We start from the raw sequence: 57,671 nt of genomic DNA, 5'->3' as shown, positions 1-57,671 counted from the left end.
GCTGCGCGAGTGCCTCGCGGAGGAGCTGCGGCGCCTGGACCCGGATGTGCTGTACGGTCGCGTCATCACCGAGGGCATGGAGCTGCTGGCCCGCGGCCAGGACGGGAGCGATCGTGGCTGACGCCGGTACCGAGAAGCGCGTCGTCATCAGCGACGACGCCCAGGCGCTGGCGACGTCGGTCGCCCGCCGTTTCATCGACCGCGTCGCCAAGCAGGTGGACCGCGGCAAGACCGTGCACATCTGCCTCACGGGCGGGTCGATGGGCGGCGCCGTGCTGCGCGCCGCCGCCGCCGACCCGCGCACCGGAGGGATCGACTGGTCGGGCGTGCACTTCTGGTGGGGCGACGAGCGCTGGGTGCCCCGTGACTCCGACGAGCGCAACGAGCGTCAGGCGCGGGCCGCCCTGCTCGACGGACTGGACCTGCCCGCCGAGAACATCCACGCGATGGCCTCGAGCGACGAGACGCTCGATCTGGATGCCGCGGCCACCGCGTACGCCGACGAGCTCGCGCAGTTCGCGCCGGCGGACCGCTCGGAGACCGGGCCGTGGCCCGGCTTCGACATCTGCTTCCTGGGCGTCGGGCCGGACGGGCACATCGCCTCGCTGTTCCCCGACCGTCGCGAGATCCAGATCACCGACCGGGCGACGGCGGCCGTGCGGGATTCGCCGAAGCCTCCGCCCGAGCGCATCTCACTCACGCGCCCGGTGATCAACTCGTCCAAGCGCGTGTGGATGGTGCTCGCCGGCGCCGACAAGGCATCGGCGCTGGGCCTGGCGCTGGCCGGAGCCAGCTACCTGAGCGTTCCCGCTGCGGGTGCGAAGGGGCGCAAGCGCACGATCCTCTTCGTCGACGAGGCCGCCGCCGCGCAGGTGCCGCCCACGCTCATCGACCGCGACTACTGACCGCGGCCCCGAACGGGGTCAGGCCTGGCCGCGCCGCTCGCGCAGCGACTGCAGAGCGTCGTCGAGGAGGGCTTCGGCCTCTTCCTCGGTGCGGCGCTCCTTCACGTAGGCCAGGTGCGTCTTGTACGGCTCGGTCTTCGCCAGCGCCGGCGGGTTCTCCTTGTCGCGCCCCGCGGGCAGGCCGGAGTGCGGGGAGTCGATCGTCTCGGGGATCTCCTCCTCGGGGATGCCCGCGGCGAAGTGCCGGACGGTCTCGTTGCCCAGAGCATCCCAGTACGAGACCGTGATGCGGTCGGCGTGGAAGCCGTGGTCCTGTTCGCCCATGGGGCCCGCACCTACGCGCGTGCCCCGGATCGCGTTGCCGCCTGTCGCCATGTCAGAGTCCCTGGAACTTCGTGATCAGGCCCAGCCCGACGATGGTGACGAACCATACGAGGGCCAGGACGATGGTGAAACGGTTGAGGTTGCGTTCGGCCAGCCCCGACGAGCCCAGAGACGACGTCATGCCGCCGCCGAACATGTCGGACAGACCCCCGCCCCGCCCCTTGTGGAGCAGGATCAGCAGGGTCAGCAGGAGGCTGGTGATGCCCAGCAGCACCTGCAGGACGAACTCGATGATCTGCACAGTCGAAAGCCTTTCGTGGCGACCCTCCCCGGTCGCACAAGGGTCCAGTGTAGTGGGAGGGCTAGACGCCGACGTGCTTCTGGAAGCGGACGATCGCGGCGAACTCGTCCACGACGAGGCTCGCGCCGCCCACCAGGGCGCCGTCGACGTCCGGTTCGCGCATGAAGCTGGCGATGTTGCCCGACTTCACCGAACCGCCGTAGAGCACGCGGGTGCGGGCAGCGGCATCCGGCCCGAGGGTGGCACCCACGACCTCGCGGAGCTTGGCGCACACCTCCTGGGCCTGTTCCGGCGTGGCGGCCTGTCCCGAGCCGATGGCCCACACCGGCTCGTAGGCCACGACGATGTCGGCGTCGGCCGGCACGTCGGCCAGCGCGGTCTCCAGCTGTCCGACCGGCACGGCGCTCGCGCCGAACTTCTCCAGGTCTTCGGCCGTCTCGCCCACGCAGATGACGGGGACCAGTCCGTGCCGGAGGGCGGCCTGCACCTTCTGCGCGACGATCTCGTCGGTCTCCGCGTGGTACTGACGTCGCTCGGAGTGACCGATGATGACGTAGCGGGCATCGAGCTTGGCCAGGAACTGCCCCGACACCTCACCGGTGTAGGCACCGGAGTCGTGTGTGGAGAGGTCCTGCGCGCCGAGGCCGAACGGGATCTTGTCGGCGTCGATCAGCGTCTGGACCGTGCGCAGGTCGGTGAAGGGCGGGAAGACGGCGACTTCGACCGTGCCGGCGTCGTGCTTGGCCTCCTTGAGCGTCCAGTGCAGCTTCTGCACGAACGCCACCGCCTGCAGGTGGTCGAGGTTCATCTTCCAGTTGCCTGCGATGAAAGGGGTGCGAGCGCTTACGCCCATCCGAGGACCTCCAGTCCGGGAAGCTTCTTGCCTTCGAGGAACTCCAGGCTGGCGCCGCCGCCGGTGGAGATGTGGCCGAACTGGTCGTCGGTGAAGCCCAGCTGACGCACGGCCGCGGCGGAGTCCCCTCCGCCGACGACGCTGAGGCCGTCGACCTCGGTGAGGGCCTGGGCCACGGCGCGCGTGCCCGCCGCGAAGGGCGCCATCTCGAACACGCCCATGGGGCCGTTCCAGAACACCGTGCGGCTTCCGGCGATGGCACCGGCGAAGGTCTCCGCCGTGCGCGGTCCGATGTCCAGGCCGATGCCCGACGCGCCGAAGGGCGTGTCCTCGAGCGCGGTGGCGTCGGCCACGACATGATCGGCGTCGGCGGAGAAGGATGCCGCCACGACGGCGTCGACGGGAAGGACGATCTCCACGCCCCGCTCCGCCGCATCCGCGAGGTAGCCCTTCACGGCGTCGATCTGGTCCTGCTCGAGCAGGCTCGCGCCGACCTTGTGACCCTGTGCGGCCAGGAACGTGAACATCATGCCGCCGCCGATGAGCAGGCGGTTCACGCGCGGAAGCAGATGCGCGATGACCCCGAGCTTGTCGCTCACCTTCGACCCGCCCAGCACGACCGTGTAGGGGCGCTCGGGGTTCTCGGTGAGGCGGTCGAGCACGTCGACCTCGGCTTCGATGAGCAGCCCCGCGGCGGAGGGCAGGATCTCGGCGAGGTCGTAGACGCTCGCCTGCTTGCGGTGCACGACGCCGAATCCGTCGGATACGAGCGCGTCGCCCAGATCCGCCAGCTGCTCGGCGAAGGCGCGGCGCTCGGCGTCGTCCTTCGACGTCTCCCCCGCGTTGAACCTCAGGTTCTCCAGCACCGCGACGTCGCCGTCCGCCAGGGCGGCCACGGCTTCGTGGGCGGATTCGCCCACCGTGTCGCGCGCGAACGCGACCGGCTTGCCGAGCAGCTCCGACAGTCGCTGGGCGACGGGCGCCAGGCTGTACTGCGGGTCGGGCTCGCCCTTGGGCCGGCCGAGGTGCGAGCACACCACGACGCGGGCGCCGGCGTTGATGAGGGTGTTCAGCGTGGGCAGCGACGCACGCACGCGGCCGTCGTCTGCGATGACCCCGTCCCGGAGGGGGACGTTCAGGTCACAACGGACGATGACGCGCTTGCCTGCGAGCGACCCCAGAGAGGCGAGGGTGCGCAGAGCCATGATGGGCCTTACAGGCGATCGGCGACGTACGCGGTCAGGTCGACGAGGCGGCTGGAGTAGCCCCACTCGTTGTCGTACCACGCCGACAGCTTCACCTGGTCGCCGAGCACGCGCAGGAGGCCCGAGTCGAAGATCGCCGAGTGCGGGTCGGTCACGATGTCGCTGGAGACGATCTCGTCCTCGGTGTACTTCAGGATGCCCTTGAGCGGGCCCTCGGCGGCGGCCTTGTAGGCGGCCTTGACCTCGTCGACGGTGACCGGGCGCGAGGAGGTGACCGTCAGGTCGGTGATCGAGCCGGTGGGGATCGGGACGCGCAGCGCGAAGCCGTCGAGCTTGCCCTTGAGCTCGGGCAGCACGAGGCCGATCGCCTTGGCGGCGCCGGTGGAGGTGGGAACGATGTTGACGGCCGCGGCGCGCGCACGGCGCAGGTCCTTGTGCGGTCCGTCCTGCAGGTTCTGGTCGGCCGTGTACGCGTGCACCGTCGTCATGAGGCCGCGCTCGATGCCGAACGCGTCGTTGAACACCTTGGCCAGCGGCGCGAGGCAGTTGGTGGTGCACGACGCGTTGGAGATGATGTGCATCGTGGCCGGGTCGTAGGTGTCCTCGTTCACGCCCATGACGAACGTGCCGTCCTCGCCGGTGGCGGGGGCGGAGATGAGCACCTTCTTGGCGCCGGCCTCGATGTGCTTGCGGGCGTCCTCGGCCTTGGTGAAGCGGCCGGTGGACTCGATCACGATGTCCACGCCCAGCTCGCCCCAGGGGAGGTTCGCGGGATCGCGCTCCTCGAACACCTGGAACGACTTGCCGTTGACCGTGATGGAGTTCTCGTCGAACGAGACGTCGCCGTCGAGGCGGCCCGTGACCGAGTCGTACTTCAGGAGGTGGGCGAGGGTCTTGTTGTCGGTGAGGTCGTTGACCGCGACGATGTCGAGGTCGGCACCCTGTGCGAGCGCCGCGCGGAAGTAGTTGCGTCCGATTCGGCCGAAGCCGTTGATCCCGATCTTGACGGTCACGGAGTCACTCCTGAATGTTGTGCGCGAAGCGCGGTGGGAAAAGATGGTTTCAGGGCGGACGACGGTGTCCCGGCGGGGGTCCCACCGGGACACCTGCGCCGTTTACGACAGTACCAGCAGACCCGCAGTCTTCTCTCGGGCCGTGGTGAAGCGGTCCTGGGCGTTGGCCCAGTTCGCGATGTTCCAGAACGCCTTGACGTAGTCGGCGCGGACGTTGAGGTAGTCGAGGTAGTAGGCGTGCTCCCACACGTCCAGCAGCAGCAGCGGGACGGTGGCCGCGGCGATCTGACCCTGCTGGTCCTGGATCTGCTGGATGACGAGGTTCTCGCCGATCGAGTCCCAGAACAGACCCGCCCAGCCGGCACCCTGCACGCCGAGGGCGGCGGCGGTGAAGTGGGCCTGGAACTTCTCGAACGACCCGAACGCGTCGTCGATGGCCGCGGCGAGCTCACCCGTGGGCTTGTCCCCGCCGTCCGGCGACATGTTCGTCCAGAAGATGGAGTGGTTGACGTGCCCACCGAGGTTGAAGGAAAGATCCTTGGTCAGCTTGTTGACGTTCGCGAGGTTGCCCGCCTCGCGGGCCTCGGCGAGCTGTTCCAGCGCCGTGTTGGCACCCGTGACATACGTCTGGTGGTGCTTGTCGTGGTGCAGCTGCATGATCTTCCCGCTGATATGCGGCTCCAGCGCGGCATAGTCGTAAGGGAGGTCGGGCAAGGTGTACTTCGCCATATTCTCTTCTTCCGTTCGGCGCGCGCCGAGAACCTCGGCGCAGCGAGGATGACGTGTTTCATCCTAGTGAGCGCCAACGCGCGCGCACCCCGGTTGCTTCCCGCCCCGGCGCGCGCTAGCCGCGCCGGTTCAGTCCTCGACGCCGGCGGGAACGGCCGACTCGGTGCCCGGAAGACCCTCGGCCTCGGCCTTCTTGTCGGCCATCGCCAGCAGCCGGCGGATGCGGCCGGCCACGGCATCCTTCGTCAGCGGCGGATCGGCGTGGTGGCCGAGTTCGTCCAGGCTCGCGTCGCGGTGGGCCAGGCGCAGGTCGCCCGCCTCGCGGAGGTGCTCGGGGACGTCGTCGCCGAGGATCTCCAGCGCGCGTTCGACTCGGGCGCACGCGGCGACGGCGGCCTGGGCCGAGCGACGGAGGTTGGCGTCGTCGAAGTTGACGAGCCGGTTCACGCCCGCCCGCACTTCGCGGCGCTGGCGCAGCTGATCCCACTCGGCGGCGGTGCGGCGCGCGCCCATCTCGGCCAAGGTCGCCCGGATCGCCTCGCCGTCGCGCACGACCACGCGCGGCACGCCGCGCACCTCGCGTGCCTTCGCAGGCACGCCGATGCGGTGAGCGGCGCCCACCAGCGCCATCGCGGCCTCCGGAGAGGGGCACGAGATCTCCAGCGACGCCGACCGGCCCGGCTCGCTCAGTGAGCCGGCCGCGAGGAACGCGCCGCGCCACACCGCGGCCAGGTCGGCGCGGGAGCCGGTGGTGAGCTTGTTGGGCAGGCCCCGCACGGGCCGCCGGCGCTGGTCGAGCAGACCCGTCTGACGCGCGAGGGTCTCCCCCGCCTCGATCACGCGCACGGCGTAATGTCCCCCGTGCGTCCGCCCGAGCCCTGCACGTGCACCAGTTCCGGGCGCACGCCGTACAGCTCCATGAGGTCACGGGCAACGCGCCGGGCGAGCAGTTCGGAGTCGAGTTCGGCCTCCACGGCGACGCGGTTGGCGATCGAGTGCAGCCCCCCGGAGAAGCGCAGCAGGGCCGTCAGCTCGGCGACGCGAGCCGTCGGGCGCGGGTCGCGGACGGTGGTCAGCTCGGCCTTCACGTCGGCGGTCAGCGGCACAATTCTCCTCGGGACGGCGGGTGGGGACGACGCTCCAGCCTACTCGGCGCCCACCTCATTCACGACCGAGGTCACGGTGCGCGACGCGCACGGCGACCCCCGCAGTGCCGCGCAGACGCTCCGCGAGCTCCCTCGCCATCACGACCGAGCGGTGCCGTCCGCCGGTGCAGCCGATGGCCACGACGGAGTGCCGTTTGTTCTCCCGCTGATACCCCGCGAGAACCGGTGCGAGCGCCGCCGCGTACGCGTCGAGGAACTCGGCGGCACCGGGCTGGGCGAGCACCTCGTCGCGCACCGCGGCATCCTCGCCGCTGAGCGGACGCAGGTCTTCCTTCCAGTACGGGTTGGGCAGGAAGCGCATGTCGGCGACCATGTCGACGTCGGTGGGCAGGCCGTACTTGAACCCGAAGCTCATGAGGGTCACGGTGTGACGTGCCGCGCCCTGTTCGCTGAACAGCTCGACCGCGCGCGAGGTGAGCTGGTGGATGTTGGTCGTGGAGGTGTCGATGAGCACGTCCGCCGACGCGCGCACCTCGGACAGCTGCGCGCGCTCGCGGCGGATCCCGTCCAGGATCGTGCCGTCGCCCTGCAGCGGATGCGGCCGGCGCACCGCCTCGAACCGGCGCACGAGCACGTCGTCGCCGGCGTCCAGGAACACCACCCGCACCTGGCGACCGGCACGCAGGTTCTCCATCGCGCGGGGCAGGTCGGAGAACAGCTCGCCGCCGCGCACGTCCACCACGACCGCCACGCGCGGGACGGCGCCGCCGGCGAGCTCGGTGAGTTCCAGCAGCGGACGGAACATCTGCGGCGGAAGGTTGTCGACGACGTACCAGCCGAGATCCTCCAGCGCGTTGGCGACCGTCGTGCGCCCGGCGCCGGACATGCCGGTGACGATCAGCACTTCGCCGCTGTGACGTGCTTGATCGGTCATGACCACCCCCGTGACTCCAGCCTATCGAGCCAGGTGGGCGTGGATGGCCTCCGCGAGCTTCGGGCCGATGCCCGGGAGCTCCGTGATCTGCTCCGGCGAGGCCTCGCGCAGGGCGCTGACCGACCCGAAGTGACGCAGGAGCGCCTTGATGCGGGCCTCGCCCAGGCCGGGGATCTCCGACAGCACGCTCGTGATGTCGCGCTTGCGGCGCGTGCGCTGATGCCGGATCGCGAAGCGGTGCGCCTCGTCCCGCAGCCGCTGCAGCAGGTACAGCGCCTCGCTCGTGCGGGGCAGGATCACGGGGTACTCCTCCCCGGCAACCACACCTCCTCGAGCCGCTTGGCGATGCCGCACAGCGCGATCTCCTCGTGCCCGGCATCGGCCAGTGCCCGCGCGGCGGCCTCGACCTGGGGCTTGCCGCCGTCCACGACCAGGAGCTGCGGCCGGTACGCGAAGCGCGGGCGCTTGCGCGTGGTGACGACCTCCGCATCCGGATCGATCACCACCTCCTGCTCCTCCGGGCGATCCAGGTACGCCAGGCGCCGCGTGAGCACCTGGTACAGCGAGTCGGTGTCGTCGGTGGTCTCGGCCACCCCGAACGAGCGGTACTGGTCCTTGCGCGGGAGCCCGTCTTCGAAGACCACCATCGACGCCACGACGTTCGTGCCCGACAGATGCGACACGTCGTAGCACTCGATGCGCAGCGGCGCCTCGGCGAGGTCGAGCGCCTCCTGCAGGTCGGTCAGCGCCTGCGATCGCGCGACGTAGTCGCTCGTGCGGCGCGTCTTGTGCAGCATGAGCGCCTGCTGCGCGTTGAGGGTCGCGGTCTTCAGCAGCTCGGCTTTGCGGCCGCGCTGGGCCACCTGGATCGTGACGTTCCTGCCACGTCGCTCCCGCAGCCACGCCTCCAGGTCGGCGGTGTCTTCGGGCAGGGTCGGCACGAGCACCTGCTTGGGGATGTCGGCGGCGGCGGCATCCCCGTAGGTGCGCTGGAGGACCTGATCGACCAGATCCGCGCCGGAGATGTCGATCTCCTTCTCGATCGTGGTCGCCCGGACTCCGCGGACACGGCCGCCGCGGACGACGAAATGCTGCACGGCGGCGGCGAGTTCGTCCTCGGCGATGCCGAAGAGGTCGGCATCGGTGTCGGGGGCCAGCACGAGGGCGCTCTTGTTGAGCACCGCGTCGATGGCCTGCAGCTTGTCGCGGTAGCCGGCGGCCGCCTCGTAGTCCATCGCGGCCGAGGCCTCCCGCATCCGCGCGGTCAGGGCCTTCGTGAAGCGCTGATCGCCACCGGCCATGAACGCGACGAAGTCGTCGACGATGGCGCGATGCTCCTCGATCGTGACCTTCATCGAGCAGGGTCCGCCGCAGCGTCCGATCTGCCCGGGGAAGCACGGCCGGCCCGACTGCATCGCCTTGCGGTAGGACGCGTCGCTGCACGTGCGGATCGGGAAGACCTTGATCATCAGGTCGATCGTGTCGTGCACCGCCCACACCTTGGGGTAGGGCCCGAAGTACTTGGCGCCGGGGATGCGCCGGTTGCGCGTGACGATGACGCGCGGGGCCTCGTCGGCGAGGGTGATCGCCATGAACGGGTACGACTTGTCGTCGCGGTAGCGCACGTTGAACGGCGGATCGAACTCCTTGATCCACATGTACTCCAGCTGCAGGGAGTCCACGTCGCTGGCCACGACCGTCCACTCCACGGATGCGGCGGTGGTGACCATGCGCCGCGTCCGCTCGTGCAGCGACCGCAGCGGAGCGAAGTAGTTCGACAGGCGGGCCCGCAGGTTCTTCGCCTTCCCCACGTACAGCACGCGACCGTCCGCGTCGCGGAAGCGGTAGACGCCGGGGTTGGTGGGGATCTCGCCGGGCTTCGGGCGGTAGGGAAGCTGCGACATCCGTTCGCGGGATGCCACCCTCAGCCGGCCTTGCGCTCGAGTTCCGGCTCGCGTGCCTCGCGCATCCCCAGCACTTCCGCCAGGAACGCGCCGGTGTGACTGCCCTGAGCCCGCGCGACCTGCTCGGGCGTGCCGGTGGCCACGATCTGCCCGCCGCCGGAGCCGCCCTCGGGGCCGAGGTCGATGATCCAGTCCGCCGACTTGATCACATCGAGGTTGTGCTCGATGACCAGGACGGTGTTGCCCTTGTCGACGAGGCTGTTGAGCACCTCCAGGAGCCGGCGCACGTCTTCGAAGTGCAGCCCCGTGGTCGGCTCGTCGAGCACGTAGATCGAGCGGCCGTTGCTGCGGCGCTGGAGCTCGGTGGCGAGCTTGACGCGCTGCGCCTCGCCGCCGGAGAGCGTCGTGGCCGACTGCCCCAGCCGCACGTAGCCGAGGCCGACGTCGACGAGCGTCTTGAGGTAGCGGTGGATCGCCTGGATCGGCTCGAAGAACTCTGCGGCCTCCTCGATCGGCATCTCCAGCACCTCGGCGATGTTCTTGCCCTTGTAGTGCACCGCGAGGGTGTCGCGGTTGTACCGCTTGCCGTGGCACACCTCGCAGTCGACGTACACGTCGGGGAGGAAGTTCATCTCGATCTTGATCGTGCCGTCGCCCGCGCACGCCTCGCAGCGTCCGCCCTTGACGTTGAAGCTGAACCGCCCGGGCTGGTAGCCGCGCACCTTGGCCTCGGGCGTCTCGCTGAAGAGCGTGCGGATGCGGTCGAACACGCCGGTGTAGGTGGCGGGGTTGGAGCGTGGGGTGCGACCGATGGGCGCCTGGTCGACGTGCACGACCTTGTCGAGGTTGTCCAGGCCCGTCACCCGCGTGTGCTTGCCGGGCACGCGACGTGCGCCGTTCAGCCGCGTGGCGAGCACTTCGTACAGGATGTCGTTCACGAGCGACGACTTGCCCGAGCCGCTGACCCCCGTGACGGCGGTCAGCACGCCGAGGGGGAAGTCCACCGTGACGTTCTGCAGGTTGTTCTCTCGCGCGCCGACGACGGAGATCTGCCGCTTCTTGTCGATGCGCCGGCGCTTCTTCGGTGTCGGGATCTCGCGACGCCCGGCGAGGTAGTCACCCGTGATGGAGCCCTCGTCGGCCAGGAGCGCGTCGAGCGGTCCCGAGTGCACGACGTGGCCGCCGTCCACGCCCGCTCGCGGGCCGATGTCGACGATCCAGTCGGCGGCGTGGATGGTCTCCTCGTCGTGCTCGACGACGATGAGGGTGTTCCCGAGGTCGCGGAGCTTGACGAGGGTGTCGATGAGACGGCGGTTGTCGCGCTGGTGCAGTCCGATCGAGGGCTCGTCGAGCACGTACAGCACGCCCGTGAGGCCCGAGCCGATCTGGGTCGCGAGGCGGATGCGCTGCGCCTCACCCCCGAGAGCGAGCCGGCCGATCTGCTGAGATTGAGGTAGTTGAGCCCGACCTCGATGAGGAACTCCAGCCGCACGCGGATCTCGCGCAGGACCTGGGCGGCGATCTGCGCCTCGCGGTCGGTGAGTTCGAGCTGGGCGAAGAACTTCTGCGCGTCGGACAGGCTCAGTCGCGACGCCTCCGCGATGGAGTGGCCGTGCACGAGCACCGCGAGCACCTCGGGCTTGAGGCGGTCGCCGTCGCACACGGCGCACGGCACCTCGCGGAGGAACTCCGCCCAGCGCTGCCGCTGCGTGTCGGACTCGGCCTGGAGGTACTGGCGCTCGATGTAGGGCACGACGCCCTCGAATCCGGACGCGTACCGCATCTCGCGGCCGTACCGGTTCTTCCACTTCACGGTGACCTTGTAGTCCTCCCCGCGCAGCACCGCGTCCTGCACGTCGGCCGACAGCCGGTGCCACGGGGTGTCGAGGGAGAAGTTCAGGTCGCGCGCGAGCCCTTCCAGCAGCCGCTCGTAGTACTGGAACAGGCCCTTGCCCTGCGTGGTCCACGGGATGATGACGCCCTCGCGGATCGACAGCTCGGGGTCGCCGAGCATGAGGTCGACATCCACCGACATGCGCGTGCCCAGGCCCGAGCACGTGGGGCACGCGCCGAAGGGGGCGTTGAAGGAGAACGTGCGCGGCTCGATCTCGGTCAGCTGCAGGGGGTGGCCGTTGGGGCACGCGAGCTTCTCGGAGAAGGACTGCCACGCGGCATCCCCCTCCTCGTCCACGAAGTTGACCTGCATGACGCCGCCGGCAAGACCCAGGGCGGTCTCGACCGAGTCGGTGACGCGGCCGAGGATGTCGGGGCCGGCGACGAGGCGGTCGACGACCACGGCGATGTCGTGCTTGTAGCTCTTCTTGAGGGTGGGCGGCTCGGCCAGCTGCACGAGCTCGCCGTCGACGACCGCGCGGGCGTAGCCCTTGGCGCTGAGCTCCTTGAAGAGGTCGACGAACTCGCCCTTCTTCTGCGTCACCACCGGCGCGACGATCTGGAAGCGCGTGCGCTCGGGCAGCTCGATGAGCTGGTCGGCGATCTGCTGCACGGTCTGGCGCTGGATCTGCGCGCCGCACACGGGACAGTGCGGCACCCCGATGCGCGCCCACAGCAGACGCATGTAGTCGTGGATCTCGGTGATCGTGCCCACCGTGGATCGCGGGTTGCGGTTCGTCGACTTCTGGTCGATCGAGACGGCGGGGCTCAGCCCCTCGATGAAGTCGACGTCGGGCCGGTCCACCTGGCCGAGGAACTGACGTGCGTAGGCGCTGAGCGACTCGACGTAGCGGCGCTGGCCCTCGGCGAAGATCGTGTCGAACGCGAGGCTGGACTTGCCGGATCCGGAGAGCCCGGTGAACACGACGAGCGAGTCACGGGGGATGTCGAGGTCGACGTCCTTCAGATTGTGGACGCGCGCACCCCGCACGCTGAGCTTTCCGCTGGTGCCTGCGCTGAGGGAAGGATCGGGCAGGGCGACAGGAACGATGGGCACCCGACAAGTCTAGGCGGGGGCTCCGACACCGGGTCTGGGTTCGCGCCCAGCGCACGCCCTGCCCGCTCCCAGCTACGGCCCGGCGGTCTCCCCCGCCGGCACGGCGAAGCGCACGAGGGCGTCACGCAGCCGGGCGACCTCCTCGGCATCCATGCCGGTGAGCGACATCACCTGACGCGGGACGTCGAGGGCCTGGTCGCGAAGTGCACGCCCCTCGGCCGTGAGCGCGATGTCCAGGACGCGTTCGTCGGAGGACCGGCGGGTGCGGGTCACACGACCCTGGGCCTCGAGCCGCTTCACCAGGGGCGACAGCGTCGCCGGCTCCATCGCCAGCTCGGCGGCGAGCTCGCCCAGCGATCGCGGCGACTGCTCCCACAGGGCGAGCATCACGAGGTACTGCGGATGCGTCAGCCCGAGGGGCTCGAGGACGGGACGGTAGATCGACACGACGTTGCGCGCGGCGGTGACCAGCGCGAAGCACACCTGGTTCTCCAGCGCGAGGAGATCGTCGGCGGACATCCGCACCCCTTCCGATCGTTAGTACACTAAGGATCATGGCACGAAAGGATGCGGACAGGCCTCCGCTGCGCGACCGCGTCCGTGCCGCCGGGGGCTGGTACGCGTACCTCAACTCGCGCCTCATCCGCGTCGCCGGACCCGCCTCGGTCGGTCCCTACGAGACGACGCCCGAGCCCACGCGCACGGGCCGCCCGTGCCCCTTGTGCGGTCATCCCATGTCGGCGCACACGTTCGACCGCTCGGGGCCCAAACCCCTCATGCACTGCCCCTGACGCGGGTCAGGCGTGGCCGGCCCGCTCCATGGCGCGCAGCTCCTTCTTGAGGTCCTGCACCTCGTCGCGCAGGCGCCCGGCCAGCTCGAACTTCAGTTCGGCCGCGGCGGCCAGCATCTGCTCGCTCAGATCGGCGATGGTCGCCTCCAGCTGGTCGGCGCCCTCGGCGGCGATGCCCGTGCGGCGCAGCTGCGGCGTGGGCGACTTGCCCTTGCCGTTCTTCGACGCCGCCTTGTCGCGACGCGAGAGGAGCTGCTTGGTGTCGCTCGCCTCACGGGCGAGCACGTCGGTGATGTCGGCGATCTTCTTCCGCAGCGGCTGCGGATCGATGCCGTGCTCGAGGTTGTACGCCACCTGCTTCTCACGGCGGCGATCGGTCTCCTCGATGGCCTTGGCCATCGAGTCGGTGATCCTGTCGGCGTACATGTGCACCTCGCCGGACACGTTGCGCGCGGCGCGCCCGATGGTCTGGATGAGCGAGGTGCCGCTGCGCAGGAACCCCTCCTTGTCGGCATCGAGGATGGCGACGAGCGAGACCTCCGGCAGGTCCAGGCCTTCGCGCAGGAGGTTGATGCCGACGAGGACGTCGTAGACACCCGCACGCAGCTCCGTGAGGAGTTCGACGCGGCGGAGCGTGTCGACGTCGGAGTGCAGGTACCGCACCCGCACCCCGTGCTCGCCGAGGAAGTCGGTGAGCTCCTCGGCCATCTTCTTCGTCAGCGTCGTCACCAGCACGCGCTCGTCGCGGCCCGCCCGCACGCGGATCTGCTCGAGCAGATCGTCGATCTGTCCCTTCGAGGGCTTCACGATGATCTGCGGGTCGACGAGGCCCGTCGGACGGATGATCTGCTCGACGACCCCGTCGGCGATGCCCATCTCGTAGCGTCCCGGTGTGGCCGAGAGGTACACCGTCTGCCCCACGCGGTTCTTGAACTCGTCCCACCGCAGCGGCCGGTTGTCCATGGCGCTGGGGAGCCGGAAGCCGTGCTCGACGAGGGTGCGCTTGCGCGAGGCGTCGCCCTCGTACATCGCCCCGATCTGCGGCACCGTGACGTGCGACTCGTCGATGACCATGAGGAAGTCGTCGGGGAAGAAGTCCAGGAGCGTGTGCGGCGGATCGCCGGGACCGCGTCCATCCAGGTGGCGGGAGTAGTTCTCGATACCCGAGCAGAAGCCCAGCTGCTGCAGCATCTCGAGGTCGAAGGTGGTCCGCATGCGCAGGCGCTGCGCCTCCAGGAGCTTCCCCTGCGATTCCAGTTCCTTGAGTCGCTCGGCCAGCTCGTGCTCGATCGTGCCGATCGCGCGCTTGACGGTGTCGGTGCCCGCCGCATAGTGCGTCGCGGGGAAGATCGGGATGGCCTCCATCCGCTGCAGCACGTCACCGGTGAGGGGGTGCAGCATGTAGAGCGCCTCGATCTCGTCACCGAACATCTCGATGCGGATCGCGAACTCCTCGTACACCGGGATGATCTCGATCGTGTCGCCGCGCACGCGGAAGTTGCCGCGGGAGAAATCGACGTCGTTGCGGTTGTACTGCATCGCGATGAACTTGCGGATGAGGGTGTCGCGGTCGTACCGCTCCCCCACCTGCAGCGCGACCATGGCGCGGAGGTACTCCTCGGGCGACCCGAGGCCGTAGATGCACGAGACGGTGGAGACCACGATGACATCGCGCCGGCTGAGGAGCGAGTTGGTCGTGGAGTGGCGCAGCCGCTCGACCTCGGCGTTGATGGAGGAGTCCTTCTCGATGAAGGTGTCGGTCTGCGGCACGTACGCCTCGGGCTGGTAGTAGTCGTAGTACGACACGAAGTACTCCACGGCGTTGTGGGGCATGAGCTCGCGGAACTCGTTGGCCAGCTGCGCCGCCAGCGTCTTGTTGTGCGCGAGGACCAGGGTGGGGCGCTGGACCTGCTCGACCAGCCACGCCGTGGTCGCCGACTTGCCCGTTCCGGTGGCGCCCAGCAGTACGACGTCGGTCTCCCCGGCGTTGATGCGGGCGGCGAGCTCGGCGATCGCCTGCGGCTGGTCGCCGGACGGCTCGTACTCGCTGACGACCTCGAACGGACGGACGGATCGGGTGGCCTGCATGCCTCCAGCGTAGGACGGCCCTCCGACAGGCGGGCGGCCGTTCGCCCAGCGCGGAGGGGCGGATGCCGCGGGTCAGCCCGAGAGCCGCTCCCACAGCGCGTCGGCCTGGCGCAGGGTGTCCGCCATCGTTCCGGTCGTGTCGATCACGACGTCGGCGAGCTTCAGACGATCCTCGTCGGACACCTGCGCCGCGATGCGCGCACGAGCGTCGGCTTCGGTCATGCCGCGTTGGCGCACGAGCCGCTGCACGCGGATCTCGGCGGGCGCATGCGCGACGACGACGAGATCCCACGGATCGCTCGCGCGCGCCTCGGCCAGCAGCGGCACGTCGTAGACGACGACGGCGTCCGGGTCGGCGGCGGCGGCCTCGGCGAACCGCCGCGCCGACTCCGCCCGCACCGCCGGGTGCACGATCGCGTTCAGTGCGGCCAGCTGCCCGGGGTCGCCGAAGACCTTCGCCCCCAGGGCGGCGCGATCCAGGCTCCCGTCCCCGCGCACCATATCGGCGCCGAAGGTCGCGGCGATCTGCTCGAGCACGGGCGAACCGGGCTGCTGCACGTCGCGGACGATCTGATCGGCGTCGACGATCGCGGCTCCGCGCTCGTCGAGACGGCCCGCGATCGTGGACTTGCCCGACGCGATGCCGCCGGTCAGGGCGATCAATGGCATGTCTGAGAGCATGCCATGCCGGTGCACCGGCGTCGTGTTGACGCCACGATGCGCTCCTGTAATACGATCCTGCTATACCGCGGGTCACCCGAGACCGGCGGCCTCTCGAAGGTGGCGCATGCCCCACGCCCGTGTCGCGGTCGTCATCGAGGACGACGCGGATATCCGGTCCCTGATCTCCACCGTGCTGACAGGGTCCGGTTTCGACGTGCATACGGCGTCGGCGGGGCTGGACGGCATCGAGCTCGTGCGGGAGCTCTCCCCCGCCGTCACGACGCTGGATGTCAGCATGCCCGGCATCGACGGCTACGAGACCGCCCGCCGCATCCGCGCGTTCAGCGACACCCGCATCCTCATGGTGACCGCGCGCGCCGATGACGGCGACATGCGCCGGGGCCGCGAGGCCGGCGCCGACGATTACATCGCCAAGCCCTTCCGCCCGCGCGACCTGCGCGCACGCATCGAGGAGCTCCTGCGCCGGGAGTGAGGCGGCTCAGCCCTCCGCGAGGATGACGGCGGCGTCGGTGCTGGACGCCGAGCGGCGGGCGGCCTCCCGCGCCGCCTCGACGAGCGCGTCGAAGTCGTGGCCGATCTGGTCGGAAAGGGCCACCCCCACCGCGATCGCGGGGATCACCGACAGCCCCAGCTCGGACATGTCGTCGAGGGTGCGCTGGTGGATGACGGCGGCGGTGCGTCGCACATCGGCGAAGGACGTCGTGAGGAAGGCGGCGAGCACCGTGCGGCGGTCGCCCTCCCCCACGATGGCCGCGCTGGGCGCGTAGCGGCGCACGCCGGTCCGCCATGCCGCGGCGACCGCTTCGGCCTCACCCGGCCCGAAGGCCGTGGCGATGCGGGAGAGGTCGTCCATGCGCAGCGCGATGACGCATGCCGTCTCGTGGTTGTGGAGCGCGCTGCGCAGCATCCGCGAGGCCAGCGCCCGGAAGGATCCGGGCAGCAGCACGCCGTCGAGGGCCATGTGCAGGTTCACCGTCTCGCGGTGCCCGCGGAGGCTGGACTCCCCCGCCCGCAGGACGGAGGTCGTCACGACCGCCGTGATGGTCAGCGCCATGGTCAGCAGCGACGCGACCGGCGTGTCGAACCACGTGCGGAACAGCTCGCTGTCGGGTCCGGCGACCAGGAACACGCCCGTGCGCACGACGAACCATACGGTCTCGGCCGACAGGACGATGGTCAAGCCGATGCCACTCCATTGCGCCGCGAGCGCGCCGCGGCGCGTCTCCACCGCCCCGAGGGCGGCGAAGACGGCGTTGCCGAGGAACATCGCCACCGCACCGGCCCACGCACCCCCCTCGACCCCCTCCGCCAGGACCGCGGCCACCACGACGGTGATCCCCACCGCCAGTCCCACGCCGGCCCCGCGCACGTCACGGCGGTTGTAGGCCCGGCATCCGAGCCACAAGAACCCCGTCGTCGCCACGAACGCGCCGTTGCCGACGGCCACGGCGATGTACGCGCTCGCCTCGATCGACCACACGAGGTAGCACAGCACGCTCAGGATGCCGGCCAGGTACGCGGTCGCCCACAGCCGCCCCGCACCGCCTTCCTTGCGCAGCAGCGTCTCGACGAGGTAGAGCACCCCCGAGACCAGGACGACCAGTGCGGTGGCGATCGTGATGGTGAACACGTCGATCGAGGTCATCGGGTCTCCTCCTGGAAGGTGATCGGCAGTCGCACGGTGAACGCCGCGCCCGCGCCCGGCCGCGTGTTCACGAAGATCTCGCCGTTGTGCGCGTGAACGATGTCGCGGCTGATCGCGAGCCCGAGCCCGGACCCGTGCGTCGTGGAGTTGCGCACGGAATCGGAGCGGAAGAAGCGCTCGAACAGGTGCGGCTGTTCGTCGACGGAGATGCCGGGGCCGTCATCGACCACGGTGATCCACACGTGGGTGCCGTCGCTGCGGAGACCTGCACGCACGACGCCTCCGTCGTGGTTGTACTTGACCGCGTTGGAGAGCAGGTTGTCCACGACCTGGCGGATGCGGTGGGGATCCACCGTCGCGGAGGCGGGATGCACGTCGGACGCGTCGATCGTGATGTGCCGCTCGGCCGCGCGGGGCTCGATCGATTCGATCGCCGCGGCCAGGATGAGCGAGAGGTCGACCCGCTCGGGGTGCACCAGGAGCCGCACGCCCTGGCGGGACGATGCGGAGATGACCAGGATGTCGGCGACCAGTTCGAGCAGGCGGCCGGCGTTGCGCTCGGCCACTTCGAGGTCGCGACGGGTCTGCGGTGACAGGTCGGGCGCGTCCAGCGCCAGTTCGAGGTACCCCACGATCGAGGTCAGCGGCGTGCGCAGTTCGTGGGAGACGGAGGCGACGAGGTCTTCGCGGGCGCGCAGGGCCTGCTCCTCGTTGGTGACGTCGCGCGAGATCACGATCGCGCCGGCCGGGGTGCCGTCGATGTCGGTGAGCCGCCGCGCGGTCACGATGAGCGCGCGACGACCCTCCCCCGGCATGCCGTACCAGACGAGCTCGTTCTCGAACGTCTCGCCACGGCGCGCGCGGGCGAGGGGCGCCTCGTCTCGGTCCAGGCGCGTGGTGCCGTCGGCTGCGAACGCCGGGATCTCCTCGCCGCTCCACGTCGAGCTGCCCTGCAGACGCGCATGCGCCTCGTTGGTGAGGACCAGGTCGCCGGAGCGGGTGATGCGGGTGACGCCGAAGTCCACCGCATCCAGCACCTCCGTCACCACGGCCTCCTGCCGGCGCGCGCGGTCGACGGACTGCGCGAGGTAGGCCGACTGCTTCTCCAGCAGCTCGCGCTGCACGTGCGAACGGCGCGTGTAGATGGCCACCAGGACCCCGAGGGCGGCGACCAGGATCGGGAGCAGGAACAGCGACGCGCTGAGGCGGGCGGCGGGGTCCAGCGCTGTCAGGAGGACCAGCATCGCCGTGATCGCGCCGGTCGCGCCGATCACCCCGATGAAGCCGTACACGGAGGCGATCCACATGGCGGGGAACATCCACAGCAGTCCGAGCCCCGCTGTCGGAGCGGATTCGCGGAGGCAGGCGATCGCGACGATGTCGACGATCGGCAGGATCCCCGCGGCCCAGTGGGGCAGGCGCGTCCACGGGACCAGGACGGCCGCCACCGCGCCCAGGTAGATGAGGGCGACGCCGATGATGTGGCTGGAGGGCCGGACGACCTCTCCCAGCAGCAGCGCCACGACTGTGACCACGAGCGTGACCCCGCTCAGCAGGAACTGATTGAGCAGCACCGTTCGGTCGCGCGTGCTCTCCTCGTCGCGCGCCCGCCGCGCACCGCCGGACAGCAAGGCCATGCGCACGACAGTAGTGCCCGCACGCGCTCGTCCCGGTCACGACGTCCTCGGCGCGTATGCCGGCACCGGCGGGATCGTGTCCGCGCGTGCCGCGTCAGCCCCGCCGCGCGAGGGCCTCACTGCACCAGCGGGTCCACAGCATCCACGGGTCGCCGACCCCGGCGCCCAGCACCGCGATGTGGGCGGCGAGAGGCTCCGAGAGGCGGAACCATTCGGTGCCCTCGAAGCGGTCGGCGGCGAACTCGCCGTGGCGGCGCCGTTCGACCGTGCGGTCGCCGCGTTCGAAGGCGAGGAGGTCGTCGTGCCGGATGGCGGCGAGGCGCTGACGGGGGTTCGCGGTCGTGCCGATCTTCACGCGGTCGGCGTACCTGAGGTAGTACACGACGTCCACGCGGGGCGGCGGCAGGTCGTCGTCCGGGACGTCGCCATAGCGCCACTCGCATACGGCGCACAGCCAGCCGCCCGGCCACCGCACGCCCAGGCGCGACCGGCACACCAGGCACGGCGAGGGCAGCACGTCGGTCACGCCATGGGCGCGCTGGTCCCATTCAGCGGCGACGGCGAGGTGCCGCTCGCACAGCGGCAGCGGGGTCTCGGGCGCCACCGCCTCCCCGCATCCGTCCACCAGGCATCCCACGTCCCGACAGTACGTCCCGCCGCCGACACCCCTGTCCCCCGTTCGTCCTGCAGACAGTCCTCGCCCGCGCGGCCTAGGTGCAGTTCCCCGAGACGTTGCGAACGAGAGGACCCGCCTGAGCGAGTGTGAGGGTTGAGAGTCTGCTGGCGATTCGTTTCGCGTCTCGTGGCGGTTCGGACGCTTCCAAAATGCGGCTCCGTTCGCCAGCCGCGGAGACGTGCAGTGGGATGTCTCGGTCGTAGAGGACGTCGATGAGGTTGGCGAATCGGGCGAGTGGGTCCCTGTCGACACTCGCCAGATCGGGTACGGATATCAGCGTGATTGCGCGAAATTGCTGTGCCAGCCAGAGGTATTGGGCGACTCCGAGGGGTTGCGCGCAGAGGTCGCTGAAAGTGAAGACGGCGGTGTCGCCCTCAACGCCGCGTGCGCTGATGATGTGGCCGGCAGCGTTGAGCTCGATGGCAGGGGTGTCGTTCGCAACAGGTGTCTGTGTGCGCCACGTCCCTGTGCCGAAGCCTCGAGTCGCCGCCGCGTGTTTCAGGCGATAGTCCTGGCCTTCGCCGAGGTGTACGACCTCGAGCTCCGTGCGAATGATGTCGATCGCGGGCCGGAAGCGCTCGTGGTAGAGCGGGTTGGGCATGAGATCCTCGGGCGCGTAGTTCGATGTCGCGAGGACGAGTATGCCGTCATCGAGCACACTCTTGAGAGTGGCAGACAGGTAGACGCCGTCTGCGACGTCGTGAACGTGGAACTCGTCGAAGAACACTGCACGCGCGTTCCCAAGCAGTCGCCGCAGCGATCTCTCGAGAGGCTCACGCTCGCGGGTGATCTGGGCCTGGAGGTCACGGAAGAAGTCGTGGAAGTGAAAGCGGCGCTTACGGTCTGTGGGAATGGCGGCGAAGTAGGTCTCGCTGATCAGGCTCTTGCCCCGCCCCACGTCACCCCACAGGTAGTAGCCGTGGCGCACTGGCGTGCTGAGCGCGTCGATGGCGGCGATCTGCGCGTTATCGAACGTGATCCCTGAGTCACCGAGAGCGGCACGAAAGGGGCCGCTGCTCGCGCGTGCGATGTTGTTTGGTTCGTTCGTGGTGCGTCGGTGGATGCCCAGTCCCATAGCGCATTACTCTATATCTATAGAGTAATGCGGAGGAGTCAGATGGCCAGACCCGGAGACCGACGTCCGTTGATCACCGATCATGCGATCGCTGTGCTCGCCAAGGGGGGTGCGCGCGCACTTTCCCACCAGGCCGTCGACAGGGCGGCCGGCCTCGCGACGGGGTCCACGTCGTACTACTTCCGCACCCGTCACGACCTCGTCGTTGCGACGATCGGTCGCATAAGGGAGCACTCGCGCGCGGCTTTCGACGAGTCACCTGTATCCGTGACGATCACTCCGCGGACGGCTGCGGCTCTCATGGCGGACCAACTTCTCTTACTCGCAGGCCCTCGCCGCGATGACGCCCTCGCGGTGTTCTCGCTGGTGGCGGAGGTCGAAGGCGATCCCGAGTTGCGCGCGCAGTTGGCGGGTTGCCTGTTCTCCCGAGAGCTGGCCGCAAAGCTGCTCGTCGCGCTGGGCGGAAGCGACGCCGACGGAGCTGCATTAGATCTGATCGACTTCCTCACCGGCATTCTCTTCGGGTTGCTTTTTGGGCAACGCCGAACGGAGGATGCCGACGGGACGCGGATTGCGGACGCATTGCAGCGGTTTCTCATGATCAACGTCGACGCTGCGGGTAGCTGATGACACTCGCCATCGGGTCCCTGTCCGCGCTGGCTGCACCACTACAACCATCACCGCCCACACTCAGGACTTGGTGGCGACGTCCCATCCTCGCGCGTTCGTGACGTCTCGGGAAATACAGCTAGAAGGGGGCGTCGCCGGCGTGCGACGGGCGGAAGACGGGCATCGGTCGCTCGGGCTGCACGACGTATCCTCGGCCGGTGGGCGAAGTCCATTCCAGAGCGCCTCCCGCCTCGGGAAGCTGCCGCACGTTCCATCGCCCGTGGTGTTTCACACGGTGGTGGCCGCGGCACAGCGGTGCGTGGTTGTGCAGCGACGTGTCGCCGCCGTCGTGGAACGCGATCGTGTGGTCGATGTCGCACCGGGTCGCCGGCATCGCGCACCCTGGCCCCATACATCGATCCGCCCGCCATCTCACCAGCTTCCGGAGCGCATCCGGTGCGCGGTACTTCACCCGGCCCACGGAGAGGACCATTCCCGTCTCGGGATGGGTGAGGATCCGCATCCACCCGTCGGAGCCACCGCACAGCTCCTTCGCGCGGTGGAGCGGGATGGGGCCCACACCCTCCACGACGGCGGGAGCAAGTCCGGCCGCATCCCGCGCGGCGTCGCCGTGCGCGAGCAGGGTCAAGGCGGGAACGGTGACGACGACGCTCGCCCGGATGCCGCGGGCCTCGGCGGGATGCGCTGCCGTGTCGCCGTCGATCAGCAGATCGCACAGCACATCGGAACGCACCTGGTCCCGCGTCCGGGACTCCTCGTCGGCGGCGGTGATCGCCGTGGCCATCGCGGTGAGCCGTCCGAAGATCGCATGCGCCTCGACGGCGGGCACGAGCGCGTGCAGCCATGCCATCGCGTCGCCGGCCGGCTCCACGACGACGCGGCGCAGGCCGAGGGCCGCCTCGTGCCGTTCCGCCGACGTCGCCGAGCGGGCCGTCTCCACGAGGATCTGGAGCCTGCGCCGGAAGGAGCCCACCGGCTGGGTCTTCGCCAGCTCGATCACCTCGGGCAGGAGCCGGTCACGCAGGTGCGGTTCGAGGGTGTCGAGCGCGTCGACGAGGATCTCGGCGTGCTGCTCGGTGATCTGTGCGCGCTCCAAGCAGGTCAGCGCGGCCGGGTAGCGGTGGACGAGCGCCCGTATCGCGCGGCGTCGGCCAACGACTCGCGGTGCATCGCGTCCACCCGTACGAGACGCTGGGCGGCGAATGCGGCGATCAGATCAGCCGTCTCCACCACGGCGTCCAGCGCATCCGGCACCGGCGGCTGGTACAGCTCATCCATTTCCGGCATGCCGCCAGTTTAGAACATATCTACGACACTCCGGTGGGAGTGGCCGAGGCTGTGGAGAACTCGCCGTCGCCGGCCAGGAGGTTGTTGACGCGCGCGTAGGGAGCTGAGACCTGGATCACTGAAGTAGGCGGTCGACGAACTCGTCTATGACCGCGTCGACGGACAGTCCGGTGTCGATCGGCGCGGTGAGGTGGTCGAGCATCAGCCCGTCGATCGCGTAGTGGAACAGGGCGATCTCCGTTCGCCCCCCTGGCAGGCCCGAGGCGTCGTTGAATGCCAGGTCCTCCTGGAATGCACGCTGTCGCCACGCCCCGAGCGCCGTGGCGACCGCAGGACGTCGTGCGGCTTCCAGCCGCAGCTCGAAGAGGGCGAGGGACACATGCGGGTCGGCGCTGAGTCGCCGCACGACGTCGCGCAGGTAGTCGGCGAAGAGCTCCCGGTCGGGAGACCGAGCGGCACGCGAAGCAACCACGTCGGGATCGGGCGTGAGTCGCTCTCCGATGCGGTCGACGAGTGCGGAGACGAGATCGTCGCGAGTCGGGAAGTAGTTCGAAGCCGTGCCGCGTGGCGTGCCTGCCGCTGCGTCGACCGCTCGGTGGGTGAGACCGCGGGCTCCTTCTCCGGCCAACACGCGGATCCCGGCGTCGGCGAGGGCGGCGCGTCGTTCGTCGTTGCGAGCCATGTCGCCCATGCTAGCCAAACCACGACGCCTGTTGTACTTTAACCACGACAGATGTCGTGATCGGAGCCGCCATGCGAAACCTCGTCTACTACGTCGCCGTCAGTGTCGACGGATACATCGCCGACCCGACGGGCGGGTTCGATGCGTTCCTCGTCGAAGGCGATCACGCGTCGGTGGTGTTCGGCGAGTACGCGGATGCGCTGCCGGCGCATGCGCACGCCGCGCTGGGGATCGAGCCGCCGAAGACACGTTTCGACACGGTGATCATGGGGTGGAACACTCTCACCCCCGCGCTGGATATCGGTGTCGCCAGTCCCTACCCGCACCTGCGTCAGGTCGTCGCAAGTCGCCGCCCACGCGACGTCGACCCGGCGATCGTCCTCACCGACGACCCGCTCGCCACGGTCCGCACCATGAAGCGGGAGGACGGTCTGGACCTGTGGCTGTGCGGTGGCGGCGAGCTCGCCGGCGCGCTTCTGCCGGAGATCGACCGACTCGTCCTCAAACGCAACCCCGTCGCCTTCGGCTCCGGCATCCCCCTGTTCGGCAGCGCCCCCTACGAGCCGCGCGCGTTCGCCCTGACCCGCACCCGCTCCTTCGAGTCGGGTGTCGTGATCGAGGAGTACGCCTCCCCTGGCAGAGCGTGAGTGCATCTCCCGCGGGACCGCGTCCACGTGTGTCACCCGTTATGGGCTGTTCCACGGCGCGTGCTACCGGTCGAGGATGTTCGCGGGATCGACCGGGGGTTCCGGTGCCCGCGCGGCATCGGCCCACACCTCGCGCAGTCGCAGGTTCGGCGCGGGCGCGATGCGGTTGCCCGAGCGGAACTGGAAGCGCCATGCCACTTCGGGCACCACCACTTCGAGGACATCTCGCGGCACGCGGTCGCGTTCGACCACGAGATCATCGAAGGCGACCTCGACGAAGCTCGCGGTGCGCCGGGGATCGGCGAAGTGGACATCTTCGTAGGGATGCGTCATGACGGTGCCGTGCCCGATGAGGCCGTAGGAGCCGCCTTGACGCAGGAGCCACGCATCCGTGCCCGGTTCGACGTCCTTCCGCGCGCCGACCGACCACTGCGTGAGGAACGGCGTGCCCGCGGCGACGGATGCGACCACCGCCGCGTACGAGCCGGGCCACTCGTCCCACAGGGACGGGTTCCAGCCGAGGATCACCCCCGCGTCGCGCCAGTACTCCGCGCCGGGTCGCTGGGTGCCCCTCACACGCTGCGGAAGATGCCGATGCACGCCGCCAGCGTACGGCGGTCACGCCCGTCTCATCCCGTCGGCGACGCGCCGGGAACGGGGGCGGGGGTGGGGGCGGGGCGGCGGAGGGCGAGCGCGGCCAGGGCGCCGGCCACGGCGCACATTGCGATGATCGCGGCGACGAACACCTCCCACCCGACGTCGGCGAAGAGCCATCCGAGAGCCCAGCCGAAGACGCTGGATCCGCCGTAGTAGGCCAGGTAGTACAGCGACGACGCCTGCGCCCGTGTGTCGGGCCGCGCGGCCGTCGGCGCCCAACCCGAGGCGATCGCGTGGGCGCCGAAGAACCCCGCCGTGAAGACGACGAGTCCGACCAGCAGTGCCGGGACGACGGGTACGAACATCAGCACGAGTCCGAGGATGCTGCATCCCACCGACGCCAGCAGCACGGGCAGCCGGCCGTGGCGGGCGGCGAGAGAGCCCGCCCACGGCGAGGTGAGCGTGCCGGCGAGGTACGCGAGGAACAGGAGCGTGACGATCCACGCCGGCAGCGCGAACGGCGGGGCGGTGAGGTGGAAGCCGAGGTAGTTGTAGATGCCGACGAACCCGCCCATCAGCAGGAACGCCTGCGCGTACAGCACGAGCTGCACGGGCGAACGCAGGTTGACCGCGAGCCGCGCGGCGATGCGCGGTCCACGTTCGGGCAGGTGACGGTGGAGGACGAACCCGCGCGCCCTCGGCACCAGCCACAGGAACAGCACGGCGGATGCCGCGCACAGCCCCGCGACGGCCCACAGCCCCGCACGCCATTCGACGAGATCGGCGACCGGTCCCGACACGAGCCGTCCGGCGAGGCCGCCGACGGTCGTTCCGGCGACGTAGCTGCCCGCCGCGGCCGCCGCATGCCCGGCATCCACTTCCTCGCTGAGGTAGGCCAGCGCGACCGCCGGGACGGCACCGAGGGCGGCCCCCTCGAGCAGTCGCACGACGAGGAACAGCCCGATGTCGCCGGCGAAGGGCGCTGCCACTCCCAGGACGGTGGCGGCGAGGATGCCGATCGCCATCGCGGGGACCCGTCCCACGCGGTCGGCCACCATCGACCACGGGATCACGGCCGCCGCGAGCCCCAGCGTGCAGGCCGAGACCGACAGCGCCGCCGTGGCCGGCGCGACGCCCAGATCTGCGGCGATCATGGGGAGCACCGCCTGCGGCGAGTACAGCTGCGCGAAGGTGGCGATGCCGGCGAAGAAGAGTCCCGCGAGCAGGCGACGGTATTCGCGGCTTCCGGGCAGGTGTCCGCTGAAGCCGCTCACTCCCCTCACGATATTGCCTCGGCGGCCGCGGGGTGTGCGGCGTCATCAGCGCAGGGCGATGAGCCACGACGTGTAGCGCTCGGTCACGACGCCTCCGAGCTCCCGCACGGCGGCGGCGGCCTCATCCGCCTCCGCGGGCGTCCAGTCGCTGAACGTGCGGAACAGCCGCCGCACCACCTCCTCGTCGAGGTCGAGCGACCAGCGGAACGTGTCGGCGCTCGCGAGGGTGAACAGCCCGCCGGCGACCAGACGCTCGGCCGTCGTGCCGGTGTCCTCCAGCGCCCGCCGCGACGCGCCGCCGCGTCGTGCCACGATCGCGTCCACCCGTTCCCGGAATGGCGTGACCGCCGCATCCGGGTCGCCGAACACGTTGCGCCATACGAGGAACCAGCCGTCCGGGGTGAGGGCGCGGCGCACCTTGGGCAGCACGACGTCGAGGTCCATCCAATGCAGAGATGTCGCGGCCACCGCGAGATCGAAGACCGCGTCGTCGAGCTCGGCGTCTTCGGCCGCGACCGGCTGCACGCGTGCGGCGGGGTATCGCTCGCGCAGGCGTGCAGCCAGCCGCGGGCCCGGTTCGACGGCGACCATGTCCATGCCCGCCGCCAGCAGCGGACCCGTCGCCTGGCCCGTCCCGGCACCCAGGTCGACCGCGCGGCGACCCGGGCGCAGCGCGCCGAGCTCGCGCACGCGCGCCCACAGCGCATCGGGGTAGGGCGGTCTGGCGCGCTCGTACTCGCCCGCCTGCTCGTCGAAGTGCATCGGCCCCGGCATCCCCGGAGCGTACCTCCTCCCGCTCCCGGGGTCAGCGAGAGCCGGGCGCACGCGCGGGGCGCAGCATCGCGTCGGGGCGGTACTGCGCGAACGAGCCGGTGCCGCGGTCCAGGCCGCTTCCGCCGGCGATCGCGTCGGCGCGGGTGTTCAGCGAGGAGGTTCAGCGAGGTCCGTGCCGCACCCGAACTCCGCAAGCTCGCCCCGCATAGGCCGGTACGAGGCAGCTTTCGCCGCAGAGAGCCCACATTTTGAGGAGTTCGGGCGAGACGGAGGCGGGGCCACACGGTGGGGAACGCGACGGAGGCGGGACCCAGACACGGGCGACGGAGGCGGGACCCCGCGGGTGGGGAACGCGACGGAGGCGGGACCCCGCGGGTGGGGAACGCGTCGGAGGCACCCCCAGACGGGGGCGACGGAGGCAGCCCCAGTCGTGGCGAGACGCGGAGGTGTGGCCGGTGCGGAGGGTCGCGTAGGTCAGCACCCGCCGCGCCCGAACTCCTCAACTTCGCGCCGCATGGGCCGGTTTCCGGACTCTTCCTGCTGCGGTGGCCCCGGATTTGAGGAGTTCGGGCGAGATGAGGAGTACCGCGAGGGGCGGCGCGGGGCGTCTCCACGGTTGTCCCCGCGACTGGCGATGTGAGCTGCGTGGCGTGCTGCTCGGCGATCGCCGGGCGGGCGATCTCGAGCGTGATGCCGCTCCCCCGCAGCACCCACCCGGCGCGCTCGTCACCGATCACCAGCGCGAGGCACCTGGCATAACTCGAGCGCATCGGCCAGCACCCGCAGCAAGGAGACTGCCCGCAGTCCCGCACGCGGGTCGCTCGTATCCGCTGCCGCCGCGGCGATGTCCCCGTTCTACGTCCTGTCAACCCACATTGCTAGATGGACATCTGTCGACCTCAGTTTGCTCACACGGCCCAGCGACACACGAAAGCGGGCCGGAACCCGAAGGTTCCGGCCCGCCTCGTTGAGCGTCAACTCAGTGCTGGATCAGCGACCCGACAGCTTCTCGCGCAGAGCGGCGAGAGCGGCGTCGTCGGCCAGGGTGCCGGCCGAGGCCGACTCCGAGGTGTACGAGCCTCCGCCACCGGTCGAGACGGCAGCATCCGAAGAGCCACCGGCCGGAGCGTTCGCCTCGGCCTCGAGGGCCTTGGCGACGGCAGCCTTGTGGGCCTCCCAGCGAGCCTGGGCAGCGGCGTACTCCTGCTCCCACTTCTCGCGCTGCTCGTCGAATCCTTCGAGCCAGGCGTTGGTCTCCGGGTCGAAGCCCTCGGGTACTTGTACTCCCCGCGCTCGTCGTACTCGGTGACCATGCCGTACAGGGCCGGGTCGAACTCGGTGCCGAAGGGGTCGACCGACTCGTTCGCCTGCTTGAGCGAGAGCGAGATGCGGCGACGCTCGAGGTCGATGTCGATGATCTTGACGAAGACCTCTTCACCGACCGACACGACCTGCTCGGCGAGCTCGACGTGACGGCCCGACAGCTCGGAGATGTGCACGAGGCCCTCGATGCCGTCCGCGACGCGGACGAAGGCACCGAACGGAACGAGCTTGGTGACCTTGCCCGGTGCGATCTGGCCGATCGCGTGGGTGCGGGCGAAGACCTGCCACGGGTCCTCCTGCGTCGCCTTCAGCGACAGGGAGACGCGCTCGCGGTCCAGGTCGACCTCGAGGATCTCGACGGTGACCTCCTGGCCGACCTCCACGACCTCGGACGCGTGCTCGATGTGCTTCCACGAGAGCTCGGAGACGTGCACGAGGCCGTCCACGCCACCCAGGTCGACGAACGCACCGAAGTTGACGATCGAGGAGACCGTGCCCTTGCGGACCTGGCCCTTGTGCAGGTTGTTGAGGAAGTTCGAGCGCGACTCGGACTGCGTCTGCTCCAGCAGCGCGCGGCGCGAGAGAACCACGTTGTTGCGGTTCTTGTCGAGCTCGAGGATCTTCGCCTCGATCTCCTGGCCGAGGTACGGCGTGAGGTCGCGGACGCGGCGCAGCTCGATGAGCGACGCCGGCAGGAAGCCACGCAGGCCGATGTCGACGATGAGGCCACCCTTGACGACCTCGATCACGGAGCCGGTGACAACACCGTCGGTCTCCTTGATCTTCTCCACGTCGCCCCACGCGCGCTCGTACTGCGCACGCTTCTTGGACAGGATGAGGCGGCCTTCCTTGTCCTCCTTCTGGAGAACCAGCGCCTCGACGTGGTCGCCGACGTTGACGACCTCGTTGGGGTCGACGTCGTGCTTGATGGAGAGTTCGCGCGAGGGGATGACGCCCTCGGTCTTGTATCCGACGTCGAGGAGGACCTCGTCGCGGTCGATCTTCACCACGGTGCCTTCGATGAGGTCGCCGTCGTTGAAGAACTTCAGGGTCTTTTCGACCGCGGCCAGGAAGTCCTCAGCAGAGCCGATGTCGTTGATCGCGACCTGCTTGGTGGCCGGGGCGGTCGTTGCGGTAGTCATGTAGTGGGTTGTCCTATTGGGGTTGGTGTCGGGCTTCTGCTCGTGCCTCTCCCCCGGTTGAGGGATGAAGCAGTCCGCAGCCATACGATCGTCGAACGAGTTCGCGCGACGACCGAGACGAGACGGCGTGAGCCGAAGCGAAGCGGATTGTTTTCGTGCGATGTCACTGAGGCCGGAGCCTGGACGTGCGGAACGAGCCACACGAGTGACACTCAAGACTAGCAAACGCCGGGGACGGACGAAATGTTCCTGCGCCGCGAGGTTCGGGGAATCTCATGCGGCGCGGAAGACCGGCACCCGGCGTTCGGGTTCGACGACGTAACGCCGACCCAGAGGGGACGTCCACTCGATCGCCCCGCTGCTCCCCTCCCGCTGCCGCACCACCCAGCCGCCGTGATGTTTCACGGTGTGATGTCCCTGGCACAGCGGAGCGAGGTTCGTCAGTTCCGTCCGCCCGCCGTCCTCCCACGCCGTCTGATGGTCGATCTGACATCGGGAAGCGGGAAGGCCGCATCCGGGAGCCATACATCGGCCCGCACGCCAGCGGACCAGTCGCTGGAGGGCCTTCGGGGGCTGGTACTTCTTGCGCCCGACCGAAAGGACCATTCCGTTCTCAGGGTGGGTGAGGATACGCATCCAGCCGTCGGCCGAACCGCACAGCTCCCGCGCCCGCTCGATGGGGATGGGACCCACACCCTCGACGAGGGCCGGCTCGCACTTCTGCGCCAACTCGTCGCTGAGAAGCGCCAGCGCCGGAACCGTCACCGCGACGGTCGCCCGGATTCCCTGGGCGGCTCCGGGGTGAGCCGCCACGACACCGTCGACCAGCAGATCACCCACGACATCGGCGCGGAGCTGGTCGAGCGTTCGCTCGTCATCATCCTCCGCGCCGAGCACCTTGGCGATGGCGGTGATGCGGTTGTGCACGGCCTGCGCCTCGACGGCCGGCATATGCACGAGCAGCCACGCCATGCCGTCTTCGCTCGTCTCGATGACGACCCGGCGCGCCGCCACCGCGTCCCGATGGCGCTCTTCCAGGGATGCCGCGCGGACCGTTTCGACGAGTTTGCGCAGCAGACGGTGAAAAGTGCCGAGCGGATGCGCCTCCGCCAACTCGACCGCGAGGGGGACGACGGGTTCGCGCAACTCCGGCTCGACGGTGTCGACGAGCTCGACGAACACCTCCGCGTGGCGCTCCGTCGTCCGGGCTCCCTGCAGCGACGCGAGCATCGCGGGGTACCGGTCGACGAGGCCCTCAGCCGTGATCAGCATCCGGTCGGCGGCGCGCTCGGTGATCTGGAGTGCCGCGGCCAGTTCCAGGCGCAACGATCGCTCGATCATCTCGAGGCTGGCCCCGCGGAACGTCGTGAGCTCTGTCAGAGCTTCCTGATGCATGGCGTCGACGCGCTCGAAGCGCTGCGCGGCGAACACGGACATCATGCTCGACACCTCGGTCACCAGATCGATCGGATCGAGCGGGTGTGCCATGCGGGGGTCGTCATCCCAGAGCGCGCCGACACCGACGGAGGGAGTCTCCGGCGGGTCGATTCGCTCTGTGGCCATGACTGAAGACTAGAACATACCTCCGACACTCGAGTCTGCGACGTCCCGCCCTCGACCACCGGGATCAGCCGGCGTCGCGACCGTACCGCTCGGCCGACACGATCTGCTCGGCCACGCGCCGCAGCGCGAGCAGCACTTGCTCCGGCAGCACCGTCCCGAGCACGACGTAGCGCACGACCGACTCCAGCGAGTCGGTCGGGATGCCGGCGATCTCGGCCTCGGCGATCTGACGGGCCGCTGCGACGTACGCAGTGAGCACGTCGGGCGGGATCTGGAATCCCGACCGCTCGACGTTGCGCAGCGCCTGAGCCAGCCCGGCAAGCTGCGCCGGATCGCACTGATCCGCCTCGCCGCCCAGCTGTGCGAACAGCTTCTCCGCCTCGGCGGTGTCGATGCCGTCCTCCGCGCCGGGCGCGACGGCGGCGTGCGCCACCCCGAGGAGCTCGTACGGAGTCGGCGGCGGAGCATCCAGCGCGGCGATCACCTTGCGCGTCTCGGCGATGCTGACGCCCGACTCGATGAGCGCCCTGATGACGCGGAGCCGCTGGAGGTGCGCGTCGTCGTAGCTCGCCTGCGTCGCCGACGTGCGATTGCCCTCGGGCAGCAGCTTCTCGCGCAGGTAGTACTTGATCGTGGGCACCGGCACGCCGGCCGCCGCGGACAGTTCCGAGATTCGCATCCATCACCTCTTGACACGGATAGTAACGGTATCCAAGCTGGATAGCGCAACTATCTGGACAGGAGCAGGCCATGACCCGGATCATGCAGGGGCGGATGACGCATCGCCACGAGGGCGAGCTCGTCGTGTTCCACATCGGCATGGAGATCAACAGGTGGTGGCGGCCGGATCTCTGGCTGCCGGCGTTCGTGGCGATGCCGCGGATGCTGCGCGAGCTCACTGCCGAGGCCGACTCCGGCATGCTCGGCTACGCCATCCTGTTCGGTGCCCGCGGGCCGTACGTCGTGCAGTACTGGTCGTCGATCGACAAACTGTACGACTACGCCTCCTCCCCCACTCAGGAGCATCGGCCGGCCTGGACGCGCTTCAACCGGATGGCGCGGAAGGCCCCGGGCGCCGTCGGGATCTGGCACGAGACGTTCCTCGTCGAGCGCGCCGAGAGCGTGTACGTCTCGACGAAGCCGATGGGGCTTCCGAAGGCGACCGAGCTCGTGCCGGTGACCCAGCGCCACGACCGGGCGCGGGACCGCTACGCCGAAGGGCGCACCGCTGGGACGGCGCCGTCCCACGCGGAGTGAACAGGCCGCGCGGCGCTCAGCAGCGTGCCAGGACCCGCTCCAGCGCCGTGCGCTCCTCGCCGGTGACACCGAGGTCCCACTCATCGAGCACGGCGACGTAGTCGGAGACGTACACGCAGTGCGCCGCCTCGGACGGCGGCAGCCACTCCTCCGGCCCCGAGTCTCCCTTCGACTGATTGACCGCACCCGCCGTCGCCCGCAGGTTGTCGGGGTCGTTCGCGAACGCCAGCCGCTCCTGATCGCTCCAGAACTCCGCGCCGTGCCGCCACGCCCACGCGAGCGGGACGAGGTGATCGATCTGGACCAGCACCGACGTGTCCGTCCCCGAGACGAACTCGACCCGCTCGCCGGTGTAGGGGTCCACGAGCACGCCGGCGAGCACCTTGCAGCCGTTCGTCCCGTCCTTCAGGACGGTGTCGTGCAGGTCACGCCGCAGCACGTCGTTGCGCGTGTCGCATCCGTTCCGGTCGAGGTCGTGCCACGCCGTCCCGAACGACTCCCGGTAATAGCGGGCGATGGACTGTCCCGACACCGTCTCCAGCCCGGTGAGTGCGGCGCGGGCGTGCTCGACGTCGCGGCTCGACGCCACGGGCGCGGGAGCCGCGCCGGGGGCGGAGTCGGCGAACCACAGGGGTGCGACGACCGCCAGCCCCAGGCACACCGCGATGCCCGCGAAGACCGCGACCAGCGACCGGGCGGTGCCGCGTGCGCGGCGGTGGGCGCGCGGCAGACGCTTGCTCGAACTCACTGCGCTCTTACCGATCCCTCGCACCATGACGACGCGGACACACGCCGTACTGGGGCGGATCAGCTGTTGCAGGCGATCCCGTCCCCGTCCCGATCCAGATCATAGACGTCCGATCCGACGACGCGTGCGGTGCCCTGCAGGTAGGCCGGGCCGTTCCCGCTCCCGCCGGCGCAGTCCACGTCGCTGGCGACCGGAACGCATCCGTCGGCGTAGTTCGGATCGCATCCCGAGCCCTGCGCCACCGGCTCCGGCGCGGGGGCAGGCGGTGGATCCAGCGTGCCGACGGCTGTGACCTCGGTGACGGGTTCGGCCCGGACGACGTCGGACACCAGCTCGCGCGCGGTCTCCTTGCCGTCCACGGTCGTCACGCGGTACGTCAGCACCCGCTCTCCGTTCAGCCCCGCGGTGGCCACCTGCGACTGCCCTCGCGGGATGCTGCCGTCTTCGACCGTGGTCCGTTCGAACGGGACCGGCTGGACCACGACCTCCTCGGTCGTGGTCGTCACGGGAGACGGCGACGGGTGCGCGGGCTCCGGAGACGGAGATCGGGTGCTGATGGCGGCAGCACGATCCCGAGAGGTTTCGACCGGTGTCGAGGTCGGATAGATCGCGGCACTCACGCTCCCCGTCGCGAAGAACACCAGCGCGGCGGCCGCCGTGATCGCCATCGTTGCTTTCCGCGAACCGAACTTCAGCCACGTCGGTGTGCCTTTGGCCAGCGCGACGATGCCCGTGATCAGGACGACGAGCGCCATGAGCGCCACGATCGGCGAGAGAACCACCGCGAGGATCAGCGCCACCACGCCCATCACCACCCAGAGCCACACCGGGACTCTCCTCCGCCCACTGTCACGAGGGCGACTCGGTGGCGGTGGAAGCAGCTGAGTGGCGCCGGAGGGCCGAACGCTCCCCGTCCACTGCGTGCCGTCCCACCAGCGCTCCGTCGCGCCGTCGGACGGGTCAGGAAACCAGCCAGGCTGAATACGTGTCATCGACTCCCCCAAGTCTGACGAACAGATGGCTCAGTGAACCAGACCGCGATGAACGGCCGCAAATCCCGCCGCCGCCGTACGATGCGGAGTGCCCCTCGAACCGCCACGCAACGGGAGCCGCCATGACCCTGACCACCGTCCACCTCGACCGCGCCGTGGGTGCCGTCGTCGCCTCGGCGGCCGGTGACGCGCTGGGCGCGCAGTACGAGTTCGGGCCGGCGCTCAGCGACGCGACGCCCGTCGAGTTCGGGAGGGGCACGTTCGGGCACGACATCGGCGAGTGGACCGACGACACGAGCATGGCGGTGCCCATCCTCCAGGCGCTCGCCGCCGGCGACCGGCTCGACGACGGGCGGGTGCTGGCGGGCATCGTGACGGCGTGGATCGGATGGGCGGCCACGGCCAAGGACGTCGGCGCGCAGACGCGCGCGGTGCTCGGACGCCTCGGCGCCACTCCGACGGAGAGCGAAGCGCTCGCGGCATCCGAGGCCGTGCACCTGGCCGCCGGACGGAGCGGCGGCAACGGCTCGCTCATGCGAACCGGACCCGTGGCCCTCGGTCACCTCGACGACCCCGCGGCGCTGGTCGCCGACGCCGGCCGCGTGGCGCGCCTGACGCACTGGGAGGACGACAACGCCGACGCGTGCGCACTGTGGTCTCTCGCGATCCGCCACGCGATCCTCACCGGGGAGCTCGACGTGCGCGGTCAGGTGGCATGGCTGCCACCTGCGCGCCGCGACCGCTGGGCGGCGCTGATCGAGGAAGCCATGGCGCCCGGGGCGCACCCCCGTGATTTCGCCGCGGAGAACGGGTGGGTCGTCCGCGCGTTCCAGGCGGCGCTGTCGGCCGTCGCCGGGTCGGGATCGCTCGTGGAGGCGCTGGAGCGCGCCGTGCGCGGCGGCAACGACACCGACACCGTCGCCGCCATCGCCGGCTCGCTCGCCGGCGCGGTGTACGGAGCCGGCGCCGTGCCGGTGGCGTGGAGCCGGATGCTGCACGGCTGGCCGGGTCTCGGAGCCGACGACCTCGCGCACCTGGCGGCCCTGGCCGCCGAACGCCACGTCTCGTGACCCGGGGCGTCAGCGGCCCAGCATCCGCAGGTGCAGCATCGCGGCGAACCGCGCGTCGCGGTCGGTGAGGTCGAGCCCCGACACCTCCGCCGCCCGGCGCAGCCGGTAGCGGAACGTGTTGGGGTGGACGAAGGATGCCGCAGCCGCCGCCCCGACATCCCCGAAGTGGTCCAGCCACGCCTGCAGCGTCTCCACGAGACGTCCGTCGCCGCGATCGTCGTGTTCGGCGAGCCGGCTCACCGGTCCGCTCAGCCGGTCACCGCGGGCGGCGAGGAGGTCGCGCAGTTCGAGCAGCAGCGAGTCGGTCTGCACGTCGGCCACACGCGCGACGGGGCGCCGCACCGCCGACGCCGACGCCTGTTCGCGCAGCACCCGGAGCACGCGCAGAGCCGACGCCCGGGAACGGGCGAGCCCTGCGATGTCGTCGGATGCCGGCCCCACGGCCACGACGGCGGGCATGCGGGTGCCGACGCGCTCGAGGAACTCCTCCAGCACGCGCACCGACCGCTCCTCGGCCTCTTCACCTGCAGCCGGGAGGATCGCGTACACGACGTCGCCCACGAGCGCGGCGGCAGCCCCCGGCTGCACCGCCGACAGGTGCACGGCGAGGGCGTCGGTGAATCGCTCCCGCTCGGCGAGCTGCTGCTGCTCCGCGGGCGCAGCCGCCCGTCCCCCGGCCACCAGTGCCGCGGCGATCACGCACACGCGGCGCCCGGTGAGGCTGAGGCGCCCGAGCGCATCGCTCGCGCCGCCGCGGCCCTCCAGCGCCGTGCTGACCAGTTCGGTGCGCAGCCGCCGCTGCACGTCGGCGCCGGCCCGCACGCGCAGCAGGTGCAGCGCGACGAGCTTGGCCGCATCCCGCAGCGTCGCCGTGCGCTCCGCCGTGAGGGGGCCGTCCATCGCCGCCCAGATCGAGCCGAGCACCTCGTCCCCGGCTCGCACGGCGATCGCGACGCGCTGGGTCGTCGCTCCCTCGCCCAGTCGGATGGGGTCGACCACGACGGGACGGTCGTCGCGGTACAGGTCGCGGAACACGCCCATCTCGGTGAGCACGCGCGCGTATCGCTCGGGCACCTGGCGGCCGATGATCGTCTCCGCGCGCGACGCGTCGGCCTCCTCCTGCCGCCCCGAGAAGGCGAGCACGCGCGAGGAGCGATCCTCGATCGTGATGGGCGCGTCCAGGAGCGACGCGATGGCACCGGCGACGGCGAAGAGGTCGCCGGAGGGAAGGCCCCCGAGCGACTCCACGTGCGTCTCGCCGATGTCGTCCTCGGCCAGCAGCGACCGCAGCAGGGCCGCCAGCTGCGTCCACGTCGCGCCGCGCGCGAGGCCCAGCAGCGCGATCCCGTGGGCGTCGCAGGCCGCGCGCACCTCGTCGGTCACCTCGACGGGCGAGCGCACCACGAGCGCGGCCACCGCGTGCTCGCCGAGCTCGCCGAGCAGCGCCGTGATCCCGGTCCCGCCGCGCACGCCCACACCCAGCACGATCGCGCCCGGCGGGTAGACCGGCTCGTCGGCGGGGTCGTGGATGACGACGCCGCCGACGTCGAGCTCGGCGTCGATGCGGCCGTGCGCGACGTCCAGGAGCGTGACGCCGAGGTCGTCGATGACGCGACCCAGACTCGACCGCGCCAAGCCCTCCGCGCGGCCCGTGCTCATGAGGGGGAGCATAGCCGTCAGATCGGAACCCACTCCACGGCGGTGGTCAGCTCGTCGAGGATGTGCGGCACCGGCGTCACGCCCAGGCCCGGACCCGTCGGCACCGTGAGGTGGCCGTCCTGCATGACGAAGGGCTCGGTGATGTCGGTGGCGTAGAAGCGCCCGCTGGCCGACACGTCACCGGGGAGCGTGAAGCCCGGCAGCGACGCCAGCGCGATGTTCGCCGCGCGGCCGAGGCCTGATTCGACCATCCCCCCGCACCACACCGGGATGCCGTGGGCGGACGCGAGATCGTGGATGCGGCGGGCCTCCAGATACCCGCCGACCCGGCCGGGCTTGATGTTGATGATGCTCGTGGCGCCCAGGCGGATCGCGGCGGCCGCGGTCTGCGCCGACGTGATCGATTCGTCCAGGCAGATGGGGGTCTTCACGAGCTTGGCGAGGTCGGCGTGGCCGAGCACGTCCTCCTCCTCCAGGGGCTGCTCGATCAGGAGCAGGTCGAAGGCGTCGAGCTTGGCGAGGTGGGGTGCGTCGCGCAGCGTGTACGCGGTGTTGGCGTCGACCTGCAGCAGCACCTCGTCGCCGAAGCGTTCGCGCACCGCCCGGACGACATCGACGTCCCAGCCGGGTTCGATCTTGAGCTTGATGCGCACGTAGCCCTCGTCGAGGTAGCCCCCGACGGCGTCCAGCAGCTGCGGCACCGAGTCCATGATCCCCACCGACACCCCGCACGGCACGGTGTCGTGCACGGATCCGAGCTCCCGTGCGAACGAGCGTCCCTCTGCCCGCAGTTCGGCGTCGAGCACGGCGGTCTCCAGCGCCGCCTTCGCCATGCGATGCCCCTTGAAGGGCTTCAGCACCTCGGCGACGGCGTTGGCGTCGGGGATGCCGGCGGCCCCGAGGGCGGGGATGAAGAAGCGCTTCATGACGTCGACGGCGCCCTCGGTGTACTCGGGCGAGTACACCGGGTCGGGCAGTGTGACGCACTCGCCCCAGCCCTCGGCAGCATCCGTCACCGCCTTCACCAGCAGGATGTCGCGGTCGGTCTGCGTGCCGAACGACGTGCGGAACGGCGACGCCAGCGGCATCGCCACGCGGCGCAGTTCGAAGCCCTCGATCTTCATACGGTGTTTCCCTCTCCGAGCCTGATGATGTACCCCTCGGTGCGGTCGAAGCCGACGACCTTCCCGCCGGAGTCCAGGTGGGTGGTGAGCTGCTCGCGCAGCGTCCGCCGCCACGCGCGAGCCGCCTCGACGTCGGTTTCGCGGAGCGCCTGGATGTCGGCCGGCACGGCGACGGTGACCTGGCGCGGGAAGTCGGCGGAGACGGCCGGCGGATGACCCGCCGCAGCGTCCGCGACGTCGTCCTCGCGCAGCTCCCACCGCACGAGCATCCGGTCGGTCTCGCCGTCGCTGTTGATGGCGTCGGACATGGCTCCGTAGAAGTTCGTGAGGTACTCCACCGGCAGCGCATGCAGCTTGACGATGTTGAAGTACGCGTTGCGCGAGACGAGGGGGTCGAACGTCCACTCGATCGCGTCGATGCCGCGCGAGAGCGCCCATCCGCGCTGATGCAGCTTCATGGCGAAGCCCACCGACCGCCCGATATGGGATGCGGCCACCCCCGCGATGTGGCTGTGCAGCGCATGCCGGTCCGGCGCCGAGTGGAACCCGATCGTCGCGCCGACGAGTTCGTCGCCGGCGAAGGCGCCCGCGATGTAGTTGCCCGCCTTGCCGAGGGCGCGCAGGAGCTCCGGCGGCACGGTGGGGTTGTCGGGCCCTCTCCCCCAGATCCGGGACAGCAGGTCGACCACAGCGGCCTGCTCGGACACGCCTGCCACTTCGCGCACGTGGACGCCGGCCGCCTCCGCCGCCGTCTCGGCGGCCGACAGCGCGGTCGCCACGACGACGTCGGCGAACATCAGATCGGTCATGGCGTCTCCTGATCTGCGGCGAGGTCGCCGATGAGCGCGCGCAGCAGGCGCGTGCGCGGGGCGAGCTCGGCCACCACCACGTGCTCGTGCTCGGCGTGGGCGCCCCCGCCCACCGCCCCCAGACCGTCCAGCGTGGGCACGCCCGCACCCGCCGTGAAATTGCCGTCGCTGGCGCCGCCCACCGCGGCCCCTCGAAGCGGCTCGAGACCCAGCCCCGCGGCGATGTGCTGTGCCCGCTGGAACAGCGCCGCGGATGCCGCGGCCTCCAGTGGCGGGCGGTTGACGCCGCCGCGCACCTCCAGGCGGGCGCCCGGAACCTCCGCGGCGAGGGCCCGCACCGCCGCATCCACGCGCTCCTGCTCCGCCACGGTGCGCGCGCGCACGTCGACCGAGAAGGTCGCCAGCGCCGGGACGGTGTTCGTCGTCGCACCCGAGCGCGCCACCGTGGGGGTCACCGTCGTCCCCCGGTCGGGGTCGGCGAGGGCGGCGACGGCCAGAACGGCGTGCGCGAGCGCCACGGTCGCGTTGACGCCCCGCTCGGGCTCCAGGCCCGCGTGCGCGGCGAGCCCGTGCACCACGATCTCGTACAGCGACACGCCCTTGCGTTCGAGCTTCAGGGCGCCGCCGTCGGCGGATGCCTCGAGCACGAGCGCGGCATGCGCCCCGCGGACGGTGTCTTCGATGAGCGCCCGAGAGGCCGGCGAGCCGACCTCCTCGTCGCCGGTGACGAGCACCGTGACCCCGTCGCGCTCCTCGAGCCCCGCCACGGCGTGCAGCGCCATCGCGAGCCCGGCCTTCATGTCGAAGCATCCCGGCCCCCTCAGCGTGTCTTCGTGCACGGCGAAGGGCAGGCGCGCCAGCGTGCCCAGGGGCCAGACGGTGTCGTGATGGGCCAGGACGAGCACGCGCGTGTGCGCGCCGAAACACCACCGGAGGTGCGACACGCCGTCGACGACGATCCGCTCGGGGGCGCGGCCGAACAGGTCTTCGCCGAGCGCGGCGACCAGGTCGGCCGAGCGCGCCACGGCGGCGTGATCGGCGGAGGGCGACTCGCATTCGACCAGGCGACGCAGCGTGCCGACGAGCACGTCCGTCGCGACGTCGGAGGCAGCGGTGATCATGCCGGCACGTCGACCTTCTCCGCCGGTTCGGCCGCAGCATCCGCCGACGCCTGGGCGCCCGGGGCCGGCACGCGGTCCGACACCTTGGGGGTCGCACGCGCGCCGAAGTGGAGGTACTCCTCGCCCGTGGGGAGGGAGTAGAAGGTGAGCGTCATCCAGGTCTGGGTGCCGGGGGCGCGCAGGGCGAACAGGTGGTCGTCCAGGGCGACCAGCGGGTACTCCTCGACGGTGTGGGGCTCGAGCTCCGCCAGCGGGCCGAGCATCGTCGTCCGCAGTCGCGGCCCGTCCTCACCGGCGAAGATCTCCATGCGCACCGAGGCGCGCTCGTACGTGCCGACGAACGGTGTGAGGTCGACCTCGACCGGTTCGGCGGGGATCGTGACGGGGTGGCTCATGTCCAGGCCCGACAGCTCGGCGAAGATCTCGCGGTAGAGCTCCTCGTACAGGTCGCGCGTGTGGCCGCCGTTGGTGAGCAGCGTCACGGCCACGCCCGACTCGGGATGGATGCGCAGGAACGCCGCCTGACCGAGGGTGTTGCCGTCGTGCCCGTACAGGCGGTCGCCGTTCCAGTCGAACCGGATCCACCCCAGCCCCCACGAGTCGCCCAGGACGTGCTTGTCGGGCACCTCGGCCTGGAAGGCCTGCATCTGCGCCACGACGTCCTCGCTGAGGATGCGCTCGCCGCCGGCCGTCACACCACCGGTCATGTGCAGCCGGGCGAACGCGAGCACGTCCTCGGCGCGCGAGGTGATGAGCCCGGCCGGGCCGATTCCGCGCGGCAGGAGCCACGCGGGGGTCACGATCTGCTCCCCCGCGACTTCGACGTGCCCCACGGCCGCCCCGTGCAGGATGGCGTCCTCGGGAAGCGTCACCGTGTGCGTGAGGTCCAGCGGCTCGTAGAGCAGTTCACTCATCGCCGCGTCCCACGTCTTGCCGGTGAGGACCTCGATGATCCGCCCGAGCACGGAGTAACCGGAGTTGCAGTACGACCAGGTGGCGCCCAGCGGATGGTTCTTGCCGGCCGTGTCGAGGAGGTCGACGTACTTCTGGATGCAGTCATCCCCCCGCCCGGTGTCGGTGAACACGTCTCCGTCCAGCCCGCTTGTGTGGGTCAGCAGGTGCCGGATCGTGACGCCGTCGGTGAGCTCGTCCTCGCTCAGGCGGAAGCCGGGGAGGACGTCCTTCACCTTCGTCTCGAGGGTGAGCCTGCCCTCGTCCACCAGACGCATGATGACGCTCGCCGTCCACACCTTGGAGATCGACCCGATCTGGAAGATCGAGTCCTTCGTCACCGGTGCGGTCTCGAGATTCTTGTTGAGAGTCCCATGAGCGGCGACCACGACATCGTCGGCGCGGCCGTCGCCCAGCCGGAGGATGCCCAGTTGCGCGCCGGGGACCTTGTGGCGCTTGGCCAGCGCCACGAGGCGCCGCTGCCAGCGCGCCGCGTCGATCGTGGCAGGGCGCGGGCCCGCCGCATCCGCCGCGTACTGCTCCACCCACTCCACGACGCGCGTGTTGTAGTCGATCCGGTGGCTCGGCCGCCCCGCGAGCGGGAAGAGGTGACTGCCGCCGGGGTAGAGCACGAGACGGGTCGGCACGCCGCGCTCGCGCAGGGCGAGATGCCACTGCTCGGCCTGCCCCACGGGGCAGCGCACGTCGGCGCCGCCGTGCAGCACGAGGGTCGGCGTCTGCACGCGGTCGACCTGCGCGTACGGATTCATCGCGGCGATGCGGTCGCGGTCGCGCGGGTCCCACGGCATCGCGGCCACCTCGAACACGTTCAGCAGATGCGCTTCGTCGGCCGTGCCGCCCATGCTCGTCAGGTCGCTCACGACCCCGCCGGCGACGGCCGCCGCGAACCGGTCGTCGCGGCTGGTGAGGTAGCACGTCATGAACCCGCCGTAGCTGTAGCCGGTGAGCGCGAGCCGCTTCGGATCGGCGGTGCCCTCGGCCACGAGCTGGTCGACCGGCTCGAGGAAGTCCTTCGCGTCGACTTCGCCCCATCGTCCGTTCACGGCCGTGAAGAACTCCTCGCCGTACCCGTCGCTGCCGCGCGGGTTCAGCATGAGGACGCTCCATCCGCGGCTGACGAGCTCCTGGTGGTACAGGTGCATGTCGTCCACCGCGCCGTTCCACGCGTTGTGCGGGCCGCCGTGCACGTCGACCAGGAGCGGTGCAGGCCCGGTGCGCGCGGGGTCGCGCAGAATCCAGCCCTGCACCGTGACGCCGTCGCTGATGGCGAACTCGCGCGATTCGCGCACGAAGAGCTCGACATCCCCGAGGGCGGCCCCGTGGTCGGTGACCACCTGCTCGTCGCCGGAGGCGAGGTCGATGCGCACGATCTCGCCGAACGAGGTCGCGGTGGCCAGGACGATCGCCGCATCGTCGCCGGCGACGGCGAGCCCACTGACGACGTGGGCGTCGCCACCGTGCACGAGCCGGGGTTCCCCGCCCTCCAGCGCCACGGCGTACACGTGCGTGCAGCCGCGGTCGCGGGCGGCGAAGACGACGTCGCCGGCGGTGGACACCTGCGGGAGGCCGCCGGGGTAGCCGGGCCCGCCGGGCATGATGTTGCGATCGAGGGCTGCGGCCAGTTCCACGGCTTCGCCCGTGGCCGGGTCGACGCGGTACAGCCGTGCGATGCCGGTGGGCTCCCCCGGCCAGCCGGCGACGACCATGCGGCCGTCCGGCGCGTAGGCGACGGTCGCCGCGGCCCCGCCCTCGAAGGCCACGATCGCCGGCGGTGCGGCCGGGTCGGCGGGGTCCAGCACGTGCACGGCGGAGCGGTAGGTGAGATCGTCCACGCCGGCGGGCTTGGCGACGTACGCCAGCCGCGTGCCGTCGGGCGACCACGCCGGGCCGGAGGCGAACGCGTCGGCGTCGGTGAGCTGCCGGACCTCTCCGGAGGCGACATCCAGCGCGTGCAGCTGCGTGCGGATGCCGCGGAGGAAGCCCATGCCGTCGGCCTGGTAGCCCGCGCCGTCGGTGACGATCGGGCTGGATTCGCGTGCCGCGCGGTCCTCGTCCGACTCGTCCTCGTCGGCAAGGAGGTCGACGGGTGCGGCGAACACGATCGTGGCGCCGTCGGGGCTCCACACCGCGGGCCCCGCGCCCAGCGGGAGGCTCGTGCGCTGCTGCGCGTCTCCCCCGGCCAGCGGCAGCGTCCACACCTGTCCCTCGCGGAGGAACGCGAGCGTCTGCCCATCCGGGGAGAACACCGGCGCGGCATCCGCGAGACCTCGCGTGAGCCGGCGGGGCGCGGCATCCCGCTCGGCCAGCCACAGCGAGCTCACCGACCGGTCGTCCTGCGTGTCGACGCCCCCCAGGACGTACGCGATCCGCGCGCCGTCGGGTGAGAGTGCGGGCTGGCTGGGGATCGTGAGGGCGGCCAGGTCGCCGATACGCAGTCTGCGGGTCACGGGTGTTCTCCTTGCGCGTGAAGCGGGATCCGGCCGGGGATGGCGGCCAGGAGTTCGCGGGTGTAGTCGTCCTGCGGGTCGCTCAGGACGTCGGACGTGGGTCCCTGCTCGACGATGCGGCCCTGATGCATGACGGCGATGCGGGAGGCGACGTAGCGCACGACGGCGAGGTTGTGGGAGATGAAGAGCATCGACAGTCCGAGCTCGGCCTGAAGCTCGCGGACGAGGTTGAGGATCGCCCCCTGGATGGACACGTCCAGCGCGGAGGTGATCTCGTCGGCGATGAGCACCTTCGGCTGACCGGCAAGCGCACGGGCGATCGCGACGCGCTGGCGCTGACCGCCGGAGAGGTCCGCCGGATAGGCGCCGGCCCGCGCCGGGTCCAGGTGCACGAGGTCCAGGAGCCGTTCGACCTCCGCCCGCTGGGCGGAGCGGCCCATCCCCCTGGGCATGATCTCGGCGATGCTCGCACCGATCGTCATGCGCGGATCGAGTGAGGAGAACGGATCCTGGAACACCATCTGCAGCGGACGGCGCCCGCGGCGCGGGTCGATCGGCTGCCCGTCCAGGAGGATGCGGCCCTGGTGCAGGGGAACGAGCCCCACCGCCGCACGGGCCACCGTCGACTTGCCCGAGCCCGACTCCCCCACCAGCCCGAGCACCTCTCCGTCGGGGATCGTGAGAGTCACCCCGTCCACGGCGGTCGTCGCCGACCGGCCGGACCCGAAGCGCACGCTGACGTCCTCGAAGCGCAGTTCGCTCATGCCACGACCTCCTCCGGATCGCGCGCGGGCACGACGGGGACCGGCAGGGGTTCGCCCGCGTGCCAGCACGCGACACGGGCGCCCGTCGCATCCGCCACCAGCGGCGGCTCCACCGCCCGGGAGTGCGCGTCGGCGAGCGGGCAGCGCGCCGCGTAGGCGCATCCCGCCGGCATGTGCGCGGGGTCGACGGGGCGGCCGGGCACCGTCGCCAGCGGGCGCTGGAGGTCGGTCTCCATGTCGGGCACGGCGGCCAGCAGCGCGCGCGTGTAGGGATGGCGGGCACGACTGAGCTGGGACGCGGGCAGGTCTTCCACGATGCGCCCGGCGTACATCACGAGCACGCGGTCGCAGATCTCGGCGACCACCGAGACATCGTGGCTGATCAGCAGGATCGCGACGTCGTCCTCGTCGCGGATGGCCTTCAGCAGGTTCAGCACCTGGCGCTGCACCGTCACGTCCAGCGCCGTGGTGGGCTCGTCGGCGATGATGAGCCTGGGGCTGCCCATGAGGCCCATGCCGATCATCGCGCGCTGGCGCATGCCGCCGGAGAACTCGTGCGGGTACTGCTTGGCACGTCTCGCCGGGTCGGCGATGCGGACGGCCGCGAGCCGATCCACCGCCCGCGCGTGCGCCTCGCGACGGGTCATGCCGCCGTGGTGGATCGCCACCTCGCTGAGCTGCGCGCCCATGCGCTTGGTCGGGTTGAAGCTCGTCATGGGGTCTTGGAACACCATCGCCAACGACGTGCCCAGCAGGCGCCGGTGCTCGGCGGGGCCGCCCTCGAGCAGTTCGGTTCCGAGGAAGCGCAGGGTCGCGGCATCCACCACCCCCGGCGACTCGACGAGCTGTGCGATCGACAGCGCGGTGAGCGACTTCCCCGAACCCGACTCTCCGACGATGCCGACGACCTCTCCGCGGCGCACCGTGAACGACACACCGCGCACGGGCGACACGGGCCCATCGGGACCGGGGAAGGTCACCGTCAGATCGCGCACGGCGAGCACCTCGTCGGCGGCGGGCGCGGATTCGGGGCGCGCCGTGCGCGGCTGCACCGTCGCGAGCGTCGCGATGAGGCCCGTGCTGCGGATCCCCAGGGCGCGCGCGGCCGACTCCCCGACGAGGTTGAACGCGAGGCCGGCGATGACGACGGCCAAGCCGGGGGCCAGCGCCGCCAGCGGATTGATGTAGATGCCCGACAGGCCCTCCATCATGAGGCGGCCCCAGTCGTACTCGGGCGGCTGCACCCCCAGGCCCAGGAACGACAGCCCCGCGAACGACAGCAGCGCACCGCCTGCACCGATCGTGGCGTTCACGATGAGCGGTTCGCCGATGTTGGGCAGGATGTGGCGGAACAGCACGCGCACGCGGCCGACGCCGCCCACGCGCGCGGCGGCGACGAAATCGCGCGCCGCGATGCCGGCCACGAGCGTCTGGCACAGCCGGCCGAACGACGGCGCGCCGGCGAGGCCGATCGCGAGGGTCGCCCCCACCCAGCCGCTGCCGAAGATGACGGCGAAGAACAGCGCGAGCAGGAGACCCGGGAAGGCGACGGCGATGCCGACGAACCACGTGACCGGGCGCCCCGCCCGCCCCAGCAGGTACGGCGCGACTCCGAGCAGAAGCCCCGCGCTCACCGCGACGAAGGTGGCGGTGAGGGCGAGCACGACCGACAGGCGCGTGGCGACCAGGACCCGCAGGAGCAGGTCGCGGCCCAGCCCGTCGGTGCCGATGAGATGCTCGCCGGACGGGCCGGCGAGGATGTCGTCCGTGTCGAACGTGTCGGCCTGCGCACCCCACAGGACGGGGGCGAAGATCGCGGTCAGGAGCACGAGCGTCAGCAGTACGGCCGCCGTCGCGCCCAGCGGCGTCATGAGGGTGCGGCGCAGGATGCGCATGTCAGTGCTCCCCCACGGTGGTGCGCGGATCGAGCGCGGCCAGAATGGCATCGACGACGGTGTTGATGATCAGCACCCCGGCGCCGTACACGAGCACCGTCGCCTGCACCATCGGGTAGTCCTTCGTCTGGATGGCCGACACGATCGTGGAGCCCAGGCCCGGCCACGCGAAGACGTTCTCCACGAGCACGGTGCCCACCACGAGCGAGCCCAGCAGGAGACCGCCGAGGGTGAGGGCGGCGGTCACGGCGTTGGGGAGGGCGTGCGTGAGGTGGATGCGCCACGCCGGCAGCCGCTTGGCGCGGGCGGTGCGGACGAAGTCCGCCTCCAGCACGCCGAGCATCTCGACGCGCACGATGCGGGCCAGGACGGCGGCCGGGCCGAGCGAGAGGGCGATGACGGGCAGGATGTAGGACTCCGGGCCGCTGCGCCCGGCGATGGGGAGCCATCCGAGCGAGACGCCGAAGACCGCCACGAGCGCGACGCCCAGGAGGAAGTCGGGGATCGCCGAGACCAGGACGCTGCCCGTGGCGAACCCGAGCTCGAGCTTGCGGCGCCGGCCACGACGGGTGGCGACGGCCATGATGACGCCCACCGGCACGGAGATGGCGACGGCGAAGACGAACGCGAGCAGGGCCAGGCTCGCGGTGGCCGGAAGCCGCACCGTGATCACGTCGACGGCAGGCAGGCTCGACTGGATCGAGATGCCGAAGTCGCCGACGAGCAGGCCGCGGAGGTAGTCGATGTACTGCACCGGCAGCGGATCGTTCAGCCCGAGCGACTCGCGCTTGGCGGCGACCAGCTCGGCGGAGGCCGTCGGCCCCAGAGCCGTGCGCACGGGGTCGCCCGGGATGAGGTGGATCATCAGGAAGGCGGCGGTCACCAGGATCCACAGCGACACGAGCAGTCGCCCCGTCCGCCGGGCGATGAACCGCAGCCAGCGATGATCGCGGGCGCGGCGCACCTCCTCGCGGAGCGGGGCGACTGCCGTGGTGGCCATGGGGGGACGTTCCTTCCTGCGCCGGTCGTCGTGCGACCGCGGTTACTGCCGGTTACTGCGCGAGGAGGCGGATGCTCGTCGGGATGACCGTGTCGATCATGGTGAACTCCGCCTTGTTGCCGAAGGTCTTCACGACGTTGTTGGCGAACGGCACCACGTCGGCGGCCTGGAACAGGGCCTCCTCCGCCGCCTGCCACGCGTCGCATCCCTCGGTGCCGGGGATCGTCATCGCCTCGGCGACGGCGGCTTCGTAGTCGGCGTTCTGGATGCCGGCGAAGTTGGTGCCCTCCGGCGCCGTCGGTCCCGAGAGGAAGCCGACGACCTGGTCGGGGTTGTTGACGTTCAGCGGCACCCAGGCCATGTCCCAGTCCCCGGTGCCGAAGATCGCGTTGGACAAGGTCGTGGAGTCGTTCTGCGTCGCGGTCACCTGCACGCCGATCTCCTCCCACGCGCTCACGGCCAGTTCGGCCGCCGACGTGCCGCCGGTGCCGAGCGTGTTGGCGTACAGGAAGGACAGCGCGAGCTTCTGCCCGTCCTTCTCACGGACGCCGTCGGCGCCTTCCACCCAGCCGGCCGCGTCCAGTGCCGCCGCGGCGGCGTCCACATCGGTGGCCGGGACGTTCCCGCTGACCGCGTCGTAGTCGCACGATGAGGGCTCGACGACCGAGAGCCGGGTGGCCGGGGCGCCCGCGCCGCTGGTGAGCACCTTCTGCAGCTCGGCGAGGTCGAGCGCCTGCGTCAGCGCGATGCGCACGGCGGGGTCGCTCGTGGGGCGGGTGTCATCCTGATTGAACCAGTGCTCGCCCACGAGCGCCTCGACCTGCTGCGAGTACAGCCCCGCGCCCTCCAGGCGCTGGGCATCGGGGCCGACGATGGCGGCGGCGTTGACCTCGCCCGACATGACGAGGTTGGCCGCGGTGGTCTCGTTGGGGATGACTCGTGCCACCACCTTGGCGGGCAGCCCCTGCTCCTGGGTCGTGGCGCCGCCCGGGCCCCACGCGTAGTCCTCGTTCAGCTCGTACGTGTAGTGGTCGTTCTGCACGGCCTCGGTCAGGACGTACGGTCCCGTGCCCAGTGTTCCGTCGCTGAGCTGTCCGCGGTCGGCCAGGCCGGCCTCGCACACCATGGGCAGGTTCGCGAGCCCCTGCAGAACGAAGGGCGCCGGACCGGCGAGCGTGATGGTGAGAGTGCTGCCGTCGGCCTCGGCCGTCGCCCCGGGCGGGAAGAACGTGCCCAGGAAGGGGCTCTGGTTCTCCGGGTCGCCGATCCAGGTCAGGTTCTGCGCCGCGGTGTCGGCAGTGAACTCCGAGCCATCCGAACACGTGATGCCGTCGTTGAGGGTGAGCGTGAGGGTGTCGCCCTCGAGCTCCCACTCCGACGCGAGCTGCGATTGGATCTCGCCCTCCTCGTCGAGGGAGACCAGCGAGTCGTAGGCGAACTGGCTCAACTGGAACAGCGCGCTCACGGCGGACATCTGCGGATCCAGTGCCCCGGGGTCGGCCACCATCGACAGCGTGAACGTGCCGCCGTCGACGTAGTCGGCGTCGCCGCCGCCGCCGCCACTGCCTCCGCCGGCGCATCCGGCCAGGGCGACGACGCCGATGATCGCGGTCGCCGTCACCAGCGCGGGTCTCGTGAACGTCTTCATGCGGATTCTCTCTTCTGCTGGTCGGGTGGTGCGCAGAGGGTGGGGCCTGGTCAGTCGGCGCGCGAGATCGCGCGTCCGTAGTGCATGTGCGTGCGGCGTCCGTCGCGATCCTCACCGAGGAAGGCGTAGACGACGTGCATCTCCTTCATGGTGGGCTCGACAGCGATGAGCGAGTCGGCGTCCAGGCCGACGAGCTGCACGTGCTCGGGCTCCTCGCCCATCTCCGCCGCGATGCCCTTGGGGGTGCTGTCGAGCCAGATGCGCCCGTCGTCGTCGACGCTGACGGTCATGTCGAACGTGGAGTTGGAATAGAAACCCACCAGCGGTGCCGCATCCACGGCGACTTCCTCCGTCGGCACAGTGGGGAAACCGGGCAGCTCGACACCCGCGACGTCCGTGACGATCGTCTTGACGACGTCGCCGAACAGCCCCATGACGTCGCCGCCGTTGGTCAGCAGCGCCACGACCAGCCCGGCCTCGGGGACCACACGGAGGAAGGCGGACTGCCCGATCGTGCCGCCGTCGTGGCCGATCACGGTGGGAGCGCCCTCGACGAAGATCTCCCAGCCGAGGCCCCACGCATCCCCCATCCCGGTCAGGCGGGGAAGGGTGATCTGCCGCTCCTGCATGGCGCGCACGGATTCCTCCGACAGCACCCGGGTGCCGTCTGAGGCCAGTCCGCCGTCCAGGTGCATCTTCGCGAAGGCGACGAGATCGTGCGCCGTCATCGCGAGCATCGATCCGGCCGGTTCGTTGGATTTGGCCAGCGCCCACACCGGAGCCGGAGTGGGAGTGCCGTCATCGCCCTCTCCCATGTGGCCGACGGCCGCACGGAACATGATCGCCTCGTAGGCGCTCGGGGCGACGTGGGTGAGCCCGAGCGGCACGGCCAGGTGCTCGGTGAGGGCGGCCTCCCAGTGCGTGCCGCGCAGCACCTCGATGAGGCGGCCGAGCACGCTGAACGCCGCGTTGTTGTAGGAGAAGATCTGCCCCGGCGCGAACACCTGCGGCAGCTCGGCGACATGCTCGAGGTACTTCTCGATGGCATCCTCCCCGCGTCCGGTGTCGGTGAAGACGTCGCCCTCGAAGCCGCCCACATGGCTCAGCAGATGGCGCGTCGTGATGGTGGCCGCGGCCGTCTCGTCGGCGACGCGGAAGGCGGGCAGGTACTCGCGCAGCGGCGCATCCAGATCCAGCAGCCCCTCGTCCACGAGCTGCATCACGAGCGTCGTGGTCCACACCTTCGTGATCGAGCCGATCTGGAAGACCGAGTCGGGCGTCGCGTCGACCTTGGTGGCCGTGCTGAGCACGCCGGCAGCGCGATCGACGATCACGCCGTCCTTGAGGACGGCCACCGCGGCACCCGGTACCCCGTGCTCCGAGACCAGGCGGGCGAAGTCGGCGTCCAGGAACGCGGCGATGTCGTCGGGGGTGCGCATGGTCTCACCATAGAGAGGTGCGGGCGGCGCTCGTTGGTGCGATCGGACGGATGTGCCGCTCGAACCTCGTCCGATCGCACAGGCCGGAGTGGGCGCGGACGAGAATGATGGATCGTGATGAATACGACGATCCTGCGCGGTGGGCGCGTCATCGATCCGGCCGCCGGAACCGACACCGTCGCCGACGTCGTCATCCGTGGCGGCCGCGTGGTGCAGGTCTCCCCCGGCCCCGTCGCCGATTCCGGCCCCGTCGCCGATTCCGGCACGGTCGTGGATGTGACCGGCATGGTCGTGGGCCCCGGATTCGTCGACCTGCACAGCCATGTGCACTCGATCGCCGGGCAGCGGCTGCAGGCCTTCGACGGCGTGACCACGACGCTCGACCTCGAGGCCGGCCTCATGCCGAGCGACGCCGCGTACGCCGCCGCCGCAGCGGACGGGCGCGTCCTCAACTACGGCTTCTCCGCATCCTGGTCGGATGCCCGCGGCCAGGTGCTGGCGGGCGTGACGCCCACCGCCGACTTCCACGCCTCATCCGCACTCCTGGGCAGCGCCCAGTGGCAGCGCACCTCGTCCCCGCGCGAGCGCGCCGCGTGGCTGGAACTGCTCGAGGGCGAACTGGCCGCCGGCGCCCTCGGCATCGGCGTGCTGCTCGGGTACGCCCCGCGATCCGACCCCGCCGAGTACGTCGCGGTGGCCAGGCTCGCCGCCGCCGCGGGGGCGCCGACCTTCACGCACGTGCGCGACCTCATCGAACTGGACCCCACCACGCCGGTCGACGGGTCGCGGGAGGTCGCGCTCGCCGCCGCCGAGACCGGGGCGGCGATGCACCACTGTCACGTCAACAGCACATCGCGCCGGCACGTGGACCGGGTGCTCGGCGACCTGGACGCCGCGCGCGCGTCCGGCTCGCGCATCACCGTCGAGGCGTACCCCTACGGCATGGGCAGCACGAGCGTGGGCGCCGCCTTCCTCTCGCCCGAGCGGCTGCGGGAGACCGGGCTGTCGCCGTCGAGCATCGTCATGCTCGGCAGCGGCGAACGCATCGCCGACGAGCGCCGCCTGCGGCACGTGCGGGAGTCCGACCCGGCCGCAACGTGCTTCGTGGAGTTCCTCGACGAGCGCGACGAGGCCGACCGGGCGCGCCTGCGGCGCTCGCTGGCCTTCCCCGATGCGATCGTGGCCAGCGACGCCATGCCCATCGAGTGGCCCGACCGCCGCGCCGACACGCGCGAGTGGCCGCTGCCCGCGGGTGCGTCCACGCACCCGCGGACGGCGGGCACGTTCGCCCGCAGCATCCGCCTCATGGTGCGCGAGCACGCGCTGTGGGACTGGGTCGAGGCGTTCCGCCGCTGCGCGTACCTGCCCGCCCGCGTGCTCGACGAGGTCGCCCCGGCGATGCGCACGAAGGGCCGGCTCGATGCCGGCGCTGACGCCGACCTCGTCGTGATCGACCCGGCGGCCCTCACCGACAACGCCTCCACCGCCGACCCGGTGCGCCCCTCCAGCGGCGTGCGTCACCTGCTCGTGGGCGGGAGCTTCGTCATCCGCGACGGTGCCCTCGACACAGCCGCGTACCCCGGCCGTGCCGTGCGCGGCCTGCCCCGCTGACCCCGCCCCGCCGGTCGCGCCTCGCCGCCCGCCGGTCGCACCTCGCCGCCCGCCGGTCGCACCTCGCCGTCCGTCCGTCCGTCGCACCTCGCCGCCCGGCCAGTCGCACCTCGCCGGTTCCGCCGTCTCCCCCATCCGAACTCCTCAAAACCGCGGGCCTGCTGGTCCGAAACCGACCGAACCGGCCCCCGCAGCGGCGGAACTGAGGAGTTCGGGCACGTCCGGGCACCGGCCGAACCGGCGGCGCCCACCGACGGATTCGAGGGGTTCGGGTCCGTGCGCGGCCCGCGCGGCAGACCCTGTCCCATCCCCAGCTCGCCCGTCCCGGTCCGCTCCTCGGACTCCGACATCCCGAACTCCTCAAAACCGCTGATGTCCACCGCCCATGCGGCCAAACCGGCCACCTCGGCGGCGGAATTGAGGAGTTCGGTCAGCGGCCAGGCAGCAGACCGCGACCGCCGCTCGGGCCACCTCGACCGTCCCGAACTCCTCAAGACCGCGGGCTGCGCGCCGGGAATCGGCCCCAACGACGCCGGAAGGCACGAGATTCGAGGAGTTCGGGCACGTCCAGACCCGGCAGAACCGGCCGGCCCCGCCGCCCCCGCTGGCCTGTCGGCGCCGCTGGCCCCGTCGGCCCCGTCGGCGCCGCTGGCCCGTCGCCCCGTCGCCCCGTCGCCCCGTCGGCACCTTGCGGCCTCGTCCGCCCGCAGGCGCCTGGCGGCCTCAGGCCGCTGGCCGCAGCCCCCTTGGCCGCTTCGCCCATCCCGAACTCCTCAAGGCCGCGGCGCGCGGGGCCCGAATCGACCCGAACCGGGAGTTCTGGCGCCGGATTTGAGGAGTTCGGGCAGAGGAAGGCGGATGCGGGAGGCGGGGACGCGGGGCGGGAAGGCGGGGCGGGAGGCGGGGACGGGATGCGGGAGGCGGGACGCGGGGCGGGAAGGCGGGACGCGGGGGCGGGGGCGGAGGCGGGAGGCGGGGACGGGATGCGGGAGGCGGGACGCGGCACGGCAGCGGGAGGCGGGACGCGGCACGGCAGCGGGAGGCGGGACGCGGCACGGCAGCGGGAGGCGGGACGCGGCACGGCAGCGGGATGCGGGAGGCGGGGGCGGGAAGTCGGGGACGCCGGGACGCGGGGGCGCGGGGCGGATGCGGGATGCGGACGGCGGGACGGTAGGCGGATGCGGGATGGCGGAGGCGAGACACGGGACGGTAGGCGGGCGGCGGGACGGTAGGCGGAGGCGGGACACGGGACGGTAGCGGCAGCAGGATGCGGCGGGGCCGCGGAACAGCCGCTGCTACCGCCACTCCTCCCGGGTGACCGGCGCCGGGACGTCGGACCCGCCGCGCCGCGCCCGCGCCATGAGCGCGAGCTGACCGGGGCGATCCATCGCGTGCAGCACGCAGGGCCCGACCTGCAGCTCCCACGCGGCGGCGAAGGCCTCGGCGTCCTCCCGGCGTCGCCCGATGAGGGAGGGCACGGCGAGGAAGTGCCCTTCGTCCCCCTGCCGCACGGCTCGGCGCAGGGCCCATCGCACCGCGGCCGAGCGGCCGCCGCGTCCGGTCTCGAGGAGGAAGCGGGGGGTCCGCACCGGTCCGAGCAGCTCCGCCATCGCGTCGGCGAACACGTGCTGATCGGCCTTCGTCGCGGAGGGCACCTCGATCGTCAGCGGGATGAGGCCCGCCTGCGTCTCCCCCTCGGTCACCGCGATCATCGACCCCACGTCGGTGACGCGGCCGGCGCGACGCAGGGCGTCCCACACGAGCCCAGCGATGCGGCGGTACGGCTCCGACCCCGGGGCCAGCTGCGCGCGCGTCCGCCGCCACGTCCTCGCCAACGGCACGGCGTTGCCGACACCGGCGACCAGCACCGCGATGCCTGTCACGATGCCGAGTTCGGGAGAGACCAGTGCCCCGGCGGATGCAGCGCCCGCACCGGCCAGAGCGGATGCGGCCACCACGCCGCCGAACGCGGCACCCACCGCCCGCGAGGCCGGGGCGCTGGTCCGGAACACCGGCGTCTGCGGTCGCCGCGGCACGAGGGCGCTCACGACCTCCCGGTCGAGGTACTCCTCGCCGATCCGCCACCGCGCGCGCGTCGCGGAGCGCTCCGGGAGCGGCGCCGCGGCGTTCAGGGCCTGGACGGAGACGTTCGCGTCCTTCGCCAGCACCGCGTCCACCGCCGCCCGCTGCGCGGCGGACAGTGTGATGGAGAGGCCGCGCACCACGCGCGAGGGGTCCTCGACGTCGAGCCCCCACAGCCGCGCGTGCTTGCGCCGCAGCCGGGTCGCGTCGGGCTGGGCCTGAAGCGGGAAGGACGGTGGCAGGAGCGCGGTGACGGTCCAGTTGTGCGCGACCTTCTCGGGCCAGGCCGGGTCCAGGCGCAGCGTGCGCCCGCGCAGCTGCTGGGTGCCCGAGGCGCTCGAGACGGCGGTCAGGTCGATGAGCGTGTTGACCGCCGGGCAGTCCCAGCCCTCGCCGAACAGTCCGCGCGTGCCGACCACAACGTGCACCGCGCCGCGGGTGAGGAGGACGGATGCTGCGCGCACGAGCGCCGCGGCACCCACGCCGGGGGCGTGCACTTCCGACACGTCGGGCGACTCCAGCAGCGGCGCCGCGGCGACCGGCGCGCCCAGCAGGGCCTCGAGGGCCGGCACGAGCTCAGCCGCGTCGCGCGTGGCGATGCGCGTGCGGCTGCCGGTCACGAGGATCGGTCGCAGCACGGAGCTCGCCGCATCCGCGACGAGCGTCGCGAAGGTGCGAAGCGCCCCCGCGGCACCGACGAGCCCACCGTGCTTGTTGCCGTGCTCGGCGAAATCCGTGACGACGAGCGCGCGCAGCCGCTCCTCGCCGAGCGCCTCCCGCTCGAGGCGGAGGATGTCGCACGCGGCGTAGTCCTTCGCCAGCGACGAGGCGAGCATCGTGTCGACGGGGTCGCGCGTGCGGCGCACACCGCGGTCGGTGAGCGCGTAGCCGAAATCGGCCAGGATGCGGCGGATGCGGTGCCACTGCGCCTGCCGGGCGGGGTCGGGCAGCACCCGATCCAGCGCGAAGCGGGCGAGCAGCCGCAACGACTCGTCGGTGTTCGGGGGCCGACGCGCGGCGTCGGGCACACGGGCGACGAGCGGATGCTGCGGCGCCACCGTCGCGAGCATCGCCGACGCCGCCTCGGCACCGGCGAAATCGGCCGCGAAGGCCGCGGCCAGCCGCGCGTCCACCGGGTCCTCCGAGGGCGCGGGCGGCGGCGGTTCCAGCTCGGAGCGCGGCGGCACGGGAGGGGGCTCGGGCTGCAGGACGTCGAGGAGGAACTGCAGCCCGGTGTCGCGGGCGAACGTGGTGCGCAGGAGCACCGCGAGGCCCTCGGCATGCGCGGCGAGGAAGGCGAGCTCCTCGGCCGTGGGCTCGGCGAAACGCACCAGGTCGCGGTAGGGCGCGAGGTTGCCTTCGCGCACGACCGCCGGCACCGGCACCTCGTAGTCGACATCGCCCAGGAGGGACGTGTAGTTGTCGTACTCCTCGGCGTCGTCGGGCGAGGGCAGCGTCGCGGTGAGCCCGATCAAGAGGGGGTCGCGCCCCGCCGCCCGCAGACGTGCGACGAGCGTCGCCACCACCAGGGCCCAGTGATCGAGCAGGTGGTGGCACTCGTCGAGCACGATCGTGTCGACCTCGTGCGCGACGAGCCGATCGATCAGCGCGAGGGCGTTGGGATGCAGCGCCGCTGCGAGCACGTCGGCGTCCTGCCGCACCAGCCGGCGCCGCAGCGTCCGCGATCGGCTCGCGATCCCGCGCCGATAGGCGGAGCGGTTGTGGGACTCCAGCTCCGCGAGCCACAGCTCCGCAGCCTCGGGCGAGCGCCCGTCCGCCTCCAGCTCATCGCGCCACCGCCGGTGCGCCAGCCTCGCGAAGGGGTTGGCCGCGTCGAGCACGCTCAGCGCCTGATACGTCAGCACGGTGAGGTCGGCGAGGCGCCCGGGGTCCTCGGACACGGCGCCGGCGTCGGGGGCCAGGGATTCGGCCGCACGTGCCCATTGGGATCGGATGGTCGTGGTCGGGGCCAGGACGACGGCGCGCCGGCCACGGCGGACGGCCAGCAGCAGTCCGAGCAGCGTCTTGCCCGAACCGGGCGGGGCCACGATGTGCAGCGGCGAGCCCGCATCCGTGTCCACGCGCTCGAGCACGTCGGCCTGATAGTGCCGCAGGGTGCCGGTGAACCGCCATGACGCCAGCGCTGACGTCGTCGCGGCGGGCATCATCCCAGCATAGAAGTCGTGTTTGACTGAACCAGTGGATACACACTGGCTGAGCGCGCCGGCGGACGAGGTCGGCGCCGCCATGGCCACGGTGCGGCGCGACTCGCGCCCACGCTGGGTTCCCACCAGGCGCCAGGTGCTCGTCCACGTCAACCACTGCCTCATCCTGTGGTACCTGTGCATCGCCTTCATGATCATCGGGGTGCGCGTCGACTCGTACCAGGACGGGGAGACCACCACCGGCGACATCGCGGGGCTCACCGCGATCATCGCGATCCTGGCCGCGTGGCTGTTCGCCACCTACTTCCTGCACCGGTGGGCCGCGCGACCTCCCTCGCCCCGCGCCCGCCTGAAGGACTGGCGCCGCGACCTCACGGCGCTGGCCAACGGATTCATCCCCAGCCCCAGTTCCGCAGCCACGTTCTCCTCGATCATCACCCCCCGCAGCCGGGGCGTGCGGGAGTACCCGCGTTTCGTCGCGCCCGGCGTGGAGTTCGGCACCCTCACCCACCACCGCGCACGGTCGGTCACATGGCACTACATCGCGGTCGCTCTGCCCGCGCCGCTGCCGCACCTGATCCTGGATGCCACCTCGAACAACCGGCGGGGCAGCGACCTGCCCGTGGACGTGGCTCGCTCGCAGCGGCTGTCCCTGGAAGGGGACTTCGATCGGTGGTTCCACGTGTACTCCCCCACCGCCTACGGGGCCGACGCCCTCTACGTCCTCACCCCCGACGTGATGGCCGCCCTCATCGACGAAGCGAGCGGCTACAACGTCGAGATCGTCGATGACGCGCTCGTGTTCTTCTCCCCCGCCATCGTGGATTTCGGCTCTCCGGCCCACTGGGAGGCCGTCGATTCGGTGCTGACCCGCGTCGCGCCGCGCATCCTGGCGAAGGCGTTCCAGTACGTCGACGAGCGGGTGCCCGGTCAGGAGGTGCCCCGGGCTCTCACCGCCCTCCTCGCCGCGCGGGAGGAGCCCGACGTCCGATGGACGCCGCCGACACCACGCATCGGCACCGACGGAAGGCGCCTCGACGTCCGCGACCCGAACGAGGGCATCGCGCCCGTCCTCGGCGCGATCGGATGGTTCGCGCTGCTGGCCTTCCTCTATGCCGTCCCCGGAATCTTCGCCTTCGCCGGGTTCATGTCGGTCATCGACGGGCGGTGACCCGGTGCGGGCCGGTCACGGGCACCGGCGACACCGGGCCTCGACGTGCGGCGGCAACCGGGTCACACTGGTGCGATGGCAGTGACGCTCGAGGATGTGCGCGCGGTCGCTCTGGCCTTCCCGGAGACCGTCGAGGCGCCCAGCGGGTACGGGTTCGGCCCCACCTGGCGCACGCGCAACGGGATGTTCGCGTGGCAGCGCACTCCGACCGAGGCCGATCTGACACAGCTGAGCGAGCAGGGCCGGTCGTGGCCGGACGGCGACGCCATCGCCGTCCGCACCGACGGGCTGGATGAGAAGGCCGCGCTGCTGGAGACCTTCCCGGGGGTGTTCTTCACGATCCCGCATTTCGAGGGGTGGTCCTCCGTGCTCGTGCGCCTGGATGCCATCGACGCCACACATCTGGGCGAGGTGCTCACCGACTCGTGGCTGCTGAAAGCGCCCAAGCGCGTGGCCGCGGCGTGGCTGGCGGCCCATCCGGAACGGTGACCCGGAATGCGCGACACCGCCGGCGGCCCGTACGTCGTGACGCTCGTGGTCGACCTGCCGATCACGAAGCTCGACGCGCTCGAAGTGATCGCGTTCGTGTCGGACGGAGTCGTCGAGCACGCCGGCACCGCGTACCCCCGCGTCGGGCTCGCGCCCGGTGCGTGGGCGGAAGTGCAGATCCCGCGGTTCGCCGACCCGCCTCCCCTCGCGGTCGACGTCTGCTCCGACGCATCCCTTGCTCTCGCGCACGAACAGGCGGCGCTCCTGTCGGCGGCTCTGCATCGGGTGGGATGGCGCGTGCGCCCACCCCGCGGGACGCGCGAGTAGCACCGCCCTCACCTGCGCACTGCGGCGCCGTTTTGGCCCCGGCCAGCGGCAGCTTCTAAGCTCATGCCCAACGCGGAATCACACCGACGTGAACACCCGACCGCGATGGATGCGGCGCTGCGCCGCTGTGCTGGAGAACGAT

At 71.1% G+C, this 57,671-nt stretch carries 48 protein-coding genes and 5 pseudogenes (2 of these 53 cut by a window edge); 13 read left to right on the top strand and 40 right to left on the bottom strand.

Annotated features, from left to right (window positions below; all coding sequences use genetic code 11):
* Both F6J85_RS07430 and pgl read left to right on the top strand, forming a co-directional pair.
* Positions 1-121, top strand: the 3' end of a protein-coding gene (locus tag F6J85_RS07430; RefSeq protein ID WP_150924461.1) for a glucose-6-phosphate dehydrogenase assembly protein OpcA. The gene continues 830 nt to the left of window position 1, outside the view; the window shows 121 of its 951 coding nt (coding positions 831-951); its start codon lies off the left edge, out of view; the stop codon is at positions 119-121.
* A complete protein-coding gene (gene pgl, locus F6J85_RS07425) occupies positions 114-905 on the top strand; it encodes a 6-phosphogluconolactonase (RefSeq protein ID WP_238707089.1) in 792 nt (263 codons plus the stop codon). The genes F6J85_RS07430 and pgl overlap by 8 nt, the downstream gene beginning before the upstream one ends.
* 18 nt (positions 906-923) lie before the next feature.
* On the opposite strand, the gene F6J85_RS07420 is transcribed toward pgl, so the two are convergent.
* From F6J85_RS07420 to F6J85_RS07370, 11 genes and pseudogenes are all read right to left on the bottom strand, one after another.
* Positions 924-1,280, bottom strand: coding sequence for an RNA polymerase-binding protein RbpA (locus F6J85_RS07420; RefSeq protein WP_150924459.1), 357 nt, complete (start codon positions 1,278-1,280; stop codon positions 924-926).
* Between the two features lies 1 nt (position 1,281).
* The gene (gene secG / locus F6J85_RS07415; protein ID WP_150921115.1) at positions 1,282-1,530 is read right to left on the bottom strand and encodes a preprotein translocase subunit SecG; all 249 of its coding nucleotides are present in this window, start codon (positions 1,528-1,530) and stop codon (positions 1,282-1,284) included.
* Between the two features lie 61 nt (positions 1,531-1,591).
* Entirely contained in the window at positions 1,592-2,383 is a 792-nt protein-coding gene (gene tpiA, locus F6J85_RS07410; RefSeq protein ID WP_150924458.1) for a triose-phosphate isomerase, read from the bottom strand.
* Positions 2,374-3,588, bottom strand: a complete 1,215-nt coding sequence (locus F6J85_RS07405) for a phosphoglycerate kinase (protein WP_150924457.1) — start codon at positions 3,586-3,588, stop codon at positions 2,374-2,376. The genes tpiA and F6J85_RS07405 overlap by 10 nt, the downstream gene beginning before the upstream one ends.
* 8 nt (positions 3,589-3,596) lie before the next feature.
* Positions 3,597-4,601 (bottom strand): type I glyceraldehyde-3-phosphate dehydrogenase, encoded by a 1,005-nt coding sequence (gene gap / locus F6J85_RS07400; protein WP_150921112.1) that lies wholly within the window; start codon positions 4,599-4,601, stop codon positions 3,597-3,599.
* Between the two features lie 102 nt (positions 4,602-4,703).
* Entirely contained in the window at positions 4,704-5,330 is a 627-nt protein-coding gene (locus F6J85_RS07395) for a superoxide dismutase (RefSeq protein WP_150924456.1), read from the bottom strand.
* Between the two features lie 129 nt (positions 5,331-5,459).
* A pseudogene (gene whiA, locus F6J85_RS07390) lies at positions 5,460-6,436 on the bottom strand (DNA-binding protein WhiA).
* Positions 6,437-6,491: 55 nt separating this feature from the next.
* Positions 6,492-7,370, bottom strand: coding sequence for an RNase adapter RapZ (gene rapZ, locus F6J85_RS07385; RefSeq protein ID WP_150924455.1), 879 nt, complete (start codon positions 7,368-7,370; stop codon positions 6,492-6,494).
* Between the two features lie 21 nt (positions 7,371-7,391).
* Positions 7,392-9,274 (bottom strand): annotated as a pseudogene (gene uvrC, locus F6J85_RS07380) (excinuclease ABC subunit UvrC).
* A 20-nt stretch (positions 9,275-9,294) separates the two neighbouring features.
* A pseudogene (gene uvrA / locus F6J85_RS07375) lies at positions 9,295-12,224 on the bottom strand (excinuclease ABC subunit UvrA).
* Positions 12,225-12,296: 72 nt separating this feature from the next.
* A complete protein-coding gene (locus tag F6J85_RS07370) occupies positions 12,297-12,743 on the bottom strand; it encodes a MarR family winged helix-turn-helix transcriptional regulator (RefSeq protein ID WP_150924454.1) in 447 nt (148 codons plus the stop codon).
* Positions 12,744-12,778: 35 nt separating this feature from the next.
* On the opposite strand from F6J85_RS07370, the gene F6J85_RS07365 reads away from it, so the two are divergent.
* A complete protein-coding gene (locus F6J85_RS07365) occupies positions 12,779-13,015 on the top strand; it encodes a hypothetical protein (protein ID WP_150924453.1) in 237 nt (78 codons plus the stop codon).
* Between the two features lie 6 nt (positions 13,016-13,021).
* On the opposite strand, the gene uvrB is transcribed toward F6J85_RS07365, so the two are convergent.
* Both uvrB and coaE read right to left on the bottom strand, forming a co-directional pair.
* On the bottom strand, positions 13,022-15,103 hold the full coding sequence (gene uvrB, locus F6J85_RS07360) for an excinuclease ABC subunit UvrB (protein ID WP_150924452.1): 2,082 nt from the start codon (positions 15,101-15,103) through the stop codon (positions 13,022-13,024).
* Positions 15,104-15,175: 72 nt separating this feature from the next.
* Positions 15,176-15,772, bottom strand: a complete 597-nt coding sequence (gene coaE, locus F6J85_RS07355) for a dephospho-CoA kinase (RefSeq protein ID WP_150924451.1) — start codon at positions 15,770-15,772, stop codon at positions 15,176-15,178.
* A gap of 118 nt (positions 15,773-15,890) precedes the next feature.
* On the opposite strand from coaE, the gene F6J85_RS07350 reads away from it, so the two are divergent.
* Positions 15,891-16,259, top strand: a complete 369-nt coding sequence (locus tag F6J85_RS07350; RefSeq protein ID WP_150924450.1) for a response regulator transcription factor — start codon at positions 15,891-15,893, stop codon at positions 16,257-16,259.
* A gap of 6 nt (positions 16,260-16,265) precedes the next feature.
* On the opposite strand, the gene F6J85_RS07345 is transcribed toward F6J85_RS07350, so the two are convergent.
* The 4 genes from F6J85_RS07345 to zapE form a co-directional block, all read right to left on the bottom strand.
* A complete protein-coding gene (locus F6J85_RS07345; protein ID WP_150924449.1) occupies positions 16,266-17,432 on the bottom strand; it encodes a hypothetical protein in 1,167 nt (388 codons plus the stop codon).
* Entirely contained in the window at positions 17,429-19,069 is a 1,641-nt protein-coding gene (locus tag F6J85_RS07340; protein WP_150924448.1) for a PAS domain-containing sensor histidine kinase, read from the bottom strand. The genes F6J85_RS07345 and F6J85_RS07340 overlap by 4 nt, the downstream gene beginning before the upstream one ends.
* 94 nt (positions 19,070-19,163) lie before the next feature.
* Positions 19,164-19,706, bottom strand: a complete 543-nt coding sequence (locus F6J85_RS07335; protein ID WP_420846141.1) for a GIY-YIG nuclease family protein — start codon at positions 19,704-19,706, stop codon at positions 19,164-19,166.
* Positions 19,707-19,779: 73 nt separating this feature from the next.
* Positions 19,780-20,820 (bottom strand): cell division protein ZapE, encoded by a 1,041-nt coding sequence (gene zapE / locus F6J85_RS07330; RefSeq protein ID WP_150924447.1) that lies wholly within the window; start codon positions 20,818-20,820, stop codon positions 19,780-19,782.
* 42 nt (positions 20,821-20,862) lie between these two features.
* On the opposite strand from zapE, the gene F6J85_RS07325 reads away from it, so the two are divergent.
* Positions 20,863-21,447, top strand: a complete 585-nt coding sequence (locus F6J85_RS07325; RefSeq protein ID WP_150924446.1) for a TetR/AcrR family transcriptional regulator — start codon at positions 20,863-20,865, stop codon at positions 21,445-21,447.
* A gap of 121 nt (positions 21,448-21,568) precedes the next feature.
* On the opposite strand, the gene F6J85_RS07315 is transcribed toward F6J85_RS07325, so the two are convergent.
* The 3 genes from F6J85_RS07315 to F6J85_RS07310 form a co-directional block, all read right to left on the bottom strand.
* Positions 21,569-22,546, bottom strand: coding sequence for an HNH endonuclease signature motif containing protein (locus F6J85_RS07315; protein ID WP_238707088.1), 978 nt, complete (start codon positions 22,544-22,546; stop codon positions 21,569-21,571).
* A 5-nt stretch (positions 22,547-22,551) separates the two neighbouring features.
* Complete coding sequence (locus tag F6J85_RS17955) at positions 22,552-22,737, bottom strand: hypothetical protein (protein WP_238707087.1); 186 nt, start codon at positions 22,735-22,737, stop codon at positions 22,552-22,554.
* 115 nt (positions 22,738-22,852) lie between these two features.
* Positions 22,853-23,419 carry a TetR/AcrR family transcriptional regulator gene (locus F6J85_RS07310; protein ID WP_150924445.1) on the bottom strand — a complete coding sequence of 189 codons (567 nt, stop codon included), beginning with the start codon at positions 23,417-23,419 and terminating at the stop codon, positions 22,853-22,855.
* Positions 23,420-23,490: 71 nt separating this feature from the next.
* On the opposite strand from F6J85_RS07310, the gene F6J85_RS07305 reads away from it, so the two are divergent.
* Positions 23,491-24,066, top strand: a complete 576-nt coding sequence (locus F6J85_RS07305; protein WP_150924444.1) for a dihydrofolate reductase family protein — start codon at positions 23,491-23,493, stop codon at positions 24,064-24,066.
* 63 nt (positions 24,067-24,129) lie between these two features.
* On the opposite strand, the gene F6J85_RS07300 is transcribed toward F6J85_RS07305, so the two are convergent.
* From F6J85_RS07300 to F6J85_RS07275, 6 genes and pseudogenes are all read right to left on the bottom strand, one after another.
* The gene (locus F6J85_RS07300; RefSeq protein WP_150924443.1) at positions 24,130-24,666 is read right to left on the bottom strand and encodes a hypothetical protein; all 537 of its coding nucleotides are present in this window, start codon (positions 24,664-24,666) and stop codon (positions 24,130-24,132) included.
* Between the two features lie 29 nt (positions 24,667-24,695).
* Complete coding sequence (locus F6J85_RS07295) at positions 24,696-25,937, bottom strand: MFS transporter (protein ID WP_238707086.1); 1,242 nt, start codon at positions 25,935-25,937, stop codon at positions 24,696-24,698.
* Positions 25,938-25,982: 45 nt separating this feature from the next.
* Positions 25,983-26,711: a class I SAM-dependent methyltransferase gene (locus F6J85_RS07290; protein ID WP_150924442.1), complete on the bottom strand. Its 729-nt coding sequence runs from the start codon at positions 26,709-26,711 to the stop codon at positions 25,983-25,985.
* Between the two features lie 990 nt (positions 26,712-27,701).
* Positions 27,702-29,176: pseudogene (rpsA, locus tag F6J85_RS07285) on the bottom strand (30S ribosomal protein S1).
* A 273-nt stretch (positions 29,177-29,449) separates the two neighbouring features.
* Positions 29,450-30,739: an HNH endonuclease signature motif containing protein gene (locus F6J85_RS07280; protein WP_238707085.1), complete on the bottom strand. Its 1,290-nt coding sequence runs from the start codon at positions 30,737-30,739 to the stop codon at positions 29,450-29,452.
* A 64-nt stretch (positions 30,740-30,803) separates the two neighbouring features.
* Positions 30,804-31,418 carry a MerR family transcriptional regulator gene (locus F6J85_RS07275; protein ID WP_150924441.1) on the bottom strand — a complete coding sequence of 205 codons (615 nt, stop codon included), beginning with the start codon at positions 31,416-31,418 and terminating at the stop codon, positions 30,804-30,806.
* A gap of 71 nt (positions 31,419-31,489) precedes the next feature.
* Here F6J85_RS07275 and F6J85_RS07270 point away from each other — a divergent pair, with 71 nt between their 5' ends.
* Positions 31,490-31,996 (top strand): DUF4188 domain-containing protein, encoded by a 507-nt coding sequence (locus F6J85_RS07270; RefSeq protein ID WP_150924440.1) that lies wholly within the window; start codon positions 31,490-31,492, stop codon positions 31,994-31,996.
* A gap of 16 nt (positions 31,997-32,012) precedes the next feature.
* Here F6J85_RS07270 and F6J85_RS07265 read toward each other — a convergent pair whose 3' ends face one another.
* From F6J85_RS07265 to F6J85_RS18270, 3 genes and pseudogenes are all read right to left on the bottom strand, one after another.
* Entirely contained in the window at positions 32,013-32,744 is a 732-nt protein-coding gene (locus F6J85_RS07265) for an HNH endonuclease family protein (RefSeq protein WP_202980881.1), read from the bottom strand.
* A 59-nt stretch (positions 32,745-32,803) separates the two neighbouring features.
* A complete protein-coding gene (locus tag F6J85_RS07260; protein WP_238707084.1) occupies positions 32,804-33,571 on the bottom strand; it encodes a G5 domain-containing protein in 768 nt (255 codons plus the stop codon).
* A 66-nt stretch (positions 33,572-33,637) separates the two neighbouring features.
* Positions 33,638-33,736, bottom strand: a pseudogene (locus F6J85_RS18270) (DUF2510 domain-containing protein); the annotation flags it as partial.
* Positions 33,737-33,858: 122 nt separating this feature from the next.
* On the opposite strand from F6J85_RS18270, the gene F6J85_RS07255 reads away from it, so the two are divergent.
* Entirely contained in the window at positions 33,859-34,806 is a 948-nt protein-coding gene (locus F6J85_RS07255; RefSeq protein ID WP_150924438.1) for an ADP-ribosylglycohydrolase family protein, read from the top strand.
* Positions 34,807-34,815: 9 nt separating this feature from the next.
* Here F6J85_RS07255 and F6J85_RS07250 read toward each other — a convergent pair whose 3' ends face one another.
* The 10 genes from F6J85_RS07250 to F6J85_RS07205 are packed head-to-tail and all read right to left on the bottom strand — an operon-like array spanning position 34,816 to position 49,684.
* Positions 34,816-36,465 (bottom strand): PucR family transcriptional regulator, encoded by a 1,650-nt coding sequence (locus F6J85_RS07250; protein ID WP_150924437.1) that lies wholly within the window; start codon positions 36,463-36,465, stop codon positions 34,816-34,818.
* 17 nt (positions 36,466-36,482) lie between these two features.
* Positions 36,483-37,589, bottom strand: a complete 1,107-nt coding sequence (menC, locus tag F6J85_RS07245) for an o-succinylbenzoate synthase (protein ID WP_150921000.1) — start codon at positions 37,587-37,589, stop codon at positions 36,483-36,485.
* Positions 37,586-38,398 (bottom strand): GNAT family N-acetyltransferase, encoded by an 813-nt coding sequence (locus F6J85_RS07240; RefSeq protein ID WP_202980880.1) that lies wholly within the window; start codon positions 38,396-38,398, stop codon positions 37,586-37,588. The genes menC and F6J85_RS07240 overlap by 4 nt, the downstream gene beginning before the upstream one ends.
* Entirely contained in the window at positions 38,395-39,519 is a 1,125-nt protein-coding gene (locus F6J85_RS07235; protein WP_150924436.1) for a M20 family metallopeptidase, read from the bottom strand. Before F6J85_RS07235 ends, F6J85_RS07240 begins: the two co-directional genes overlap by 4 nt.
* Positions 39,516-42,938 (bottom strand): serine hydrolase, encoded by a 3,423-nt coding sequence (locus tag F6J85_RS07230; RefSeq protein ID WP_150924435.1) that lies wholly within the window; start codon positions 42,936-42,938, stop codon positions 39,516-39,518. The genes F6J85_RS07235 and F6J85_RS07230 overlap by 4 nt, the downstream gene beginning before the upstream one ends.
* A complete protein-coding gene (locus F6J85_RS07225; RefSeq protein WP_150921003.1) occupies positions 42,935-43,702 on the bottom strand; it encodes an ABC transporter ATP-binding protein in 768 nt (255 codons plus the stop codon). The genes F6J85_RS07230 and F6J85_RS07225 overlap by 4 nt, the downstream gene beginning before the upstream one ends.
* Positions 43,699-45,597, bottom strand: a complete 1,899-nt coding sequence (locus F6J85_RS07220) for a dipeptide/oligopeptide/nickel ABC transporter permease/ATP-binding protein (protein ID WP_150924434.1) — start codon at positions 45,595-45,597, stop codon at positions 43,699-43,701. The genes F6J85_RS07225 and F6J85_RS07220 overlap by 4 nt, the downstream gene beginning before the upstream one ends.
* A gap of 1 nt (position 45,598) precedes the next feature.
* Positions 45,599-46,597, bottom strand: coding sequence for an ABC transporter permease (locus F6J85_RS07215; protein WP_150921005.1), 999 nt, complete (start codon positions 46,595-46,597; stop codon positions 45,599-45,601).
* A gap of 52 nt (positions 46,598-46,649) precedes the next feature.
* Positions 46,650-48,245 carry an ABC transporter substrate-binding protein gene (locus F6J85_RS07210; protein WP_150924433.1) on the bottom strand — a complete coding sequence of 532 codons (1,596 nt, stop codon included), beginning with the start codon at positions 48,243-48,245 and terminating at the stop codon, positions 46,650-46,652.
* 50 nt (positions 48,246-48,295) lie between these two features.
* Positions 48,296-49,684 carry a serine hydrolase domain-containing protein gene (locus tag F6J85_RS07205; RefSeq protein ID WP_150924432.1) on the bottom strand — a complete coding sequence of 463 codons (1,389 nt, stop codon included), beginning with the start codon at positions 49,682-49,684 and terminating at the stop codon, positions 48,296-48,298.
* Positions 49,685-49,801: 117 nt separating this feature from the next.
* Here F6J85_RS07205 and F6J85_RS07200 point away from each other — a divergent pair, with 117 nt between their 5' ends.
* Positions 49,802-51,295, top strand: a complete 1,494-nt coding sequence (locus F6J85_RS07200; protein WP_150924431.1) for an amidohydrolase family protein — start codon at positions 49,802-49,804, stop codon at positions 51,293-51,295.
* 1,295 nt (positions 51,296-52,590) lie between these two features.
* Here F6J85_RS07200 and F6J85_RS07190 read toward each other — a convergent pair.
* The gene (locus tag F6J85_RS07190; protein ID WP_191906784.1) at positions 52,591-55,542 is read right to left on the bottom strand and encodes a DEAD/DEAH box helicase family protein; all 2,952 of its coding nucleotides are present in this window, start codon (positions 55,540-55,542) and stop codon (positions 52,591-52,593) included.
* A gap of 34 nt (positions 55,543-55,576) precedes the next feature.
* Between F6J85_RS07190 and F6J85_RS07185 the strand changes: the two genes are divergently transcribed.
* The 4 genes from F6J85_RS07185 to F6J85_RS07170 form a co-directional block, all read left to right on the top strand.
* Positions 55,577-56,713 carry a hypothetical protein gene (locus tag F6J85_RS07185; RefSeq protein ID WP_191906783.1) on the top strand — a complete coding sequence of 379 codons (1,137 nt, stop codon included), beginning with the start codon at positions 55,577-55,579 and terminating at the stop codon, positions 56,711-56,713.
* 75 nt (positions 56,714-56,788) lie between these two features.
* A complete protein-coding gene (locus tag F6J85_RS07180) occupies positions 56,789-57,202 on the top strand; it encodes an MmcQ/YjbR family DNA-binding protein (protein WP_150924427.1) in 414 nt (137 codons plus the stop codon).
* Positions 57,203-57,208: 6 nt separating this feature from the next.
* Entirely contained in the window at positions 57,209-57,529 is a 321-nt protein-coding gene (locus F6J85_RS07175) for a hypothetical protein (protein WP_150924426.1), read from the top strand.
* A 140-nt stretch (positions 57,530-57,669) separates the two neighbouring features.
* Positions 57,670-57,671: a 2-nt sliver of a hypothetical protein gene (locus F6J85_RS07170; RefSeq protein WP_150924425.1), read on the top strand. 1,303 nt of this gene lie beyond the right edge of the window; just 2 of its 1,305 coding nucleotides fall inside the window; its start codon straddles the right edge of the window (only 2 of its three bases are visible, at positions 57,670-57,671); its stop codon lies beyond the right edge, outside the window.

It is taken from the genome of Microbacterium lushaniae (genome assembly GCF_008727775.1).
GTDB classification, from domain to species: Bacteria; Actinomycetota; Actinomycetes; order Actinomycetales; family Microbacteriaceae; genus Microbacterium; species Microbacterium lushaniae.
The sequence above is the reverse complement of the archived record's forward strand: the minus strand, read 5'-3'. Positions and strand labels throughout refer to the sequence as shown.

Coding starts and splice junctions, on each gene's coding strand:
- F6J85_RS07420 (WP_150924459.1), bottom strand. CDS start 1,280: ATGGCGACAGGCGGCAACGCGATCCGGGGCACGCGCGTAGGTGCGGGC.
- tpiA (WP_150924458.1), bottom strand. CDS start 2,383: ATGGGCGTAAGCGCTCGCACCCCTTTCATCGCAGGCAACTGGAAGATG.
- F6J85_RS07405 (WP_150924457.1), bottom strand. CDS start 3,588: ATGGCTCTGCGCACCCTCGCCTCTCTGGGGTCGCTCGCAGGCAAGCGC.
- F6J85_RS07395 (WP_150924456.1), bottom strand. CDS start 5,330: ATGGCGAAGTACACCTTGCCCGACCTCCCTTACGACTATGCCGCGCTG.
- rapZ (WP_150924455.1), bottom strand. CDS start 7,370: ATGACCGATCAAGCACGTCACAGCGGCGAAGTGCTGATCGTCACCGGC.
- F6J85_RS07370 (WP_150924454.1), bottom strand. CDS start 12,743: ATGTCCGCCGACGATCTCCTCGCGCTGGAGAACCAGGTGTGCTTCGCG.
- F6J85_RS07365 (WP_150924453.1), top strand. CDS start 12,779: ATGGCACGAAAGGATGCGGACAGGCCTCCGCTGCGCGACCGCGTCCGT.
- uvrB (WP_150924452.1), bottom strand. CDS start 15,103: ATGCAGGCCACCCGATCCGTCCGTCCGTTCGAGGTCGTCAGCGAGTAC.
- coaE (WP_150924451.1), bottom strand. CDS start 15,772: ATGCCATTGATCGCCCTGACCGGCGGCATCGCGTCGGGCAAGTCCACG.
- F6J85_RS07350 (WP_150924450.1), top strand. CDS start 15,891: ATGCCCCACGCCCGTGTCGCGGTCGTCATCGAGGACGACGCGGATATC.
- F6J85_RS07345 (WP_150924449.1), bottom strand. CDS start 17,432: ATGACCTCGATCGACGTGTTCACCATCACGATCGCCACCGCACTGGTC.
- F6J85_RS07340 (WP_150924448.1), bottom strand. CDS start 19,069: ATGGCCTTGCTGTCCGGCGGTGCGCGGCGGGCGCGCGACGAGGAGAGC.
- zapE (WP_150924447.1), bottom strand. CDS start 20,820: ATGGGACTGGGCATCCACCGACGCACCACGAACGAACCAAACAACATC.
- F6J85_RS07325 (WP_150924446.1), top strand. CDS start 20,863: ATGGCCAGACCCGGAGACCGACGTCCGTTGATCACCGATCATGCGATC.
- F6J85_RS17955 (WP_238707087.1), bottom strand. CDS start 22,737: ATGCCGGAAATGGATGAGCTGTACCAGCCGCCGGTGCCGGATGCGCTG.
- F6J85_RS07310 (WP_150924445.1), bottom strand. CDS start 23,419: ATGGCTCGCAACGACGAACGACGCGCCGCCCTCGCCGACGCCGGGATC.
- F6J85_RS07305 (WP_150924444.1), top strand. CDS start 23,491: ATGCGAAACCTCGTCTACTACGTCGCCGTCAGTGTCGACGGATACATC.
- F6J85_RS07290 (WP_150924442.1), bottom strand. CDS start 26,711: ATGCCGGGGCCGATGCACTTCGACGAGCAGGCGGGCGAGTACGAGCGC.
- F6J85_RS07280 (WP_238707085.1), bottom strand. CDS start 30,739: ATGGCCACAGAGCGAATCGACCCGCCGGAGACTCCCTCCGTCGGTGTC.
- F6J85_RS07275 (WP_150924441.1), bottom strand. CDS start 31,418: ATGCGAATCTCGGAACTGTCCGCGGCGGCCGGCGTGCCGGTGCCCACG.
- F6J85_RS07270 (WP_150924440.1), top strand. CDS start 31,490: ATGACCCGGATCATGCAGGGGCGGATGACGCATCGCCACGAGGGCGAG.
- F6J85_RS07255 (WP_150924438.1), top strand. CDS start 33,859: ATGACCCTGACCACCGTCCACCTCGACCGCGCCGTGGGTGCCGTCGTC.
- F6J85_RS07250 (WP_150924437.1), bottom strand. CDS start 36,465: ATGAGCACGGGCCGCGCGGAGGGCTTGGCGCGGTCGAGTCTGGGTCGC.
- menC (WP_150921000.1), bottom strand. CDS start 37,589: ATGAAGATCGAGGGCTTCGAACTGCGCCGCGTGGCGATGCCGCTGGCG.
- F6J85_RS07240 (WP_202980880.1), bottom strand. CDS start 38,398: ATGACCGATCTGATGTTCGCCGACGTCGTCGTGGCGACCGCGCTGTCG.
- F6J85_RS07235 (WP_150924436.1), bottom strand. CDS start 39,519: ATGATCACCGCTGCCTCCGACGTCGCGACGGACGTGCTCGTCGGCACG.
- F6J85_RS07225 (WP_150921003.1), bottom strand. CDS start 43,702: ATGAGCGAACTGCGCTTCGAGGACGTCAGCGTGCGCTTCGGGTCCGGC.
- F6J85_RS07220 (WP_150924434.1), bottom strand. CDS start 45,597: ATGCGCATCCTGCGCCGCACCCTCATGACGCCGCTGGGCGCGACGGCG.
- F6J85_RS07215 (WP_150921005.1), bottom strand. CDS start 46,597: ATGGCCACCACGGCAGTCGCCCCGCTCCGCGAGGAGGTGCGCCGCGCC.
- F6J85_RS07210 (WP_150924433.1), bottom strand. CDS start 48,245: ATGAAGACGTTCACGAGACCCGCGCTGGTGACGGCGACCGCGATCATC.
- F6J85_RS07205 (WP_150924432.1), bottom strand. CDS start 49,684: ATGCGCACCCCCGACGACATCGCCGCGTTCCTGGACGCCGACTTCGCC.
- F6J85_RS07200 (WP_150924431.1), top strand. CDS start 49,802: ATGAATACGACGATCCTGCGCGGTGGGCGCGTCATCGATCCGGCCGCC.
- F6J85_RS07190 (WP_191906784.1), bottom strand. CDS start 55,542: ATGCCCGCCGCGACGACGTCAGCGCTGGCGTCATGGCGGTTCACCGGC.
- F6J85_RS07180 (WP_150924427.1), top strand. CDS start 56,789: ATGGCAGTGACGCTCGAGGATGTGCGCGCGGTCGCTCTGGCCTTCCCG.
- F6J85_RS07175 (WP_150924426.1), top strand. CDS start 57,209: ATGCGCGACACCGCCGGCGGCCCGTACGTCGTGACGCTCGTGGTCGAC.